Annotated in this window: 52 protein-coding genes and 2 pseudogenes (1 of these 54 running past the window's edge); 27 read left to right on the top strand and 27 right to left on the bottom strand. The window is 44.2% G+C overall.

Annotated features, from left to right (window positions below):
- The 5 genes from F6K53_RS16805 to F6K53_RS16785 all read left to right on the top strand — a co-directional run.
- Positions 1-578, top strand: partial view of an NAD+ synthase gene (locus F6K53_RS16805; RefSeq protein ID WP_293069618.1) — the 3' end only. Its footprint begins 1,303 nt before the window's first position; the window shows 578 of its 1,881 coding nt (coding positions 1,304-1,881); its start codon lies off the left edge, out of view; the stop codon is at positions 576-578.
- Positions 579-619: 41 nt separating this feature from the next.
- Positions 620-802, top strand: coding sequence for a hypothetical protein (locus tag F6K53_RS16800; protein ID WP_293024753.1), 183 nt, complete (start codon positions 620-622; stop codon positions 800-802).
- 1,094 nt (positions 803-1,896) lie between these two features.
- Complete coding sequence (locus tag F6K53_RS16795; RefSeq protein WP_293039646.1) at positions 1,897-3,705, top strand: GGDEF domain-containing response regulator; 1,809 nt, start codon at positions 1,897-1,899, stop codon at positions 3,703-3,705.
- 157 nt (positions 3,706-3,862) lie between these two features.
- The gene (locus F6K53_RS16790; RefSeq protein WP_293081386.1) at positions 3,863-4,819 is read left to right on the top strand and encodes a hypothetical protein; all 957 of its coding nucleotides are present in this window, start codon (positions 3,863-3,865) and stop codon (positions 4,817-4,819) included.
- 96 nt (positions 4,820-4,915) lie between these two features.
- Entirely contained in the window at positions 4,916-8,071 is a 3,156-nt protein-coding gene (locus tag F6K53_RS16785; protein ID WP_293081385.1) for a hypothetical protein, read from the top strand.
- 202 nt (positions 8,072-8,273) lie between these two features.
- On the opposite strand, the gene F6K53_RS45875 is transcribed toward F6K53_RS16785, so the two are convergent.
- From F6K53_RS45875 to F6K53_RS16735, 11 genes and pseudogenes are all read right to left on the bottom strand, one after another.
- Positions 8,274-8,852 (bottom strand): FAD-dependent oxidoreductase, encoded by a 579-nt coding sequence (locus F6K53_RS45875; protein ID WP_364303355.1) that lies wholly within the window; start codon positions 8,850-8,852, stop codon positions 8,274-8,276.
- Between the two features lie 3 nt (positions 8,853-8,855).
- Positions 8,856-9,266 (bottom strand): FAD-binding protein, encoded by a 411-nt coding sequence (locus F6K53_RS45870; protein ID WP_364303352.1) that lies wholly within the window; start codon positions 9,264-9,266, stop codon positions 8,856-8,858.
- A gap of 160 nt (positions 9,267-9,426) precedes the next feature.
- Complete coding sequence (locus F6K53_RS16775) at positions 9,427-9,765, bottom strand: cupin domain-containing protein (RefSeq protein WP_293024778.1); 339 nt, start codon at positions 9,763-9,765, stop codon at positions 9,427-9,429.
- Positions 9,766-10,080 (bottom strand): annotated as a pseudogene (locus tag F6K53_RS16770) (cupin domain-containing protein); the annotation flags it as partial.
- A 40-nt stretch (positions 10,081-10,120) separates the two neighbouring features.
- Positions 10,121-10,444 (bottom strand): annotated as a pseudogene (locus F6K53_RS16765) (pyridoxamine 5'-phosphate oxidase family protein); the annotation flags it as partial.
- A gap of 20 nt (positions 10,445-10,464) precedes the next feature.
- A complete protein-coding gene (locus F6K53_RS16760) occupies positions 10,465-11,067 on the bottom strand; it encodes a hypothetical protein (protein ID WP_293039909.1) in 603 nt (200 codons plus the stop codon).
- 273 nt (positions 11,068-11,340) lie between these two features.
- On the bottom strand, positions 11,341-11,679 hold the full coding sequence (locus F6K53_RS16755) for a hypothetical protein (protein WP_293039906.1): 339 nt from the start codon (positions 11,677-11,679) through the stop codon (positions 11,341-11,343).
- A 338-nt stretch (positions 11,680-12,017) separates the two neighbouring features.
- Positions 12,018-12,332 carry a TMEM14 family protein gene (locus tag F6K53_RS16750; RefSeq protein ID WP_293024780.1) on the bottom strand — a complete coding sequence of 105 codons (315 nt, stop codon included), beginning with the start codon at positions 12,330-12,332 and terminating at the stop codon, positions 12,018-12,020.
- 37 nt (positions 12,333-12,369) lie between these two features.
- A complete protein-coding gene (locus tag F6K53_RS16745; protein WP_293081382.1) occupies positions 12,370-12,528 on the bottom strand; it encodes a hypothetical protein in 159 nt (52 codons plus the stop codon).
- Positions 12,529-12,673: 145 nt separating this feature from the next.
- Positions 12,674-14,392, bottom strand: coding sequence for an urease subunit alpha (gene ureC / locus F6K53_RS16740; protein ID WP_293039903.1), 1,719 nt, complete (start codon positions 14,390-14,392; stop codon positions 12,674-12,676).
- 133 nt (positions 14,393-14,525) lie between these two features.
- Positions 14,526-14,843 carry an urease subunit beta gene (locus tag F6K53_RS16735; RefSeq protein ID WP_293024769.1) on the bottom strand — a complete coding sequence of 106 codons (318 nt, stop codon included), beginning with the start codon at positions 14,841-14,843 and terminating at the stop codon, positions 14,526-14,528.
- A 1,208-nt stretch (positions 14,844-16,051) separates the two neighbouring features.
- Between F6K53_RS16735 and F6K53_RS16730 the strand changes: the two genes are divergently transcribed.
- Positions 16,052-17,845 carry a sodium:solute symporter gene (locus F6K53_RS16730; protein WP_293039895.1) on the top strand — a complete coding sequence of 598 codons (1,794 nt, stop codon included), beginning with the start codon at positions 16,052-16,054 and terminating at the stop codon, positions 17,843-17,845.
- 205 nt (positions 17,846-18,050) lie between these two features.
- Here F6K53_RS16730 and F6K53_RS16725 read toward each other — a convergent pair whose 3' ends face one another.
- The 7 genes from F6K53_RS16725 to F6K53_RS16695 form a co-directional block, all read right to left on the bottom strand.
- A complete protein-coding gene (locus tag F6K53_RS16725; RefSeq protein ID WP_293071959.1) occupies positions 18,051-18,788 on the bottom strand; it encodes a hypothetical protein in 738 nt (245 codons plus the stop codon).
- Positions 18,789-18,819: 31 nt separating this feature from the next.
- Positions 18,820-20,061, bottom strand: coding sequence for an RNA-guided endonuclease TnpB family protein (locus tag F6K53_RS16720; protein ID WP_293024774.1), 1,242 nt, complete (start codon positions 20,059-20,061; stop codon positions 18,820-18,822).
- A gap of 70 nt (positions 20,062-20,131) precedes the next feature.
- Positions 20,132-21,490 carry a zinc metalloprotease HtpX gene (locus F6K53_RS16715; protein WP_293071960.1) on the bottom strand — a complete coding sequence of 453 codons (1,359 nt, stop codon included), beginning with the start codon at positions 21,488-21,490 and terminating at the stop codon, positions 20,132-20,134.
- A gap of 366 nt (positions 21,491-21,856) precedes the next feature.
- Entirely contained in the window at positions 21,857-22,219 is a 363-nt protein-coding gene (locus F6K53_RS16710) for a cupin domain-containing protein (RefSeq protein ID WP_293030467.1), read from the bottom strand.
- A gap of 11 nt (positions 22,220-22,230) precedes the next feature.
- The gene (locus F6K53_RS16705) at positions 22,231-23,214 is read right to left on the bottom strand and encodes an endonuclease/exonuclease/phosphatase family protein (protein ID WP_293030464.1); all 984 of its coding nucleotides are present in this window, start codon (positions 23,212-23,214) and stop codon (positions 22,231-22,233) included.
- A 309-nt stretch (positions 23,215-23,523) separates the two neighbouring features.
- Entirely contained in the window at positions 23,524-25,035 is a 1,512-nt protein-coding gene (locus tag F6K53_RS16700; RefSeq protein WP_293070388.1) for a GUN4 domain-containing protein, read from the bottom strand.
- A 277-nt stretch (positions 25,036-25,312) separates the two neighbouring features.
- Positions 25,313-26,206, bottom strand: a complete 894-nt coding sequence (locus F6K53_RS16695; RefSeq protein ID WP_293070386.1) for a phosphodiester glycosidase family protein — start codon at positions 26,204-26,206, stop codon at positions 25,313-25,315.
- Between the two features lie 51 nt (positions 26,207-26,257).
- Here F6K53_RS16695 and F6K53_RS16690 point away from each other — a divergent pair, with 51 nt between their 5' ends.
- The 4 genes from F6K53_RS16690 (at position 26,258) to dcm (ending at position 28,595) form a co-directional block, all read left to right on the top strand.
- On the top strand, positions 26,258-26,746 hold the full coding sequence (locus tag F6K53_RS16690) for a hypothetical protein (protein WP_293024311.1): 489 nt from the start codon (positions 26,258-26,260) through the stop codon (positions 26,744-26,746).
- A 202-nt stretch (positions 26,747-26,948) separates the two neighbouring features.
- Positions 26,949-27,188: an efflux RND transporter permease subunit gene (locus F6K53_RS16685; protein WP_293024309.1), complete on the top strand. Its 240-nt coding sequence runs from the start codon at positions 26,949-26,951 to the stop codon at positions 27,186-27,188.
- A 26-nt stretch (positions 27,189-27,214) separates the two neighbouring features.
- Positions 27,215-27,364, top strand: coding sequence for a hypothetical protein (locus F6K53_RS16680; RefSeq protein WP_293070383.1), 150 nt, complete (start codon positions 27,215-27,217; stop codon positions 27,362-27,364).
- A gap of 37 nt (positions 27,365-27,401) precedes the next feature.
- Positions 27,402-28,595 carry a DNA (cytosine-5-)-methyltransferase gene (dcm, locus tag F6K53_RS16675; protein ID WP_293070381.1) on the top strand — a complete coding sequence of 398 codons (1,194 nt, stop codon included), beginning with the start codon at positions 27,402-27,404 and terminating at the stop codon, positions 28,593-28,595.
- On the opposite strand, the gene F6K53_RS16670 is transcribed toward dcm, so the two are convergent.
- From F6K53_RS16670 to F6K53_RS16660, 3 genes are all read right to left on the bottom strand, one after another.
- Positions 28,555-29,082: a hypothetical protein gene (locus F6K53_RS16670; protein WP_293024307.1), complete on the bottom strand. Its 528-nt coding sequence runs from the start codon at positions 29,080-29,082 to the stop codon at positions 28,555-28,557. The two genes, dcm and F6K53_RS16670, sit on opposite strands and share 41 nt — an antisense overlap.
- 83 nt (positions 29,083-29,165) lie before the next feature.
- On the bottom strand, positions 29,166-29,648 hold the full coding sequence (locus F6K53_RS16665) for a VOC family protein (protein WP_293039864.1): 483 nt from the start codon (positions 29,646-29,648) through the stop codon (positions 29,166-29,168).
- 164 nt (positions 29,649-29,812) lie between these two features.
- Complete coding sequence (locus F6K53_RS16660; protein WP_293024304.1) at positions 29,813-30,631, bottom strand: uroporphyrinogen-III synthase; 819 nt, start codon at positions 30,629-30,631, stop codon at positions 29,813-29,815.
- Between the two features lie 416 nt (positions 30,632-31,047).
- On the opposite strand from F6K53_RS16660, the gene F6K53_RS16655 reads away from it, so the two are divergent.
- Genes F6K53_RS16655 through F6K53_RS16645 form a run of 3 tightly spaced genes read left to right on the top strand, consistent with a single transcriptional unit; the run spans position 31,048 to position 33,092 of the window.
- Positions 31,048-32,628, top strand: coding sequence for a glycosyltransferase family 39 protein (locus F6K53_RS16655; protein WP_293070378.1), 1,581 nt, complete (start codon positions 31,048-31,050; stop codon positions 32,626-32,628).
- Between the two features lie 11 nt (positions 32,629-32,639).
- A complete protein-coding gene (locus F6K53_RS16650) occupies positions 32,640-32,777 on the top strand; it encodes a hypothetical protein (RefSeq protein WP_293070376.1) in 138 nt (45 codons plus the stop codon).
- A gap of 51 nt (positions 32,778-32,828) precedes the next feature.
- On the top strand, positions 32,829-33,092 hold the full coding sequence (locus F6K53_RS16645; protein ID WP_293070374.1) for a hypothetical protein: 264 nt from the start codon (positions 32,829-32,831) through the stop codon (positions 33,090-33,092).
- 60 nt (positions 33,093-33,152) lie between these two features.
- Here F6K53_RS16645 and F6K53_RS16640 read toward each other — a convergent pair whose 3' ends face one another.
- Positions 33,153-33,380, bottom strand: coding sequence for a hypothetical protein (locus F6K53_RS16640; protein WP_287256427.1), 228 nt, complete (start codon positions 33,378-33,380; stop codon positions 33,153-33,155).
- A 512-nt stretch (positions 33,381-33,892) separates the two neighbouring features.
- Between F6K53_RS16640 and F6K53_RS16635 the strand changes: the two genes are divergently transcribed.
- Together F6K53_RS16635 and F6K53_RS16630 are read left to right on the top strand one after the other, a co-directional pair.
- Positions 33,893-34,066 (top strand): hypothetical protein, encoded by a 174-nt coding sequence (locus F6K53_RS16635; RefSeq protein ID WP_293070372.1) that lies wholly within the window; start codon positions 33,893-33,895, stop codon positions 34,064-34,066.
- Positions 34,063-35,337: an alkaline phosphatase family protein gene (locus tag F6K53_RS16630; RefSeq protein WP_293070370.1), complete on the top strand. Its 1,275-nt coding sequence runs from the start codon at positions 34,063-34,065 to the stop codon at positions 35,335-35,337. Before F6K53_RS16635 ends, F6K53_RS16630 begins: the two co-directional genes overlap by 4 nt.
- On the opposite strand, the gene F6K53_RS16625 is transcribed toward F6K53_RS16630, so the two are convergent.
- Positions 35,320-35,505 (bottom strand): hypothetical protein, encoded by a 186-nt coding sequence (locus tag F6K53_RS16625; RefSeq protein ID WP_293070368.1) that lies wholly within the window; start codon positions 35,503-35,505, stop codon positions 35,320-35,322. The two genes, F6K53_RS16630 and F6K53_RS16625, sit on opposite strands and share 18 nt — an antisense overlap.
- A 340-nt stretch (positions 35,506-35,845) precedes the next feature.
- Between F6K53_RS16625 and F6K53_RS16620 the strand changes: the two genes are divergently transcribed.
- The 4 genes from F6K53_RS16620 (at position 35,846) to F6K53_RS16605 (ending at position 43,040) form a co-directional block, all read left to right on the top strand.
- The gene (locus tag F6K53_RS16620; protein ID WP_293070366.1) at positions 35,846-37,114 is read left to right on the top strand and encodes a tetratricopeptide repeat protein; all 1,269 of its coding nucleotides are present in this window, start codon (positions 35,846-35,848) and stop codon (positions 37,112-37,114) included.
- Entirely contained in the window at positions 37,087-38,178 is a 1,092-nt protein-coding gene (locus F6K53_RS16615) for a tetratricopeptide repeat protein (protein ID WP_293024286.1), read from the top strand. Before F6K53_RS16620 ends, F6K53_RS16615 begins: the two co-directional genes overlap by 28 nt.
- A gap of 6 nt (positions 38,179-38,184) precedes the next feature.
- On the top strand, positions 38,185-42,153 hold the full coding sequence (locus F6K53_RS16610) for a tetratricopeptide repeat protein (protein WP_293081379.1): 3,969 nt from the start codon (positions 38,185-38,187) through the stop codon (positions 42,151-42,153).
- Positions 42,154-42,380: 227 nt separating this feature from the next.
- A complete protein-coding gene (locus F6K53_RS16605) occupies positions 42,381-43,040 on the top strand; it encodes a transglutaminase family protein (protein ID WP_293070361.1) in 660 nt (219 codons plus the stop codon).
- Positions 43,041-43,100: 60 nt separating this feature from the next.
- Here the strand turns inward: F6K53_RS16605 and F6K53_RS16600 are convergent, their stop codons facing one another.
- Positions 43,101-43,256 (bottom strand): hypothetical protein, encoded by a 156-nt coding sequence (locus F6K53_RS16600; RefSeq protein ID WP_293081376.1) that lies wholly within the window; start codon positions 43,254-43,256, stop codon positions 43,101-43,103.
- A gap of 619 nt (positions 43,257-43,875) precedes the next feature.
- Here F6K53_RS16600 and F6K53_RS16595 point away from each other — a divergent pair.
- Both F6K53_RS16595 and F6K53_RS16590 read left to right on the top strand, forming a co-directional pair.
- Positions 43,876-45,177: an RNA-guided endonuclease TnpB family protein gene (locus F6K53_RS16595; RefSeq protein WP_293070359.1), complete on the top strand. Its 1,302-nt coding sequence runs from the start codon at positions 43,876-43,878 to the stop codon at positions 45,175-45,177.
- A 48-nt stretch (positions 45,178-45,225) separates the two neighbouring features.
- The gene (locus F6K53_RS16590) at positions 45,226-45,801 is read left to right on the top strand and encodes a Uma2 family endonuclease (RefSeq protein WP_293024276.1); all 576 of its coding nucleotides are present in this window, start codon (positions 45,226-45,228) and stop codon (positions 45,799-45,801) included.
- A 243-nt stretch (positions 45,802-46,044) separates the two neighbouring features.
- Here the strand turns inward: F6K53_RS16590 and F6K53_RS16585 are convergent, their stop codons facing one another.
- Both F6K53_RS16585 and F6K53_RS16580 read right to left on the bottom strand, forming a co-directional pair.
- Positions 46,045-46,545: a GNAT family N-acetyltransferase gene (locus F6K53_RS16585; RefSeq protein WP_293070357.1), complete on the bottom strand. Its 501-nt coding sequence runs from the start codon at positions 46,543-46,545 to the stop codon at positions 46,045-46,047.
- A gap of 16 nt (positions 46,546-46,561) precedes the next feature.
- Positions 46,562-47,431, bottom strand: coding sequence for a class I SAM-dependent methyltransferase (locus F6K53_RS16580; protein ID WP_293070355.1), 870 nt, complete (start codon positions 47,429-47,431; stop codon positions 46,562-46,564).
- A gap of 118 nt (positions 47,432-47,549) precedes the next feature.
- Between F6K53_RS16580 and F6K53_RS16575 the strand changes: the two genes are divergently transcribed.
- The 4 genes from F6K53_RS16575 (at position 47,550) to F6K53_RS16560 (ending at position 51,422) form a co-directional block, all read left to right on the top strand.
- Positions 47,550-47,729 carry a hypothetical protein gene (locus tag F6K53_RS16575; RefSeq protein ID WP_293024271.1) on the top strand — a complete coding sequence of 60 codons (180 nt, stop codon included), beginning with the start codon at positions 47,550-47,552 and terminating at the stop codon, positions 47,727-47,729.
- Positions 47,730-47,771: 42 nt separating this feature from the next.
- Positions 47,772-49,007, top strand: a complete 1,236-nt coding sequence (locus F6K53_RS16570) for an LL-diaminopimelate aminotransferase (protein WP_293070353.1) — start codon at positions 47,772-47,774, stop codon at positions 49,005-49,007.
- Between the two features lie 216 nt (positions 49,008-49,223).
- Positions 49,224-49,580: a Spx/MgsR family RNA polymerase-binding regulatory protein gene (locus F6K53_RS16565; protein ID WP_293024265.1), complete on the top strand. Its 357-nt coding sequence runs from the start codon at positions 49,224-49,226 to the stop codon at positions 49,578-49,580.
- 300 nt (positions 49,581-49,880) lie between these two features.
- The gene (locus tag F6K53_RS16560; RefSeq protein ID WP_293081373.1) at positions 49,881-51,422 is read left to right on the top strand and encodes an NAD(P)/FAD-dependent oxidoreductase; all 1,542 of its coding nucleotides are present in this window, start codon (positions 49,881-49,883) and stop codon (positions 51,420-51,422) included.
- A 323-nt stretch (positions 51,423-51,745) separates the two neighbouring features.
- Here F6K53_RS16560 and F6K53_RS16555 read toward each other — a convergent pair whose 3' ends face one another.
- A complete protein-coding gene (locus tag F6K53_RS16555) occupies positions 51,746-55,522 on the bottom strand; it encodes a CHAT domain-containing protein (RefSeq protein WP_293070349.1) in 3,777 nt (1,258 codons plus the stop codon).
- 484 nt (positions 55,523-56,006) lie between these two features.
- Here F6K53_RS16555 and mnmE point away from each other — a divergent pair, with 484 nt between their 5' ends.
- Positions 56,007-57,386 carry a tRNA uridine-5-carboxymethylaminomethyl(34) synthesis GTPase MnmE gene (gene mnmE, locus F6K53_RS16550; RefSeq protein WP_293047845.1) on the top strand — a complete coding sequence of 460 codons (1,380 nt, stop codon included), beginning with the start codon at positions 56,007-56,009 and terminating at the stop codon, positions 57,384-57,386.
- A gap of 37 nt (positions 57,387-57,423) precedes the next feature.
- Positions 57,424-57,671 (top strand): hypothetical protein (locus F6K53_RS16545; protein ID WP_293070347.1); only part of this gene is annotated, 248 nt, incomplete at its 3' end.

Below are 57,671 nucleotides of genomic sequence, written 5' to 3'. Positions count from 1 at the left end.
GCAACAAGTCAGAGATGGCAGTGGGTTACTGTACCCTCTATGGTGATATGAATGGTGGATTAGCTGTAATTGCCGATGTTCCCAAAACCCGGGTCTACTCCCTATGTCGGTGGCTAAATTCTAAGGCAGAGGAGTCCCAGGTTAATCAGGATTTGCAGGTTAGTAGGGTCAAGGTTGAACCTTCAGACTCCTCTTCTAACCTTCAACCTGATCAGCCTCAACCGGCTAACCTAACTGACTCGAACGCCAAAGGCGAACAACCTTTAAGCCAAACAGAAATTATTCCTTCTAACATTATAATTAAGCCCCCTAGCGCTGAATTAAAACCTGGTCAAGTAGACCAAGATTCCTTGCCATCCTACGATATCCTAGATGATATTCTGGAGCGACTGATCCACCAGCACCAAGCCCCGGAGCAAATTATTGATGCAGGTCATCAGCCCGAAGTGGTTAACAAAATCATCCGACTAGTCGCTCGTGTTGAATTTAAGCGCCGACAAGCTGCCCCAGGCTTAAAGGTTACTGACCGCGCCTTTGGTACTGGCTGGCGGATGCCAATTGCTAGTCGTTGGCTATAGGATTAGTCTATCTCCAACGTATATCTGCTAACAGTCAGCATATGTGGAAACTCATTGACGATTTGCTAGAGCTTTCGAGAGTTAGCGGTGACCCGATGGAGCAACCTTTTATTTTACCTTTCCACCCTTCACAAATTATTGGTTATAATAACACCATTGCTTCGTCTCCTCCACACCTGAAAACTATGGCCATCACTACTGATCTAATGATTAGCACTAGTTAAATTACAATTGATGATCTGTTTGCAAACATAAAAATGGCAAAATGGCAGCCATGTGTTTCATTTTTAATGCAAATCCAAACATAAAAATGGCAAAATGGCAGCCATGGGTTTCTTTTTTATGAAAATTCAGGATTGAAGATGGCTAAGGTTAATTATGGCGCTTAGTAAATTTAAGCTGTTAGGAATTGAATTTACAGAAATCGCAGCTTGTTTGCCCCCATGCTTGACGCGGGGGATGAAAATAAGTTAGGGGATGCACACCCCTGGTCTACTTTGTTTGTGATTAGGAGGTGATCTAACTAGTGCAATACGGGACAAAGAAAATATTATTATCTGGATTATTGTCTGGGAACATACCAGATGAAACTAATGACCTACTTGTTTTATGGTGTGAACCAGCCAACAACATGTACAAGCAGGCTTGGTAGGCAGTAAGACAGACTTCTAAACGAAAACTGTCAGTATTACACTTACTTTGATGCTTATGATATGTACCGAGTTGGTCGAAAACACAAGAGTATTCCTATGGTCAACTTTGCAAAGATTTCCAGGATAATCCGCACTACAAAGCACCTCCTGTTCACCAAGGTCAACAGGAGGTGCGACCCGTGGCGAATTTAATTCTTAATGGGTCAAGCGCACCTATACTAAAGTCGGTAGTTGAAGCCTGCTTTTCTTATAACCAATTATAATCTCCTGTGCTTGACGCGGAGGATAGTTCAATTGTTTTAACTAGTTCTAGATCTGTTGGGATTAAACCTAAAATTACCTGAATTATACATAACCAACTATCCTCCGAGTCAAAAGCTTCGAGTTAGGAGCTTCGAGTCAGAATAATTGATTTTCCAGGAATTTTTAGGAGAAATTGGCTTGGGAATCCACTAATCGTTATTGCTCCTCCCACTAACCTTGCTAAATTATTGTCCTGATTTCTGAATTTTGGATCATGTATACTCATCAAAATTTGCCCATTAATTACATCAAAATGAGGTAAACTTAAGCTAGTTGTATTTCTATAAGGAGATTACTTATCTCCTAAGACACAATCTTTCTAATCAAGTAGAAAATTATTGATGAATAGATAGGGTAAATCTATGAATAAACCACTGCGAGTTTTGATTGTCGAAGACTCAGAAGATGATGCTGAGTTGCTAGTGGTTGAACTAAAAAATGGTGGCTACGAAGCAATTTATGAACGAGTGGAAGCACCAGGAGCAATGAACGAAGCCCTAGATAATAAAGGGTGGGATCTGGTGATTGCTGATTACTTCATGGCTAAGTTTAGCGCCATTAGTGCCTTACTCCTCTTACAAAAAAAAGGCTTAGACTTACCGTTTATTATCGTCTCCGGCTCGATTAAGGAAAATATGGCAATCGCTGCTATGAAAGCGGGAGCCCATGACTATTTACTTAAACACCAGTTAGCACGATTAGTTCCGGCGGTGGAGCGGGAGTTAAGAGAAGCAAAGGTGCGCAAAAATTACCGGAAGGCAATCAAGAGGTTACAAGACCTGACGTTTTATGACGAATTGACCGGTTTGCCTAATCGGACATTGTTTTTATACTACCTTCGCCAGTGGTTTAAGCCAGTAAAGCCAATTCACAATCGCAAATGTCTACCGATGGCATACCCGATTCTACCAACTCTTTGCTGGGATGAACCAATTGTTGGAAACACTCAGAAGGATAATGTATTTGCTGTGCTATGTCTGACTCTCAGTCGCTACCTACTTATCCAATACAGTCTAGGTGATCTACTCAGTGAACAACTCCTAGTTGCTACTGCTCAACGCTTACAGAAATGCATCGGTGATCAGGATATAGTGGCACAGATGAGAGAGAATAAATTTGGGATTTTGCTCTCGAATATCCAAGACTTAGATCAGGTGAAAGAGACAGCTGAGCGTATCCATCAGGAGATTTCCATCCCATTTGAACTCAATGGGCGAGTCGTGTCTTCTAATTGCTACATTGGTATTGTCCTGAGTACCATGGGGTATGAGCAACCGAAAGATTTGCTGCGAGCGGCAGATACGGCGATGTATTATGCCAAATTAGAAGGTATTGGCTCCTCAGAAGTTTTTCATCCTAGTATGCAACAGAGAGCTATTGAGCGACTACAGTTAGAAACCGACTTACAACAGGCAATTAAATACGAAACATTGCATCTGAATTATCAACCAATTGTGTCCCTGACAACGGGCAAAACTATTGGTTTTGAAGCCTTGGCGAGGTGGCAGCACCGTACTCGCATCAAGGTTAGTCCTAGTGAGTTTATTCCGGTAGCAGAAGAAACAGGACTAATTATCCCCCTTGGGGAATGGATTTTGCGGGAAGCCTGCAAACAGTTAAGCTTTTGGCAAGACCAGTTTCCTGATTATTCTTCTTTGAGTATCAGTGTGAATCTGTCTGGTATTCAACTCAACCAACCCCAGCTGATTGACCAGATTGACCAAATCTGCACCACCTTAGAATTGAGTGGGGCGAACTTGAAGCTGGAAATTACTGAGAGTGTGTTGGTAGATAATGCCTCAGTTGCTAGCACTATCTTGCAGAAACTTAAAGACAGAAATATAAAATTGTGTATCGATGATTTTGGCACCGGATACTCATCGTTTTCCTATCTAAATGATTGGCCAATTGATATCCTGAAAATTGACCGTTCTTTTCTTAGCAAAGGATTTCAAAAAAATGGCAAAACTTTTGATACGCTAGAAGCGATAGTTAATCTAGCTAAAAAGCTAAAAATTGAGGTAATTGCTGAGGGAATAGAAACCCAAGAACAAAAAGACATTTTGCAAGATTTAGGATGTGAATATGGACAAGGATTATTATTTGATGAAGCCCTCACTGCAGAAACTGTGACCAATTTGATGTTAACCAAGCCAGATAGGTTTTGGTAATCGCTATAGTAGGAATTAAGAAAGGCAAAAGGTTATCCCCCAATATTCACCGAAGATCGGGGGGCAAGCTTGCATGTAAAAGAGGCCAAACATGAAACCTGACTTGGAAAACAGATCCTACACTGCAAGAGCTGAGCATAAACTAGGTGATTCAGTCTTGAGCACGTCTTACGACTTAGGAAAATGGGCGTTGCTCAATCAAGTAATGAATAGGAGTAGAGTGGGCATCCTGCCCGCGCGAAATAAGGAGGAAACTGGCAAGATGCCAGTTCTACGCAAGATGCCAGTTCTACGCAAGATGCCAGTTCCACCAAGATGCCCATTCTACCTCACTCTTAAAATCATTCCATTATTCAGCAACGCCGGAAAATGCACTCAAGACAATGGACTGAGCACTCAAAACTCAGCACTCAGTTTGCTTAAACGTTTACTAATTGCCACAGCGGTGCTGTTGGCTGTTGTCCCTACCACAACTAGTTGCAGTCTATTGGAACGGCAGCCTCGGTCAAACTCTACCTTGGTCTACAAAGGACCAGTTAGGCAGGAGGTGAAAGCTGGTTCATTGATACCAGGGACTGATATTCGGTACATCAGTAGGACGGAGGATAAAACTGCTGAAGTGTTGATCAATGGACAGCGGGCATTTAAGCGCAGTGGTGACTCTCTAGACTGGACTGGAAGTCCTCTGAGGGGAGTCGAAATGCGCCTCAACCAGCGGGTATTAGTTTATAGTGATGAACGCCTACAGGCTGGTGGTACTGTTCGTCTAACGGTAGATGGGGTATCTTCTAAACCTGGTTGGGTACCGCAGGTACCGGCTCAAACAAACCCCAGTCTAGTGGTTTACAAGGTTCCAGTTTTATACCGAGTCAAGCAGGGAGAAACAATTCCTGGTACCACTTTGAGTTATACCGGCAAAACCGACAAAGGTGCGCAGTTGGGTGGATTACCGACCGGAGAGTCTCCCTACCGCCAAGGGGGTGACTCGATTAGTTGGCGAGGAGAATTACGCCCTAGAGTTTATCTCGATTTAGTAGTGCGTACTACCTTATATAACGAAGACCGTCTGAATGTGACTGGCTTTGCAACAGTTATCCTAGCAATCGGTGGTTGAGGGTTGTTGGCTCTTGGCGTCCCTTTTTGGAGTTTGGATGTTAGAGTTGAGAGTTGAGATGGCTACTTAAATGGCGGGAAGACCCTACATTGGTCGATGGATAACTCTAATGCGATCGCAACTGATAATCAGCATGCCCTGAAAAAACTGGCGTCGGCAGTAGAAGCCTCTCAGGGACAGTTCAAGCTGATTTTAGCCCGCTGTAATTATATTAGGGTGCGTTTCCGTTTGGTAGCGCAATTATCAACACTCTGGGACCTTGACATTCATACCGTAACCCTTAAGCCATCAGACAACGTGCTCTATGACACCATTCGGTCAATAGTGGGAGAAGAACGCCCTAGTGCTGTGATGGTGTTGGGCTTAGAATCGGTGCAGAATCTAGCACAGATGCTGAGTGTTACTAATCAAGTGCTCGAAGAGTTTCAGAAAAATCTTCCTTTCCCCTTAGTGTTATGGATTACAGATGAGGTTCAGCAGCAACTAACCCAGTTTGCTCCAGATTTCGAGAGTTTGGGGACACCGATAGAATTTGCGATGTTCCTTTGGAACCGCTACGCGATCGCAACAGAAACCTTAATTACTGAACTCAAAGAGACTACCGATGCTATCTTTGACTATATTTTAAAATCTAATATTATAGCATATTTTGTCCCTACTGATATAGGTATTCTACGTTACCGGGAAATTGATGCTGCTCTGAAGGATTTACAGCATCGCGGTGAAACCCTAGAACCTGCGCTCAAAGCTAGTATAGAATTCCTTCGCGGTCAACAGGCCTATGCTAACTCTCAGTTGGGTAGTGCAGTAACTCACTATGAGCAAAGTTTGGCATTTTGGCAACCAGCGCCAAGGGAGACTGAGAGATGGGGAGATTACCAGATCAGGAGATCAGGAGATGGGGAGAGTGGGAAAAATGTTTCTTCATCTAATTTAGATAATTTAGAAGATGTAAATAACTTAGAATATCTAGATAACTTAGAAGATGTAAATAACTTAGAATATCTAGATAATTTAGAAGATATAAATAACTTAGAAAACGGGAGTGATACTACGGTAAATGAGATTACCGTTTCTGATCAGCAATTCCTGGAGCGTCAGGGAATCGTCCTGTTTTACATTGGGTTGTGTTATTTCCAGCAGGGGGAAAAGTCTCGGGAACCAGAAAACTGTCTCTATTGGAACGATGCTAGAGGATTATTCCAGCAGTGTCTTGATAGGTTTGAGCAGTTGAATCGTCATGATTTAGTCACTAAGTTGATCAATCAACTAGGTGAGGTGATGCAACGTCTAGAGGATTGGGATGATTTGTATCACTTAGCTCACAATGCCCTAGGGTTACAGCAACGCCAAATCCTATTAGGGGCGCAAGGTCTGGCACCACTAAAAGCCCAAGCTTACGGATTTTTAGCAGAAGTCGCTCTTAACCAATCTCGTTGGCAAGAGGCTAAGCAAAATGCTCAGAAAGCATTAGACACTATAGCGACAGTTTCCTCTGGTGTGGCACAAGAGGGCACAGAGGAAACAGAGGAAACAGAGGGTACAGAGGGCACAAAACCATGTCTTAACTCAGGAGTCGGCATTCAGGAGAATGCACTCCAGACAATGCACTCACTTCAAACTAGTCTGTATCTACTACTGTTAGCTCAATCTGAGCAACGGCTAGGTGAAGCTGAAGCTGCACTCCAACACCTAGAACAGGCAAGGGTTATTGCACCTCAGGATAATCCTCGGTTTTACAGTCGGATTTTGCAGGGATTGCGATCGCTTTATTTCCAGCAGGGGCAGTATCTCCAAGCTTTCCAACTTAAGCAATATCAACAATCGTTAGCGCAACAGTATGGTTGGGGAGGGTTTATTGGTGCTAGTCGATTACAGCCACGACAACGGATAAGGTTGGTGGGGTTGCCAACAAATTTGATCGGAGCGCAACGCCTTGCCCCCCTAGAGGAGGAGAATAGAAAAACTATAGCGCTAGAAATTGCGGCATCTGGGCGACAGCAGGATGTGAATCGCTTGATTGAACGGATTGGAAGCAATGATTACAAGCTAATTGTGATTCATGGGGAATCGGGGGTGGGCAAGAGTTCTCTGGTGAATGGGGGATTAGTACCAGGGTTGAAACAGACTGTGATTGGTACAGAAGATGTGTTGCCTGTAGTGATGGCAGTCTATAGCAATTGGGTAGAAGAATTGGGACGGTTATTGGCAGAGGCATTAAATAGAATAAATTTAGAGACATTGCATGGAACATCTCTACAAAGTCCAGATATTATTATACAGCAATTGCGGCAAAATGAACAGCACAATTTGCGGACAGTACTGATTTTTGACCAGTTTGAAGAATTTTTCTTTGTTTACCTGGATAAAGCTGAGCGACGGCAATTTTTTGAATTCCTAGGAGAGTGTCTTAATACTCCGTCAGTGAAGGTGATTCTGTCGATGCGGGAGGATTATCTCCATTATTTACTCGAATGCGATGGACGTTCGCGTAGCGTCGGCTCTGCCGAGAGTCCCGCTTTCAGCGAACGCGCAGCATGGTCGGGTAGCGCTAATCCCATGCTGAGTATGGAAATTATTGGCAATGACATATTGAGTAAGCATGTGCGCTATCCTTTAGGGAATTTTTCCCGAGATGATGCCAAGTCGGTGATTGAGCAATTAACTAAACAATCGCATTTTTACCTGGAACCAGCTTTGATTGAAGAATTGGTACAGGATTTAGCTGGGGAGTTCTCGGAAGTACGTCCGATTGAATTGCAGGTAGTAGGAGCGCAATTGCAGGCGGAAAGTATTACTACCTTGGAACAATATTGGGAAGGGGGTTCAAAGCAAGGATTGATGGCGCGGTATTTGACTGGAGTAGTGGAGGATTGTGGACCACAGAATCAGCAGGTGGCGGAACTGGTGCTATATTTACTGACAGATGAAAAAGGGAATCGTCCACTGAAGACCAAGGCTGAGTTAGCTAATCATTTAGGAACAGAAGCTGATAAATTAGAGTTGGTGTTAAGGATTTTAGTAGAGTCGGGGTTGGTGGTTAAGGTACCGGATATTGTTGCTCACCGCTATCAATTGGTGCATGATTATCTTGTTTCTTATCTACGACAACCAGCACTGAAGTTAGATGAGTTAATTACAAAACTAAAACAAGCTGATCAGGCTAAGCAGGTATTGGAAAATACTAACCAAAAAGCCACCCATCAGATTAAGATTGGGTCAGCAGTATTGAGCCTTACATGGGTTAAGTAAAAGGACACAACAAATTGGCTCTAGCTTCGGTGACACTGATAATTTTCATGAGTCATTTTACTAACGTACAACAAATTGTACCACTTCCACAAGCAATGCAGTCGCTCATGGGCAGCGACTGCATCAACATAATATAGCAGGCAAAGGAAAGGAAAAATTGCCTCAAACTCAGACATTCAGGATCTGCAGCTGCTAAACCTAATCACCGCAAAACCCTATCGGTATTAGCGGCTTTGGGAGGCTGACTACGACGGATATCCCGCCAAATTTGAGTAGCTGCTAATGCTCCATCGGCAGCAGCAATGACAACCTGATTCAGTCCTACCTTTAAATCACCAATGGCAAAGATACGAGGATGGGAAGTGCGGGCCATCTTATCTGTAACCAGATTCCCTCCCTTTTTCTCCAAATCAAATGTATCTAGATATTGGGCATGGTATTTGGAACCCATGGAAATCAAGCCAGCTTCTAACTCAATTACTCGACCATCGGTTAATTCCACTCCAGTCATCTGATGGTCTTCCCCTAAAAATTGCTCAACTGGGGTTTCTATGATTTGATAACCCTGTTGTTGTATTTTTTGTCCCAATTCATCATTTACCTCGAACAATCCTTGGGTAAATAAAGTAATTTCAGAAGTAAACCAACCCAGAGGAAAAACTACTTCCGCATTACCTGCAGTGCTAGCAAATACCCCCACCTTTTTATCAGCCATTTCATAACCATCACAAATGAGACAGACCTGGAGGTTATAACCTGCGTAATCATAGACATTTCGCATATTTTACAAGGCTGGCAAATAGTCAATAATGCCACTAGCAGCAATCAGATATTTAGCCCGAAAGGTATAGTATTCACTATTGTTTCGACCGACTTTTACTCGCACAGCAAAGGTCTCACCCTCATCAATTACTTCTTCGACAAAAGCATCTAGTAAATCGCCACCGATAGACAAATAATGCTCTTTACCTTGTCTAAGAACAGAACGACCAGGGGTATCGGGAGGTAAACCCAGGTAGTTGTGGAGTTCCTGCATCCAAAAAGAGCGGGCTTTGCCTTTATCGATAATCAAAGTATTGAGTAAGTAACGCTGGAGATAGATTCCCGCAGAGAGACCTCCTGCGCCACCTCCCACAATAATTGTGTCGTAAATTTTGTCAGTGGATTCTTGAAGATTTTGTTTTTTGAGTTTCATGATATTATCTCTGTAGTGATTTGGAAGATAGCAATTATCTATGCCATGAGGTACAAAGGGATCCCCCTAAATCCCCCTTATCAAGGGGGACTTTGAGGTTGATAACCATACCTCATAAATCCTAGAAACGCTATAAAAACTATTAGAATTAAATTTACATTTAATTTAAATGTCCTGTTTTAACGTAAATTAAACAGCCTTCTTTACTAAAGGGAGTATGAGTACTGCCATGAGGATTACGTATCCAAGTTCCTTTAGGATAAGTTCCATGTTCATCTTCAAACACCCCGTCAATTACATAAATTTCTTCTCCCCCAAAATGACTATGGTGTTTAAAAACAGTTCCAGGTTCCCATTTCACTAGGGCAACATTCTCTGTACTATGAGTATGTAATGGCATTACCTGTAATCCTTTAACTAAACCTGGAACCCAAGAGTTGTTAGTTGTATCGATTACTACTCGCTCTTGATCTTCAGGAGACATTTGCCATAGTTTCACCAGAATCGTACAACCTGATTCACTCTTAGGAGTATGGCTTGAACCTACGGGATTGCGGACATAAGTACCAGGGGGATAATCTCCTTTTTAATCAGAAAATATGCCATCTAAAACCAGAAATTCTTCACCACCACCATGAGTATGAGCAGAAAAGGAACTACCAGTTTCATAGCGAACTAGAGACGTTGCTCTGGCTACTTCCTCTCCATCCCTTTCCAAGATCCGACGCTGTACACCGGCCATAGGAGAATCAACCCAAGGTAGCTCTTCGCTATAGACAACAACTCGTTGACTTAAATCTGCATGAATCTGCATGGTAACCTCCTGAAATTAGGTTTATTGTTGGAATCTCTAATTATTGCTTGAGATTGCTACTATCATCACCTGTCCGACTACTTATAGCGGTTTTTAATTGGGTGAGGTACAGAGTCCTGGGTTTTAGGGAATATTGATTGAGCAGTTGTGGGTTGTTATCAATAACTTGAGCTCTTCCCCAAATCTTTAATCGGCGACGGTGAGCGTAATCCATCAAAAATAGAAAAACGCGATCGCTTTCAGACAAGTTACCGACACTGATGTATTGCAGATTTCCTTGAAAATCCACAAAACCCAAGGTTTTATCGTCCAGAACTTTGAGGAATCCTTTAGGTCCTCCACGAAACTGGATGTCAGGCCAACCGTTACTGTTGACTTAGTAAACTATCGAGTTGTCATAGCAACCAGCACTCCCAGTAACTCATCCACAGGTGTTAAATAGCGGTCATTAAGATCCACCATCGCCTTGCCTTCTTGTGTAAGAGCCAGGAATCGCCACACTTGTCCGGTTGTAACAGTTCCATATACTGTTCGCTCAGCCATCTCTGGCTCTTTTTGGTTAACCAATAGAGCTGCATACATTGTGGCGAGGCATTGAGGGAGTCCTTCATTAATATTTTCGTTTTTTGCCTCTACCACTACCACCACTGGAGCTTTGATCGTTAACTTATCTGGGTTATCAGTAAGGATGAAATCAAAAAATCCAGTAAGTCCCTGTGCTGGATCTACATTAAAGTTTTTGCCAGAAAACAGACTAATACGAGGGTTTATGACTGTAATTTCACTTAAAATAGGAGCGATTAGATATTCAGAGCGAGCTTTTTCAGTATTGATAGCAGTTGCTAGTGGCACAAAGCGTCTGAGAGCTTCCTGAAGAAAGTCACTGGGGTAAATTGGGTCTGCTTGAATCAGAGATGGCACAGGTTCTAGCATATCAATCCCTAGAGAAGCTAGTGTGTCTAGAGATTTAAAATCACTGTAGGACATTCACATCTCTCCTAGGTTTTAAACTTGACACTTGTTACTTGTTACTTGTCAAAGGTCAATTTTAAAGTAATACTTAACACTTAACAAGTAATAATAATTCAGCCAAATAATCGATAATTCCTGGAAATAATACCGAATTGTTTGGCTGCTCAAGCTCTTATTTATAGCTAATTAACCTGGATTTATACCTTAAAAATTACTAACTCAGAAACGCAAGGTACTAGACTTGGTGTAGCTTTCGTCCCCCGCCCCAAGCACGGGGGTTTTCAGCTTTCAAGAACTCTTCATAAATATGAAAGAGAAGATGGAAATTAGGACAAAACCAATAACGAGATTCTCGACAGGTAGGGTAGATTGAGGGTTTTCAAGAAAATTAACTGTCGGTCTGACCACATTTTCCAGATTTATGGGATTGTTAAACTGGACTTCTTGGAAATAAGAATAACTAGGTTCATAACTAGGCTCTTGGGGATTGATAAACACTAGAGAAACAGCTTGATCCATCGGACTCACTTCGGCTAATTCTTCAAAAACCAAGTTACGGCTACCGTTAGCAGTCCTGGCGATGGCTGGACTGGTTGAGTTATAATAGATATCTGTGGTGAGAGACACTTGACTAATAATTATTACTATTGGTAAGGTTACAGGTAAAGCACCGCCTAGGCTATAGGGGTTTCTAGCCCAATCTTAGCATTTATAGATAGGATTTATAGATAGGATTTATACATAAGTCAACTGCGAAGACAGGAAGAAAAATAAGCTCAAAGGAAGTTTAGGGGCTAAGACTGTTGGCATTTTGCTCTTATCAGCACGAGACCGATGTACACAGATACCAAATAGACTCAGATTAGTCGATCGGTTAGCCTATCCGGTATCTGTGTGTAAAAATCCATGGTGTGCTTTTCTGGTTGATCAAATGCATTCAGGGGGGACTATATAAAAGCCTGGTTTTAAGCCATAGCTGGATAAAGCATCACCCCTAGAGACACCACACCAGCAATGATCATGAGTCCAGCTGGCATAAACTTGCGAGTTTTAGCGAGCCGGATGGCAAACACAATCACCAGTGCAGCTGCTACGGCTATCCCTAAAGTTTGTGCCCAGGGTTGTCCTTGAAGCTGCATTATTCCAGCAAATATTAGCAATAAACCGCTGATTATACCAGAAATGAGAGATATTTTGCTTTTGGCTTTAGCATAGCCCATGATTCCCCCGATCAGGGCTAAGATTCCGTATAAGAGTACTGCTGCAATACTTAGATTCATCGTTAAATTTTTTGTCAAACTGAACTAAGTTATACCTCTAGCTCGATACCTCTATGGTCAGTTCAGCAGAAAACTTAACATTAGGGAGTAGGGAGTAGGGAGTAGGGAGTAGGGAGTAGGGAGTAGGGGTAACTAGTTGAATGTACCTTATAAATATGGTAAACCCTATAACGGCTATAGCAATTATCATACTCATCAGGTACACAGGATTTTTGTTCACTCCCCCCCCTCCCTGGCTCCGGGTCTCCAACTCCACAAATATTACACCTACTCCCTACTCCCTGCTCCCTGCTCCCTAAAACCCAAGGATTTGTACCTCACCCAATTGATAACTGCTATTATCAAAATAAGAAGTAACGCTGTGCCATGGGTAAAACCGTTGCGGGCTCGCATGTTAATAATTCCCCATCAGCTCTGACTTCATAGGTTTCTGGATTGACCTCAATCTGTGGCAAGGCATCGTTGAGTTTCATGTCGGTCTTGCTCAAGTTTCGGGTGTTGGAAACGGCAACAGCAGATTTTTGTAAGCCAATTTGAGCTGGGATGTCTTGGTCTAAGGCAGCTTGGGAGACAAAGGTAACGGATGTGGCTGCGATCGCACCACCAAAACTACCAAACATCGGACGCATATGAATCGGCTGGGGTGTCGGAATACTAGCATTGGCATCACCCATTTGGGACCATGCGATCGCACCACCTTTAATCACTATCTCTGGCTTGACTCCAAACATGGCTGGACGCCACAGACACAAATCGGCTAGCTTCCCTTCTGCGATGGAACCAACATAATTAGCAATTCCGTGAGCGATCGCAGGGTTAATCGTATACTTGGCAACGTAACGCTTGGCTCGGAAATTGTCATTTTCCCCAGTTTCCCCAGTAGTGGTGGATAACATTCCCCGTTGCACTTTCATTTTGTGGGCTGTCTGCCAGGTACGGATAATCACTTCACCCACCCGTCCCATGGCTTGAGAATCAGAGGCAATCATACTAAAAGCCCCTAAATCATGAAGGATATCCTCAGCAGCAATAGTTTCCCGACGAATCCGGGACTCAGCGAAGGCCACATCTTCAGGAATGCCCCGGTCTAGGTGATGGCACACCATGAGCATATCGAGATGTTCTTCTAGGGTATTAAGGGTATAGGGACGGGTAGGATTGGTAGAAGAGGGCAATACATTAGCTTCACTACACACTTTAATAATATCTGGAGCATGACCTCCCCCTGCTCCTTCGGTGTGGTAGGTGTGAATGACTCGGTTTTTGAAGGCAGCAATGGTATTTTCCACAAACCCGGCTTCATTTAGGGTATCGGTATGAATTGCCACCTGGACATCAAACTGATCCGCCACACTTAAACAGGTATCAATAGCGGCTGGAGTAGTCCCCCAGTCTTCGTGCAGCTTCAATCCCATCGCACCTGCTATCACTTGTTCCTGTAATCCCTCGGGTTTGGCACTATTGCCTTTACCTAAAAACCCTAGATTCACAGGAAATGCATCCGCAGCTTGCAGCATCCGGTGAATATTCCAAGCACCAGGAGTACAGGTTGTGGCGTTAGTGCCAGTGGCTGGACCTGTACCACCGCCGATCATAGTAGTGATACCAGATGCGATCGCAGTTTCAATCTGTTGGGGACAAATAAAGTGAATGTGAGCATCAATCCCCCCAGCCGTGACAATCATTCCTTCCCCAGCAACTGCTTCGGTGCTAGGACCAATAATAATAGTGACATTGTCCTGGATGTAGGGATTTCCGGCTTTGCCAATGTTGACTATTTTGCCATCTTTAATACCAATATCGGCTTTAACAATACCCCACCAATCCAGGATGAGGGCATTAGTGATCACCAAATCCACAGCACCCTCAGCGCGGGAGATGGGGGATTGTCCCATTCCATCTCTAATCACTTTACCACCACCGAATTTAACTTCATCACCATAGGTGGTGTAGTCCTGTTCCACTTCGATCACTAGTTCTGTATCAGCCAAGCGGATGCGATCGCCTACGGTAGGACCATAAGTTTCGGCGTAGGCACGACGATCCATACGATAACTCATCAATAACTCCTTGATTGAGGGTAATAGGTAATGGGTAATGGGTAATGGGTAATGGGTAATTTTATCCCCTTGGCCAAACTCTCGGATTACCTGTGGGTAGGGCTTGCTTTAGAAAAAAAATAGTAATTATATATCAAGTTGAGCTATCAAGTTGACCATTTATTTTGCCATTGAAGCCGTAGACCTGACGACTACCAACAATAGTGACTAATTCCACCTCTCGTTCGTCTCCCGGTTCAAAGCGGATAGCGGTGCCAGCTGGAATATTTAAGCGCATGCCTTTAGTGGCTTCCCGGTCAAATTGGAGAGCTTCGTTGACTTCAAAGAAGTGAAAGTGAGACCCTACTTGAATAGGGCGATCGCCTGTATTCGCTACCCGTACTCTGATGGTTGCACGACCAGCATTGAGTTCTATTTCCCCTGTTTGGGGAATGATTTCGCCTGGAATCACTAACTAACTCCTTAAACCCTGACTAGCTTTTTATTATCTCGTGAATTAGTTGATTATCTCGTAAATTCGATTTTTTTTGTAGCCTTAACTGACACACTGAAGCAGGGCAAACGCATCTACCTCTCTTCTGTCACTCAGGGAGTTGTAAAATGAAGAGCAAACCTATTAAACCCGTCAGTCGAGTATGGTAGAGGCGAGACAGGCTGCTTCCACAGTGAGAAAAGTAGATACATACTGTGAACTGTACAAAAACTTATTTGTAGAAGTAAGAGCCTAGGAGTACTTTAAATACATTCATTTGGGACGTGCTTAGTGACTTTGAAATAGTTGACCAGAGATAGGTAAGGTAGTAGGGTTAGAAAATGCACAAGGATTACACCATTGTCTTGATGCAAAGCGCGAGTGGGGGAAACCACGGCAGACGAAACGAAGCGAGAGGGTCGCCTTATTCAAAAATATTTAACCCTTTTCTGCATAACCTGCTGACTATAAAGGCGACCCTCTCTTACGGTAACTATCGCCAAAGGCGCGCTTGGCCGTAGGCCACGCCAAAGGCGAACGCGAACAAACCACTCGCCCTTTGCATCAAGACAGAGAAGTTATTTAGGGAAAGAGAGGATTAAGACAATATTGGGAGAGCACAACGGATAAAGAGAGAATACCAGCCGATTCAACTTGGTTTGTCATGACGAAAATTCCCAAAATCACCTATGACCAAGTTGGCCAAATATATCAAATAAGAGCTTGGTTGGAATATGGATTTAAACAAACTAAAAGTGAATTAGGTTGGGCAGATTTACCCGTAAATAATTCTGGTTAAACCATTTTTTTATTCTTGATAAACTTCCATATTTATTACTTATTTAATTCGGAGAGTGACAGAAGAGGAATATATTAACTGCTTGTCCAGGATAAAGCTATATCGTTAGCCGACTGCTAATAGTTGACTGTTTAGATCAGATCAAGTCTGCTGGCGTCGTTCGTTTATAGTCTTAGTTTTTTGGTCAAAAGTCCGTTGTCATTTGTTATTGGTATTGAGAGTCCATAGCCTCAACACCTGCAGAAGACTCTTGTGTTATACAATACCAATGCGCTTCGGACTTGATATCATGCAAAACTTTCTTGTCGCCATTGATTTTTCCGAGATCAAGCCAGTAGTGATTGCCCAAGCCGAAATACTTAATCCTTAATCCTTCATAATAAAATTAATGCATCCAGTTGATTACATCATTGTTACTATTTACCTGATTTGTATAGTTGTTTTTGGGGTTATTCTTCAACGGAAAGCATCTGAGGGTATAGAATCCTACTTTTTGGGAAATCGCAATCTGCCCTGGTGGGTTTTGGGGGCTTCTGGAATGGCCTCCAATACTGATTTGGCTGGGACGATGGTGATCAGCGCCTTAATTTATGCTCTGGGAACGAAGGGATTTTTCATCGAAATCCGGGGTGGCGTTGTCTTAATTATGGCTATTTTTATGATATTCATGGGCAAGTGGAACCGACGGGCAAAGGTGATGACTTTGGCGGAATGGATGCACTTGCGCTTCGGCTCAGGACGGGAAGGCAATACGGCTCGGATCATAAGTGCTGTTGCTAATATTATCTTTGCTATTGGCTCAATGAGTTACTTTTCGGTTGGGGGGGGCAAATTCTTGGGGGAATTTCTGGGTATTGATGACCGCTATGCTTCGATATTTTTGATTTTGCTCGCCCTGGTATACACGGCTGTTAGCGGTTTTTACGGCGTGGTATGGACGGATGTATTTCAAGGTATTTTGATTTTTATTGCGATTATCTATATTTGTGCGATCGCATTCTCTACGGCAACTATCCCGGATACCTTCTCGGTCTCGATTCCTGGGGCTGAGCAATTGCAAACTTGGAATTTCACAGAGTGGAGCAGCATCTCGCCCCCAATCACAGTTGATCTACCGGGAGACTATGCCATATTCAACTTGTTCGGTGGCGTGATTTTATTCTATCTGTTCAAAGAAATTATGGTAGGGTTTGGCGGCGGGGGTGGCTATATGATCCAACGCTATTTTGCCGCAAAAAGCGATCGCGAAGCCGGGTTACTGTCCCTATTTTGGATAATCTTGCTTTCTTTCCGTTGGCCCTTGGTTACAGCCTTTGCAGTATTGGGTATCCATTACGGAACCACTAAGGCGGTAATTGCTGACCCTGAACTTATCTTACCAACGGTGATCGCAGAATATGTGCCAGTGGGGATAAAAGGGTTGCTGATAGCTTGTTTTATTGCAGCAGCTATGTCTACCTTTGACTCAATCATCAATGCTAGTGCTGCTTACTGGGTTAAGGATATTTATCAAGCTTATATCAATCCCCAAGCCTCTAGCCAACAACTAATTATTCAAAGCCGCTGGGCATCAATTGTAATTGTAGTGGTGGGATTGCTATTTAGTTTCAATATCACCAATATCAATGACATTTGGGGATGGCTAACCCTGGGACTAGGTGCTGGACTGTCTATTCCTCTGGTGTTGAGATGGTACTGGTGGCGCTTTAATGGCTATGGATTTGCCCTTGGGACAGTGGCGGGGATGGTAGCGGCTATTTTAACCAAGGCAATAGTAATACCCAATTTAAATTACGCTCAATTTCAGGAATATGCGCTGTTTCTCATTCCCAGCGTTTGCTCATTACTAGGATGTATCCTAGGGACATTTTTAACTGAGCCAACTGACCGGGAGGTGATGGATAATTTCTATCGAGTCACTCGACCGTTTGGATTTTGGGGAGTAATCCGTCAAAACCTCCCAGCTAATAGTCAGGCAAAAATCAGGAACGAAAATCGGCGGGATATTCTATCTACATTGATCGGAATTCCTTGGCAGATAGTGTTGTTTTTAATGGGAATCATGTTAATGATGAAACGTTGGGATAATTTTGGTATCCTGTTGTTTTTATTTATTATCCTATCTATTTGTTTGTACTTTAATTGGTTTAGACACCTGTCAAAAGAGGTGAGACTAGATTAAGTTTTAAAGTATAGCAAAGGGAATAGGGAATCGGGAATCGGGAATCGGGAATCGGGAATCGGGAATCGGGAATCGGGAATCGGGAACAGGGAAAAGTAGGAAAGACCGCGCTGCATCACTACTCCCTACTCCCTACTCCCTACTCCCTACTCCCTATTCCCTCAAACCCCCCGATTACCGATTACCGAAACAACTGGACAGGATATCAGAGGACAAAGAAAAGTCCAAATCCCAAAATAATTGCTCCAACTGCAACAGTCAATGACCAGAAACGATGGTAACTGTTGACAGTGGCGCTATTGCTTTCCAAGTGGATCAAGTCTAGCCAAGGGGCAATTCCTCTGCGGAACCAGCCAACTACATTGACTTGGGAGCCAATTAAGTTCTGCACCTTACTGCTACCAAAGAGGAAGTTACCGATTGGACCAAAGCGAGAAGCATAGCGGGTATAAATCATCCCACTGCGGTCTTGAAGCTTGAGATCGGAACCAAATTTATAGCCAGCATCGCCGCGACCAATTAACTCACCTTGGAGTTTCACGGGACGACCACGCAAAGGACTGGCGTACGGGTCACACATTAAGGTGAAGATATCCGATCGAGACGATTGCTTGAAATCTGGGTACATCACCAGGGTCTTAATCAAGGTTCCCACAGCAAAGCCAAAAAGCATAAAGCTGGGCAATACTGTTACCTGAGCAGTCCAACTCAAGACGATAGAAGCAATCATTAAACCAGTAATACTACCAATGAATTGAGCATTGAACAATACGATATCCACGGCAAAATTACCATAGAGCTTTTTCTTACTGAGCTGATTGCCTTCTCGGACGACAGTAGCCATATCAAATTCAGTCTCTAAGTCCATTTGCTCAGCATAAGTAGGTGAACTACCCCGACCTACTACGTTGTTCGCGTTCGCGCAGCGGAGGCCGTAGGCCACGCTTCGCGAACGGCTTTGCCGAAAGCGTGGCCTACGGCCAGGTCGGGGCTTCCAGTTTCACGGAAGAATGCCTTAACTTGGACGGGCGTCCACGTCTTGGTCTTGCTTCTTCTCCACTGGCGTTGACCTCCTCCGTCCCAGAGGAGGCTAGCATTCTGATGCCTTCTGCCCTAATATTCTTTGCCGCATTACCATCTCTATCGTGATGAGTTCCACAATTTGGACAAGTCCAAGTCCTGATATCCAGTGGCAACTTTTTGATTCGGTAATGACAATTAGAGCAGGTTTTGGAACTAGGGAACCATCGACTTATTTCGACCAACACTTTCCCCTCTTTCTCGCACTTATAAGAAAGAAAATTCACAAAAGTTCCCCAACCTAGATCAGATATTGCTTTAGCTAATTTATGGTTACGTTCGCGAAGCGTGCGCGTAGCGCACAGCATGCCCTTGACATTTAGGTTTTCGACTACCACTACTTGGTTGTTGTCAACTATCTTCCTAGATAGCTTATGGAGGTAGTCTTGGCGGACATTTCCAATCTGTTCGTATACCTTAGCTACAATCTTTTTGGCTTTTTTGCGCCCATTACTGCCTTTTTTCTTTCGGGCAGCAATACGTTGCTTTTTGGCCAGTTTATTTTCGTACTTAGCTAAGTGCCTTGGATTCCTAAACTTGGAAATCTTTTCGCCATCGTAGGTAATAGCAAAATCCTTAATGCCCAAATCAATTCCGATAAACTTTCCCTTTGTGGAAGGCTGTAAATAATCCGAATCATATTCCATCAACACAGAAGCATAGTACTTCCCAGAGGGGGTTTTACTGACGGTTACAGTTTTGATTTCTCCATCTAGTGGTCGGTGAATTATTGCCTTGACAAATCCTAATTTACCAGGAAATTTAAGGCAGTCATCAACTTGTTTTACGTTCTGGGGATACTGAATCGATTGGCGCTGATGATATGATTTGAACCTAGGATATTCAGCCCTAGCCTCAAAGAAATTTTGATAGGCACGACTAAGATTGAGGCTCACAGATTGTAAAACCTGAGAATAACATTCTTTTAGCCATTCAGTCTCTTTTTGTTTTTTGAGTTTTGGTAGCATAGAGTTGAGTGCAGATTGTTTTAGCCCTTTGCCAGTTTCTTTATAGGTTTCTATACACTGATTTAGCGCATAATTCCACCACCAACGAGCACACCCAAAATGTTGGGCAAGGATTTGAACCTGTTCTTGGGTGGGATAGATTCTGACTTTGACGGCTCTATGTTTCATTACACTCAACCTCTTTATCGACCTTAATTACTATTATATATATTTTCTATTAAGGAGTCAAGGTATAAAGTCAAATCCCTGGCTCGCTATCCATCCCCAACCTACAACGCACGAGGTTGGGGAATTTCGCGAGTTTTGTTAAAGCGCGGACTCGTTTACCGGTTAGGGGATGAGTAGAATTCAACTCCATCCACCAACCCCAGGGGTTAAAGATATCCCATAGAAAAACTCGTCCAACTTTCTGGGAGTCTGAGGCGATACGATAGGCGGTACCAGTGGAAGCAGCAGCTTTGTGGTCGCAAATACCGAGGGCGCGGGTTCCTTCAATCAATTTACTGGGTTCTTTTGCTCGTTCCCCTTCTTCCACGATACCGTAGGCAATCTTCACCAAAGCTCGTGATAGAGCATTTGGGTTACCGGTAGTTTCAGCAGCAAAGTGATCAGCATAGTACTCTCGGGTTCGGGATAGGTACAGCACCAGGTAAGTGCCGATGATGTAAAACACATAAGCTACCATTGCTGCTGTTTGAGCAGCATCTTTGCCTTTACTGTTACCACCGCCGCGACTGATCCGTCTAGCGAAAGAATAGATCAGGTAGGTGATTTGTACCAAAGTCGCCGCTAAGGTCATTACGGCAAAGTCCCAGTGGACAATATGCCCTAATTCATGGGCATAAACTGTGGCGATTTCATCATCATCAAGGTAAGTAAATAAACCCTGACTAACGACTAAACGAGCGCTGTTTGGTAAAGAACCATAGGTAAACGCGGTGGGATTTTGGTCGTCAATGATACCCAATCGAGGTTGTTTGATATTTTTTTCTTGACAGACCCGCTCAATCACCTCTGCGCTTTCAGGACTATAGCGCTGGATATCTGCTAGGGTTACCCAACGGGTTTGGTAAAGCCACCGTTGGGTTAAGTCCATGATCCAGGGAGAGATGAAAAAGGCAGCAACATTAAAAATTAGGGTGATGGCAACTGAGATGATTAACCCAGTAACAGGATTGTTACTATTTAGGATTAGCAGCAAACTCAGAGATAAGACTAATACCATCCCAAATAGTAAAGAGATGGTAACACCAGAGGCAAGGGCAAGATTACCGGCAATGCCTTTCATGGCTAACCTGATTCCAGTTTGCGCCACTCTTCCGGCTTTGTGACGGGATTTTGACATGGCTTTAGCTATTGTTTTTGTTAGGGTTGTTTTTGTTGACTTTGAGGTGAGGGTGGTCAGACATTTTTTTGCCCAATTGCTGACCTGGGAATTTGGGTGATTTTCTAACTTCCGACAGAGGGCGATCGCTTTTTTGTTCTCACCATTGCCGCTATAGGCTTTCACCAGAGCTGCTTGGGCTTGACTATACTCTTGAGAATGGTGATCGCGAGAATGTTGGCAATAGTGGCAATAGTCTTCTAGCCATTGCACCGCCTCTGCATAACGTTTTTGTTTGAGAGCATTTAATCCATTTTATAGTGACATCGGCGTCTTCTCATCATCTCCTAGTTCAGTCTGGCCCTACACTTCTATGAACTGTTATATGAACTGTCATTGAAGGTAGTCTGGTCTTGGTTGGGCTTATATAAACTATTCCCATCTAAGGACAGAGTTTCCTGATTTAGACGGATTTCGGAAATATAAATTTACTAGAGTTAAGGGAAAATGAGACGACAATAAATAGCGATCGCATTTCCCCATCACAGCAGTAACCTATACTAAGTAATCAGGAGTAGCTAATCAAGTTATGAAATGTTTTACATAACTTAATATTTTAGGGGCATACTTGAAGGGCGATTACTCTATAGCTTTTGTGATCTGCTGCTGTTGCAAATTGCCATGAACGGCTAGCCAAATGCAGGGTGGCTCAGCACTGGTATATTCCACTCGATGCTTTTGATGAGCTTTAATAAATAGATAATCCCCTGGTTTGAGCTTGACACTGGAACCGTCAACGTAGCTAAGGGTTGCTTGCCCTTGTAACAGGATTACCCATTCATCTTGGTCTTGGTCATACCACTCTCCGGTTGGTGTGGTTTGTCCAGTGGAGATGATGCGCTCGATTAATAGGTTATCGGTAGATATCAACGGTTCAAACAGTTCTTCGGTAGGAAGTTCAGGAGGTAAGTTGAAAATGTTAGCTATCTCTTCAGTGTTCATAGATCACCTTATTAATCAAGTTCAATGGAGACAACGACCTGTCCGTGATCAGATTGCCAACTCTCAATTTTCTCGTCACTCAAGGTTTCGTCGATTAGATGATCATTGAAAAGGGAGACATACCCAACTCTGCCAATGCGTTTGGGATTTTGAACCACGAATTCCTGACTGACCAGGATGTGATCTAGGCTCTCGTGGTGGCCATTATGGATGTGGGTGTAGTAGAAGTCACCATAGTTTTGTCGAGCTTGAATGTCTTTGACGTAATACAACAACACATCCCAGATCATCTGCTTTTTCTGAAACCAGAGTTTTCTCAAAGGGGGCTCTCCAGAAACAATTTGAGAAGTTATAGCCACACCACTATCATTGACATCACCCATCACTATTACCGGATGATCCCTGTGCTGTAGCTTATCCATCAAAATTACCCGCAAAGCTGTTGCTTCAGCTGCTCGGAGGATTAGAGATCTCGCTTGTCCTTTGGCTTGTTCAATCGGGTCGTTGCGGTCTACTCCATCTGGGATGATCGGACGCTTGGACTTGAGGTGAATTACAAAAACTGTACAATCAATTGTGTCACTCAGCTTGAGATGTGCTTCTAACACTGGTCGAGAAAAACGCTTGAGTGGGATGTCTGTTCCCTGGATATCCAGGCATGCCGTAGTGGGAAAATCTTTGATGACGTTGTATTCAAGCACTGGAAACCTGGAGGTCAGGGCAACAACTGGACTTTTACCGGTAGGCTTTGCGAACACAGTGGTGGCATTGTCATAAACTTGGCTCTGAGCCAGTGCTTGTTGGAGAGCTTCTTGATGAAATACTTCTTGAAAGCCAACAATGTCAGCTTTCATCTTCCTCAGTTGTTCACCAATCCAGGTGGTCTTAAGAGCGTACTCTGTTTGGGTATATATCTTTTTCCTATAGTATAGGACATCTGGTAGTACTAAGTTGCATAGGTTAAAGGTTCCAACTTTGAAACGGTTTCGATGCATGATTCTTATTTGTGCTTAGAACTATTTCTCTAGCTTGGCATTTCTCCATCTAAAGATGCGGGGATTCTCTGTTCTTGGAGTTGCTCTAACCTCGCAGGCTTAGGCCATTTGTAACAACTTCAACCAAGGGCTTAGATCATGTCAGGATAATTACCCTTAATCAAAATTTCCCCCATCTCCCGATCTCCCGATCTCCCCATCTCCCGATCTCCCGATCTCCCCATCTCCCCATCTCCCCATCTCCCCATCTCCCCACACCTCCGTTCTTTGTTACAAATATGAGATGCACCCGTTGGACAAGCTTAAATCCTATAACCAACACTCCTCAAGGTGAGAGAATAAATTAACCCTCATCCTCCAAATCGATAATACTCCCAAATTCATGCCATCACGACCAACTAGAGTTGGCAGGTGACCCACTGGAGCCCAGATTACGGAAAATGTCAGGTCTTCATAATTTTTCCATCGTCTTCTGAGGTGCAATCCTTTGCGCTGTCGCCATCCCACACGATGACCAAATTGTTGATAAAGCTTAGTTTGATACGCTAATAGGTTAGGGAAATAATTACTGCGGGAAATACTGTTTGGGTTGTAATAAGAACTTAAAACATAAACGCTTCGGTTGAATTCCAGTTTATCAACGTTATTATCGTCACTATCAAGTTTTCCCCCAAGCTTCTCCCAAATTTCTTTTTGCAAACTGAAGCCGAATTGCCCACTGCTATACTTTAGCCAAAGCCCCTCAATGGTGTGTAGATCGGTACAGGGAAAATTCTTGATTGACTCAGGGTCGATATTGTTGTCTTCTTCTCGATCAACTGCTTTGACCATCAGAGCAAAAGTTTCCTGATCGGCTTCTTTCCATTTACCGGCTCTTAGTAAATCTCGCAAGTTAGAGTAGTCTATGCCTTGATCAGAAATGAGTTGGTCAGGTTGGTGTAGGTCAACAGTTATCCCCAACTCCTTGTGTTTTTTAGTTAAGGTATATTGAACAATTTCAGGAATTTTACCATACCGTTCATAGTTTTCCACAATTTTGCGATACTTGGCTTCGATTTTGCGATACTCACTATCGGGATCATCGTTGGGGTCTTGATTCATTAAAATAGTCAGTAAAATATCCAACCCTTTATTATCGAGAAACAGGGCTGGCTCGATCTCGGGCTTAATAGTCTGGACTTTTTCGGTGGCATAGTTATGTAATTCACGAACATAGATTAAGCCAGCCCTATCTCGGTCTGCTGCACCAGTTTCAATTCCTTCCACTAAGTACTGGGTGTAAAGGGAAGAATGAGCTGGTTTCTGTTCAAAAGAGGTTTGTGTAGTTGTGGAGGAGGTGAGAACTGCTCGCCCTGGAGCACTGAGTTCTTCCTTGAGATTGACACTCACAGGTTCTGTCAGCCAACCGTCAACTGAAGCACTATAGTAATCACACTCAAGAATTACTATTTGTTGCTGAGCATCACTACGACTCAATTGCTGGTGTAAAAAAGAAGCAGGCAATGTAGTACCTTCAAGGTTGTCTTTAGTCGTGATGCTAGTTGTTAAATACAGTTTACCATCCTGATTAATAATTCCTTTGCCAGAGAAAAAAACTAGGGCTAAGTCATTGACACCACATTGGTCAACTAGCTTCTGAATTGCCTGTTTTAGGGTTTCCAGATTGGGATTGATCAGCAACTCTACCCGATTAAAATCCCCTAGGGTTTTCTCTTGCAAAACTCGCTGCATTGCTTCTACATCATTGGAGGCAGCTTGATGGGTAGTTAAACCTTCTGCATACTGATCAACCCCGATCAGCAGTGCTACTTTCTTAGCCATTTACTTTTTCACTAATGCCATCTCTTATCTTCTTATAGCATTTCTAAAATAGGTGAGGTACACAAGTTTTTGATTTTAGGGAACAGCGGATCTCGGAATCGGGAATCGGGAATCGGGAATCGGGAATCGGGAATCGGGAAAAAATCTTGTGTACCTCATCAAGAGGAGAACTGCTATATAATAATTAAGGACTGATTAGATTGTCAGAGGGTTCCTACTCCCTACTCCCTACTCCCTACTCCCTACTCCCTACTCCCTACTCCCTACTCCCGACTAGTCACGGGTCTTGGTTAACCATTAGAATCGATTTAATTTTTCTTTTGATTCGATTTCCGTTTTTGTCCACTCTCCCATAAACGGTTTTGCCGTTATAATAAAGAGCGGAGGAGCTTCCTCCATCTAGATTCATGGCTTTTTCAACCCCGGCAATTTTCAGGAAGGTAGCCAACGCTCTGAAGGACATACCGGAATTTCTGGGAGCTTCTGCTTTTTGAGCCACCATTACTAACAAAATGCTGCCATCAGGAGTAATACCGACTGCACTTCTAGCATTGAGTCGGCTGCTCCCTAGGGCATCTCGTATGACTTTCCCATTTTCTACAGCTACAAAACCTTCGGTGACTGATGTAATTTGTGGAACCAGCAACGGACCACTGCCTAGGGCATCTAATAATTGACAACCGGGGGGGGTCGGTTCACTGTGTAGAGTAATATCGTAGCGGACTGTTGACCCACAACGGTATCGCCGAAATTCTGATCGATTGAGAATTTTATCCATGTAGGGCTGTAAGCTGGGATTTTGGATCAGCCCCTGGTTGTCACGGGGATCTGCTACTAGTTGCCCTTGCTTGATTACAATCGAGGTGGTCTTCTGATTTTTTGGGTCAAAAAAACCGCCGTTGATGGCAGCTACAGCTTGGTGCTTTTGGGCTAAATCTTCTAAGGTGATTAACTGTTCCGATATGGCGGGAGTAACGGAAAATCCACTATCAGCTGGAATTAATAAGGTATGAACCACACTAAAGTCTAGAGGATGGGATTGGTATTTGATCTGTTTCTGGGGTGGCGAAACATCTGAAGAAAGGGCATCGGGTGGCTGGTGATCCTGGATAGATAACCACGCAACCGCTAAACCTATGGCAATCAAGCTCAGCCCAAGGATTTTTCTCACGTTCTTTTAAAACCAAGTAACTATAGCAAAGGGAACAGGGAGTAGGCAGCGGTGCGACTCCCCGCTTTTTTAAAGCTAAGCTTGAACCCGGAGCGTAGGGAATATAGCATCAAAAATTATCACAATTCCTACACGGATCCCTATTTCGTTGAGTACATCAAAAAGATTAATGGTAGACCATTGCGGGAGGGAGATTTTGTACGACAGGGTGAATTGCTGGCAAGAGTAGACCAGCGTAAGTTAGCGTCTGATGTAACGGTGGCGGCAGCAGCGGAGGTGGAAGCTACCAAAGGGGTAATCACAGCCATGGCTAGTTTGCAACAGTCTCAGGCATCGGTGCGGGCTGAGCAAGCGAATCAAGCCAGAGCTCTGGCAAGTCTGGCTCAGGCTAAGGCAGATATGAAAAAGGCGATCGCAGCTCGGAATTTGGCGGAAACTGAGATGAAACGGTACCAAAGACTGTGGCAACAGGGGGTTGTTTCTGCAAGCGATCGCGACCGGGCGGTCACCCAATTCCAGGATGCGCAAGCAGCGGTTTAAGCAGCGGAGGCTGGGATTGTATCAGCCCAGAGTCAGATTCGTGCAGCCCAAGCCAGTTTAGAGGCAGCGCGAGGTGAGTTGATTGCGGCTCAGGCTCAGATAGATACCGCTGAATCTGCGGTTAGCTCAGCTAAAGCCCAGCTTAACAAGAGGAATGTTATCCTCAAAGACACGGTGTTAAGAGCACCGTTTGATGGTATAGTTGCTTATCTTAACATCAGGGAGGGCTTGTGACAGGTCATGCGATCGCTTACGACCAATCCTGACAACTAGTGCTACGACGATAATTGGTTTATTGCCCCTGGCGTTTAGTGAAGCTAATTGGTTTCCGTTGTGTATGGCAATTATCTTTGGCTTGATGTCGTCTACGCTAATTGCATTTCTGATTGTCCCTGGTCTGTATTTACAGTTGACTCCTAATCATAAGCCTCAGGATTCGTAATAGGAATTATAGCAGTTTTAAATTAGGTGAGGTACAAATTTTTAGGTTTTAGGGAACAGGGAATAGAGAAGAGAGAACAGGTAAAAAATCCTGTGTACCGCATAGTTTTGAAAAACGCTGTAGTTGCTCCAGCAGAACGAATAACGCTAGACTTTCATAGCTATGAACAGCAATAGCTACGAAGCTTCAAAATAGATTGGTAACGTAATAACTATGGCCTTTTCGGTGAGGAAAAACAAGACTCTACCCAGTGTGGGTGATACCGATACCTCTGATAAACATCTGACCTGTGCAGAGTATTTTGCAGGAATTGGTTTGGTCAGATTGGGGCTAGAGCAAGTAGGCTGGAAAGTTGTCTTCGCTAATGATTGGGCCTATGACAAATTTGAAATGTACTCTGCTTACTTTAAGGATGCAAGCAAGCACTATAGAGTTCAAGATATTTTTTCGGTTTGCCATTCCGATATTCCCAATACTTTGCTGGCGACGGCTTCATTTCCCTGTATTGATTTATCATTAGCAGGCAATTTAAAGGGTATTCATGGTCAATACTCTAGCGCTTTTTGGGGTTTTACTCAAATTCTTGACAGTCAAGGGAATAAGCCTCCCCTTGTGATGCTTGAAAATGTGACGGGTTGGCTTACTTCAAATGGTGGGCAAGACTTCCGAATTACCATTGAGGAGTTGAATCGGTTGGGTTATGCCTGTGATGTTTATGCCATCAATGCAGCCCATTTCGTGCCTCAAAGTAGACCACGAATTTTTGTGATTGGGGTGCATACATCCGATGTGAATCAGAACATGTTGATTTTTGCAAGGCGTTCTTCGTCACTTAAAACTCAAGCACTTGAAAAAGCGATCGCAGCTAATCATGATCTGCGCTGGAATTTCATAGAGGTTCCACCACTGCCTGAAAAGGTGAAAACTGGCTTAAGTGGTGTTGTAGAGAATATATCGGATCATGACGAGCGTTGGTGGCTTGAAGATAAAGTGCAACGCCACTTAACTATGATGTCCCCTGTAAATCTAGACTATCTAAAAGAATTTCAGGATTTATCCTATTACTCTTACTGCACCATGTACAGGCGTGTTCGTGAGGGCAAGCAAAGAGCAGAACTCAGAAAAGATAGCATTGCAGGCTGCCTAAGAACTGCTAGAGGTGGCAGTAGTCGGCAAATGTTGGTCAGAGTTGGAAAGGGAACTATCAGAATGCGTCTGATGACACCTCGTGAATATGCAAGGCTACAAGGTGTTCCTGATGATTACCCCATTCCATCACATATCAATCAAGCTTTGAGTGGATTTGGTGATGCTGTCTGTGTACCTGTGATTACCTGGATTGCTTCCCATATCTTGAATCCTTTGGTTAAGTTGATTCCAGAAAATACCTTAGCACTCCATCGCTGATCTCCAAAAGCTTAACACCTTGATTCTTGACAAACCCATAAGTTACTGAGCGTCGAAACCGCTGTCTCGCTTCGGCTTGATAATTTTGAAGGAGTTCGGGTAACCATTTATCAAATTTGGAAAGCATTTTGGCACGCTCGACTAACCAAACTTCAATATTGGTATATGCTTGACTTCTGGCAATAAAAATATGATCAACAGATTTATCATCAGCTAATTTATCCAGTCCGTGATTCCTGTGATATTGGTACTCAAAGCTGCTTCCAATAACAGCAGATTTAACTTCATAGTTGATCAAATCTGCCCCGTCTCTTCGTCTTGCTCTGTCATTGACCAAGATTGCTGCAAATACCTCCCAATCTTTTGAACCTACGCTTCCTTGTACAGTGAAGCCGTATCTTTGATATATTTCAGCTTTATCTTGACTATATTCCAGGATAAATCTTCTATAAAAAGAATACGCTTCTTGGACTTGCAGAGTCGGCACTTAAATCTTCCTCATCTATGCTAACTGTTGCTTGCTCCAAGCTACTCCCGACTCCCGACTCCCTATTCCCTTTGCTAAACTAATCAACCGGATGTCACATCATACAGCATAATCCGATGACCGTCGTAATCGCAGAATGCTTGTTCAGTGAAATGGAGGTTTGGTGGTCTAGTAAAGTAATTGGGCTCAATGGTGTCAAGTCCCAGTTCACGGATTTTCTGAATGGTTAGGGTCAGGTCTTTTACTCTGACCACCAGTGCTAGACGATAGGGAGTGGTAGGGGTGGGTAATTCAATTCCCTTGACTTCGGTCAGAGCCAGGGCTCTAGGTTCGTCTTCTGTACTGAGTGATGCAAATTTGAGCTGAGCACTTTTGGGAAACTGAAACACTTGGTAGAGGTAAGAGTCTGGGGATGCTTCAGCCAGATAGTCGAGCCTAAATCCTAGAATATCTCGGTAAATGGTGAATGCTCGTTCGAGATCAGCAACGACTAAGCAGGGGCGCTTGATGTGAAGCCCATCTAGATTAGGGGTATTGGGATTGACTGAGGGCTGATTGGTTTCCATTCACCCACTTAATTTTACCTTAGCTAATTATATAGCAAATTGAATAGGGAGTAGGGAGTAGGGAGTAGGGAATAGGGAATAGGGAGTAGGGAGTAGGGAGTAGGGAGTAGGGAGTAGGGATAAGAAAATTGAATGTACCTCATATAGTTAATTATAGCTGAAAGTTACCTATCAAAAAATTTTGCGATCGCATTCGCAAATCCATGAAATGAGCTGTAACTTTCGGATACAATAGAAACAGTTAATCCCAATTTTTCAGTATTAGCAGCGGTATAGGGACCAAAGCAAGCAACGACACAATGGTTATAATCCTGGGGGGAGTTAACCATTGTCAAAAAAGCGGTTACTTCTGCGGTGCTACTAAAAGCGATTACATCTATCTTGCCTTGACTAATCAGATTTAATTCTACATCATAGATAGTTTGATCCAAAATTCGGGTTTGATAGGTCAATACCGGAGTGACTTTCATGCCTAATTCCTGTAAACCCGAAATAAAATTTGGGATGACATTAGGCTCTGGTATCCCGACCACCTCTGGAATAGGAACTAATATAGTTTTCTGATCAATAGTTGGATAGTTAGACAATTCAGTAACAATTCCTGTTGGGCTAGCTTCAGCGGGAACTAAATCAGCTGTTACTCCAAAATCATACAATCTTTCGGCATCTTTTCCAATCGCAGATAGTTGACAATTTTTCAGCACAGATGTAGAAATACCCAAGGATGCCATGCGCTCAAAAAAAGCGTCTATTCCGTTGCGACTAGTGAAAGCAATCCAATCAAATTTATGAATTTGCCTGAGAGCAGCATCTAATTCAGGGGAATTTTCCAACAGACAGGTTTCAATAGTTGGCATCACTATGGGAAGTCCACCCTGATTAATGATTTGTTGAGATAACCGAGACCCATAGTTTCTCGGTGCTGTTACAATGATTCTTTTGCCATAGAGAGGGAGTTGATTGGAAGGAGATAGAGGGTGCATCTTTTTATTGTAAATCTATATCAATACAGGGAACAGGGAACAGGGAACAGGGAACAGTAGTCAAGAGCTCCAAGGATTTTTTAGTATTATGCTAAATTAGCATTAAGTTTAATGATTATTTTATAAATGCTATAGATAACAGTTATAAAATAATTAAAAAAATAATTACAGTTTTTGTGAATACCAAAAATAACTATATAATTAATTTAATCTTGCCTCTTGCCTCTTGCCTTTTCCAAAGAGATTATGTTCACAAATCAAATGGAAATGCTATATAACCGTCCTAGTGCGAAACTAGTACAAACATTAATATAGCGTTTTTCATACTTATGAGGTACATTCAACTTTAGTTACCCCTACTCCCTACTCCCTACTCCCTGTTCCCTGTTCCCTGTTCCCTGTTCCCTTTGCTATAGATGAATAAATTAGCACTTACCTTAAAAAATCCCTTTTTCACGGATATCAAGTGGATCCTAAGCCTTTTCCTGGCTGCCCTTTTCCTTTGGGGTATTTTTCTGGGAAACGTACCCCTACGAGACTGGGATGAAGGCACCAGGGCCCTGATCGCTAGAGAAATCTATCGTACGGGCAACTGGCTCCATCCTACTCTGTGGGGACAACCTTATCTACTTAAACCCCCTTTGATGGATTGGTTGATTGCCTTAAGCTATAAACTAGGGGGTGTCCAAGAATTCACTACTCGTCTGCCTGGTGCTTTTTTGTCAGCTTGTGGAGTACCACTGCTCTATTTAGTAGCACGAGAACTATTCGTTGAACGTGTCAGTGCAATATTTGCCGCTAGCGTCTACTTGACCCTGTTGCCAGTTGTGCGCCACGGACGTTTGGCGATGCTGGATGGCATGATCAATACTTGGTTTTTGCTGTTGCTATTGTGCTTACTTAAAGCTTGTCAGGCTCAGTCTTATTGGGCAATTGGGATCGGAGTTTGTTTAGGACTAATTACTTTCACAAAAGGTCTATTAGTTGTGCCTCTAGGGGCAATTGTCTTGGTCTTTATTCTGGCAAATAAAACGTTATGGTTGTTGAAAAGTCGCTATTTTTGGTTGGGCATAGTCCTAGGTTACGCACCGGTTTTGGTTTGGTATATTGCCCAATGGCAGCATTATGGAGCAACCTTTTGGCATGTTCATTTTATCTCGCAAGGATTCGCTCGCATCTCTCAAAAGGTGGAAGGGAATCAAGGCTCACCATGGTATTATATTTTGGAGTTAATTAAGTATACTTTCCCTTGGCTATTGTTTTGGCTAGGAGGATTCTATCTAGCTTGGCGAAAACCCCTCACCACTTGGGGGAGTTTGATTTTAATTGGGACTATCGGCTATTTGACGATTATTTCTATGATGGGAACCAAGCTGCCCTGGTACATTATGCCTGTGTATCCCTTTTTTGCTATAGCTGTTGCGGCTCAACTCACCCTATTTTGGCAACATTGGAGTCGTTATCCTAAGATTTTAACAATTATTTTAGGATTTATCGGAGTAGCTGGTTTAGGGGGATGTATTTATTTTATATTGGCAGATCCCCAACCGGTTTTAATCATTATGGGTATGGTGGTAAGCCTAACCATGACCCTAGCGGCTTTGAAAATTAAACAGCATAACCGCAATTTTATCCCAATTTTATTGATAGGGATGTACATGGCTTTGGTATTATTAATGAGTTCTCACTCTTGGCTCTGGGAGTTAAATGAAGCATTTCCAGTTAAGCCAGTGGCGGCTTTGATTCAGGAAAATACGGCTCCAGGGGATATTATCTATACGTCTTTTCCCTATCAGCGTCCTAGTTTGGATTTTTATAGCGATCGCAAAGTAATTCCCCAAGATGAAAAGACTTTAAAACAGTTGTGGTCAACTCAATCTTACCTGCTGTTGGACAACTCGACGTTGGCGGCTTTGCAATTACCTAACCAAGTATCTTTAGGAAGTGCTGAAGGGTTTACGTTAGCTAGAGGGGTGGGAGTCGGGAATCGGGAGTAGGGAGTCGGGAGATGGGGAGATGGGGAGATGGGGAGATGGGGAGATGGGGAGATGGGGAGATGGGAGTGTGGGAAGCGATGGCCTTTCGGCCACGCTACGCGAACGCATTAAACAATCTCACCAATCCCAGCATTCTTATACCTAATTGAAATAAGGCATTACTTTCAACCTCATAACCTCCTAACCTTCAACCTTCAACCTTGGCCAAAAGGCCACGCTACGCGAACAACCTTCAACCTCCTAACCTTCAACCTTGGCCAAAAGGCCACGCTACGCGAACAACCTTCAACCTCCTAACCTTCAACCTCCTAACCTTCAACCTTCAACACAATAACCTTCAACCTCCTAACCTTCAACAAAATAACCTTCAACCTGCTAACCCCAAAAAAATAGCCGCAGAAATACTATCCACGGCTAGGAATGTTACCTTATGTCATTCAGTTTTTTCACCTATCCAGACGTGACCCTATGGGATTAGACCCGATGAGTTAGCTGGGGGCAAAGCCCCCCAGGAATTTAACGTTTTACGGGATAATCAAGTACTTGACGGTAATTGTGATGAACTCTCCCGGAATCCCCGTCGGCTGAAGAGGAGTCCAGTCGGAAATTTCCGTGTAACGGAGTACATACAGGGTATGCATCGTATTAAGTATGGCCTTGCGGGACCCCTTTAAAATATGCTGAACAGGGATTTTTTTTGGGGAAGACTCGTCAGGATTATTATCTGAGTTAGGCGGTAATTGTGAAGGCATAAGGTGAACCTCTTGCTTTTTGTTTACATTTATAATAGTAATGATTATATATTAATTTGTCAAGGGTTTTGAAAATTTATTTTTGGGAGGGTAAATTTAAATAAAGCGATCGCATCCCATCAGCAATCTGTTTTTTTATGAGTAGTAAATTTTGGGAATTGGGAGTCGGGATAATAAATTTACTGGATATAATAATTATTTTTACTATGAGGGACAAAAAGAACCCACTAAATTCCTAGTGAAAAGGGGTACTTTGAGAAAGAGATTCCCCTAAATCTCCCTTAATAAGGGGTACTTTGAGAAAGAGATCCCCCTAAATCCCCCTTAATAAGGGGGACTTTGAGGTTGATAAGTGTACCTCATACATCCAATAAACGCTATATCATAAGTATGATCAACCCTAGGAAGCGATCGCGTATCGTTTCTGTCAGAGCATCGCTTTTTATTATGAGTAGCATAGGGGATAGTAAATAGTGAAACTATTAAACTTAAGTTGCATTTTTAGTTGTGCTATGCTAAATTACCAGGAGGCTAAATTATCGATTAACAAATCCTATAGAATAGCGTTTCCATATAGTAATGAACTAAACAGTATTTTCCCCGATTCCCTACACCCTACACCCTACTCCCTACACCCTACACCCTACTCCCTACTCCCTACTCCCTACTCCCTTTGCTATCTATGATTAACTCTCAATCCTTAAAAGCTATTCAAAACGCTAGAATAAATGACCACATTGGTAAGCCCCTTTATGACTCCTATTGTTTCTCCCAGATTCCCCAGATGATCTATCATCTGCTCACCGGTCAAGGAAACATGGGTTTACCTAGGAGTGTATTAGGAGAATTACCGGATCGCTATGATAAGGTTATTCTGATTTTTGTTGATGCTTTCGGGTGGCGTTTTTTTGAGGACTATGTTGAACAATCGGAATTTTTGAAGCGGTTTGTAGTAGAAGGTGTGGCTTCTAAATTGACTACCCAGTTTCCTTCCACAACTGCTGCTCATGTGAGTACTATTCATTCAGGGCTTCCGGTTGGTGAGAGTGGTGTCTTCCATTGGTTTTACTATGAGCCGCTGTTGGATGATATTATTGCTCCCTTGATGTTTTCGTTTGCGGGTGATAAGCAACGGGGAACCTTACACACAACTGGTATTTCTGAGCAAAGCCTTTTCCCTACCCAAACTCTCTATCAAAAATTGCAACAGTATGGTGTGCAATCTTATTGTTTTCAACACTACAATTATGCTTACTCTCCTTTTTCACGAGCGGTGTGTGATGGGGCAACTACTGTTTCCTACAAAACTATTCCTGAAGCATTAGTTAACCTGACTGAAGCAGCGATCGCTGAATCCGATAAGAGCTACTTTTTTCTGTATTTGGATACTATTGATGGGATGGCTCATAAATACGGTCCTGGCTCCCTCCAGTTCCAGGCTGAAGTTAGCACGCTTTTGCTAACCATGGAGCGACTTTTATATCAAACCGTAGCTGGTAAGCTGAAGAATACATTATTACTAATTACGGCTGATCATGGACAAATAGAAGTTTCACCAGAGACTACTATTTATTTGAATCAGCTTAGCCCTTCTATTGAACAGTTTATTAAAAGGAATGCCCAAGGTAAACTGTTGGTGCCAGGGGGGTCATGTCGGGATATGGTGTTGTACATTCAGGACGACCATTTGGATAAAGTCTATGATTTGCTGACGGAGCAGTTGGCAGATCGAGCAACAGTGTACCGCACCACGACATTAATTGAACAAGGGTATTTCGGTATAGGTGAACTCTCCCCATTATTGCTTAATCGGTTAGGTAATTTAGTGATTTTACCCCATAAATATGAAACGGTTTGGTGGTATGAAGAAGACCGTTTTGAACAACACAAGTTGGGCGCTCATGGGGGATTGTCACGGGAAGAGATGGAAACGATTTTGTTAGCTATTGATTTTTGAAGGGTTAAGAGGGTTGAAGGTTGTTCGCGTAGCGTGGCCTTTTGGCCAAGGTTTGGGAAGGTTGAAGGTTGTTCGCGTAGCGTGGCCTTTTGGCCAAGGTTTGGGAAGGTTGAAGGTTGGTTGGTTGTTCGCGTAGCTTGTAGGGTGGGCAAAAACCGTTTGCTTCAAATGAGTATTAATGATTAGATGACTTTGCCCACCCTACTTTAATTGCTATTTTTTTTCCCTACTCCTTTGAAGCTTGTAGGGTGGGCAAAAACCGTTTGCTTCAAATGAGTATTAATGATTAGATGACTTTGCCCACCCTACTTTAATTGCTATTTTTTTCTGATAACTGAACCACTACTCCCTAGGGTCTACTCCTTACGGCATATTCCCTAAGAGATATAGCGTTTTTACTAGTTATGAGTTACGCAAGAGTTTTTTCCTAATTGCTCCAAATAGATAAAAAAAGATCTAAACTACAAAAGAATCTTCTGTACTGTGCTATTGAGTCGTCAAATTATAGATGACTACTTCTGAGCTAGAAACTGCCCTTAATTGCTATCAAGAAGCACTCTCTAACCTAAAAGAGTCTCAATCTCCTCAAGTAAAGGAAGTGCTAGAGATTTTCAATGCCAGGGATGCTGTGCAGGCGGCTTGGAGTCAGTGTAATCACCTATCTGCAACTGATCAACAGCGACTGGTTGAGTTGGACCGTGAGCTTAAGAGCAAAGCAGGGCAGATTACCAAAGTCATGGACTTAGCTGAATACCGAAACAGTTTTCAGCCTCAAGCCGCTGCGTGGTGGTGGCGATTGGAAACAGAAGCACCACCTCATCTCTGGGACCGCTGGGATTGGTTGTGGAGAGGGCTGACGGTGGGCAGTTGGACAGTGAATCTGAGCTTGTTGGTGGATATTGTGCCCCGATTTCTGAGTGCTGGGACCGGAGTTGCGGGAGTGGCAGTGGTGGCGTTTCCGAGTATCTTAACCCTATTGCAAGCCAGAAGCGAACTGACCCAGGCTGGAAAAGAAGGGTTTGAAAAATTACTCAACAGGCTGCGTATTCCCAAGCCTTACCATGAAGAAGCCAAATTCGCTTCCACATTGTTGCTGTTTGGGGTTCTAGTCCTATTATCGTTGAACAAGCCAGCTTTTTCCGATTGGTACAATCGCCAGGGAGTCAAGAAATATAATCAGGGGCATTTGGCTGGTGCTGAAGCTAACTATCTTCAGGCTTTGGCTCTCCATCCAGACAATGCCAAGGCTCACTATAATTTAGGGTCCCTCTACGAAGACCTGCAAGACTTCGATAAAGCTAAGAGTCAATATCAATTCGCTGTTAAGGAGAATTTGATTAAGGCCAAGAACAATTTGGCTCGCTTGTGGATATTGGAAAACAAACCAGAATTGGCTACGCCTCTGCTGTGGAAGAGTTTACAGGAGACGGAAAATCAGCCTTTGAGAGTCAGATACAACTTGATGAAAAATTTCGGTTGGGCATTGTTACAACAACAGGAACTAGACCAAGCGGAGACCATTCTAACGGGAGCGATCGCTTTAGCTAGCACAGCGGAGGGAATGGAACAAATCACAACTCGCGCTTCAGCCCATTGTTTGTTGGCTCAGGTCTATGAACAGCAAACCCGCAATGGCGAAGCGCTTCAAGAATGGCAAAAGTGTTGCCAGCTAGGTTCAATTGTTAATCCTGATCAACCGAAATGGTTAGTTTTAGCTCACAAAGCGTTAAAGGAGGCAGGTAAACGATCATGCAATGGCAAAAATGGAAACTTTTGATTGGCTTAATCCTGGGGCTGAGCTTGGTAGTCAGCTTAGCTAGACCAGCTCGTCCGATCGGAAATGGTTTAAATCTAGTTGTGGCTCTTCGTCCTCAAGGTCAGGTGAAACTTAAGCGTTCCAGTTGGCCGGATTATCAGCCAGCCTTTATTGGTGCATCACTGGGGGCTAAGGATCACCTCTTACTGGCCAGCAATAGTTTTGCCAAAGTACTATGCCAGAACTTAACGGAGTGGCAACCGGAAGCTGGCAGAGACTATATCGTCTCTGAAGGCTGTGCTCCTACCTCAACGCCAAAGCTATTGGAATTCGACGAGGATACACTGCCTGAGAGACGAAACAATAATCCAGACATTCCCTATATTCTCAGACCTCGGGATACCTTCCTGCTCAATCAGCAACCGCTCTTGCGCTGGCATCAGGTTGAGGGCGCGAGCACTTACCAGGTGAGAGTGACTGGTCCAGGGGTGGAGTGGAACCAGCAAACTAGTGCAACGGAGATAGTTTACTCAGGAAAGCAGTCCCTACAACCAGGGGCTCGTTATTGGTTGATTGTCGAGACTGACCAAGGCAAAAGTTCTAAGGACGAGGGAGTGTTCGGCTTTACCATCCTCGATCAGGAAAAAGCCCAGGAGGTATCAGCAGCAGCGGAGGAAATTAAGCAAAAGCAGTTGAGTAAGCCAGCAGAAGCACTAGCTTTGGCTCATTTGTACCGCAGCAATGACTTGAAAACTGAAGCCATTAACCTGCTGGAAACAATTTTGGCTGATGGATCTGAGTCGCTCCGGGTTGATCAACTTCTGGGGGACATTTACAAACAAGTGGGATTAAATCGCCTAGCTAGGGAGCGTTACCGGCAAGCCCTAGAACTAGCCAAGGCAGCAGGAGATTTAGACACTCAAGCTCAAGTGCTTGGGGGACTGGCAGTCACCAGTGCCATCATCGGTCAGAAGAATGAAGCGATCGCGTGGCTAGAGAAAGGGAAAGAGGTTTATCAAACCTTGGGAGATCAGGTCAGGGCAGGTCAACTGGAACAAAAAATGGTTAAGATTTTAGGGGGCTAATCGTTGATGAAGGCAAGGATCTCAATCAAGCAAGGGCTGATGGCGGCTACGGTAGTGGCTGTGATCGGAATGAGGGCAGTTCCCGTGCCACCATGGGGACAGACGGGTATAGCCCAAGCTCAAGAAAGCTCACCATCAACTGAGTCAAGGGAGTCTGTCATTAAAAGAAAACTAGCAGAAGCATCTCGACTTGTTAAGCAAGCGTTGGAGCTTTATGAACAAGGAAAGTACTTAGAAGCCATCCCCCTAGGGGAAAGAGCATTAGGGATTCGACAACAAGTCCTAGGACCAGAGCACCGAGATGTGGCAGAAAGCCTCAACTACCTGGGGGAACTGTACTTACACCAGGGGAGGTACTCAGATGCTGAACCCCTCTACCAGCAAGCCTTACAGCTAAGAAAACAGTTGCTAGGACCAGACCACCGAGATGTGGCAGAAAGCCTCAACAACCTAGCGGAACTGTACTTACACCAGGGCAGGTACCAAGAAGCCGAACCCCTCTTGCAACAAGCCTTACAGCTAAGAAAACGGTTGCTAGGAGAGGAACACCCACAGGTAGCATTAAGCCTCAACAACCTAGCGGAACTGTACTTACACCAGGGCAGGTACCAAGAAGCTAAACCCCTCTTCCAGCAAGCCTTAAAGCTAAGAAAACGGTTGCTAGGACCAGACCACCGAGATGTGGCAGAAAGCCTCAAAAACCTGGCTTTACTGTACTTGAACCAGGGCAGGTACCAAGAAGCTAAACCCCTCTTCCAGCAAGCCTTAAAGCTAAGAAAACGGTTGCTAGGAGCAGAGCACCCAGATGTGGCAGAAAGCCTCAACAACCTGGCTTTACTGTACTTTAACCAGGGGCAGTACCAAGAAGCCGAACCCCTCTTCCAGCAAGCCTTAAAGCTAAGAAAACGGTTGCTAGGAAAGGAACACCCCCATGTGGCCACCAGCCTCAACAACCTGGCTTTACTGTACTTTAACCAGGGGCAGTACCAAGAAGCCGAACCCCTCTTGCAGCAAGCCTTAGAGCTGACTAAACGGTTGCTAGGAGAGGAACACCCCCATGTGGCCACCAGCCTCAACAACCTGGCTTTACTGTACTTTAACCAGGGGCAGTACCAAGAAGCCGAACCCCTATTCCAGCAAGCCTTAGAGCTGAATAAACGGTTGCTAGGAGAGGAAAACCCACAGGTAGCATTAAACCTCAACAACCTGGCTTTACTGTACTTTAACCAGGGGCGGTACCAAGAAGCGGAGACCCTGTTGCAGCAAGCCTTAGAGCTGACTAAACGGTTGCTAGGAGAGGAAAACCCACAGGTAGCATTAAGCCTCAACAACCTGGCTTTAGTGTACTTTAACCAGGGGCGGTACCAAGAAGCCGAACCCCTGTTGCAGCAAACCTTAGAGCTGACTAAACGGTTGCTAGGAGAGGAACACCCACAGGTAGCATTAAGCCTCAACAACCTGGCTTTAGTGTACTTTAACCAGGGGCAGTACCAAGAAGCGGAACCCCTCTTGCAGCAAGCCTTAGAGCTGACTAAACGGTTGCTAGGAGAGGAACACCCACAGGTAGCATTAAACCTCAACAACCTGGCTTTCTTGTACTTTAACCAGGGGCAGTACCAAGAAGCGGAGCCCCTATTCCAGCAAGCCTTAGAGCTGACTAAACGGTTGCTAGGAGAGGAACACCCACAGGTAGCATTAAGCCTCAACAACCTGGCTTTAGTGTACTTGAACCAGGGGCGGTACCAAGAAGCGGAGCCCCTGTTGCAGCAAACCTTAGAGCTGACTAAACGGTTGCTAGGAGAGGAACACCCACAGGTAGCATTAAGCCTCAACAACCTGGCTTTAGTGTACTTTAACCAGGGGCGGTACCAAGAAGCCGAACCCCTGTTGCAGCAAACCTTAGAGCTGACTAAACGGTTGCTAGGAGAGGAACACCCACAGGTAGCATTAAGCCTCAACAACCTGGCTTTACTGTACTTGAACCAGGGCAGGGACCAAGAAGCCGAACCCCTATTCCAGCAAGCCTTAGAGCTGAATAAACGGTTGCTAGGAGAGGAACACCCACAGGTAGCATTAAGCCTCAACAACCTGGCTTTAGTGTACTTGAACCAGGGGCGGTACCAAGAAGCCGAACCCCTGTTGCAGCAAACCTTAGAGCTGACTAAACGGTTGCTAGGAGAGGAACACCCACAGGTAGCATTAAGCCTCAACAACCTGGCTTTACTGTATCACACTCAAGGTAAGATCAGCCGTGCCCTTGAGCTGTTGGAGCAAGGATTGAAGGTAGAAGAACGGAACCTCCACTCCAATTTGGTTGCTGGTTCTGAGCCTCAAAAGCGAAAGTACCTTGATACTATCTCTGGTAGCACAAACACAGTCATTTCTCTGCACCTCAATACAGCTCCCAACAATCCCAGAGCAGCACGTCTGGCCTTGACTACCGTCCTCCGGCGAAAAGGTCGCGTTCTCGATTTCATCACCAACAGCCAGCAAATCCTGGGTCAACAGTTAGACCCTGAAAGCCAAAAGTTACTGGAAGACCTCAACGCTACCCGGACTCAACTAGCTAACTTGTTCTACAGCCAAAGCTTAGACCCTAAAAGCCCAAAGTTACTAGATGACCTCAATTCTAACCCCACTCAAGGAGCCAATCTGATCTACAAGCGACTACCAAATCTACCTCTTAAATACTATCAACAGAGGTTGAATTATCTCTCTGAACAAGCCAACCAATTAGAGGATAAAATTAGCCGTCGTAGCCCTGACTTTCGCACAGCTAACCAAGCTGTGACTCTCGAAGCCATTCAAACGCTGATTCCAGCTAATACAGCCCTAGTGGAACTGGTCAAGTATCAACGGGGTTCCCCTCGCTACGCTGCCTACGTGCTTCATTCCCAAGGAGACCCCCAAGGCATTGACCTAGGGGAGGTTAAGTTGATTGAAAAAGAGTTAGAGCTGTTTCGCCTCTCTATTCAAGACAAAGACACACCCACCGCTCAGTTGAAGCAAGCTGCACGGCAAGTGGATCAGAGGTTGATGGATCCTGTGCGCCAACTGTTAGGGTCTACTCGACAGATCTTACTGTCCCCAGAAGGAGAGCTCAATCTGATTCCCTTTGAAGCCCTGGTGGATCAGCAACAGCAGTATCTGGTAGAAAACTATCGCTTTACTTACCTTACCTCTGGCAGGGACTTACTCAGATTATCCCAGGAATCTGCTAGTCAAACAGCTCCAGTGATGTTGGGCAATCCTGACTTTGACCGTTCTGCTGGTGAATTAATTGCTAATCAGGATCATAGCAATCTCGCCAGTGCCGACCTTACCCGTTCCATTGACCTATCAACCTGGGACTTTTCACCATTACCAGGCACTGCCGATGAAGTAAAAGAAATTGCTGACATGCTAGGAGTAGACCCTCTACTGGGTGGTAAGGCCACAGAGTCAGCAGTCAAAGGAGTCAATAGTCCCAGGATACTGCATATTGCTACCCATGGTTTCTCTGAGAATGCTCCCAATCAAGAACTGCCCACACTCTATGACAATCCCATGCTGTTGTCCGGACTAGTGCTAGCAGGGTTTAAGCAGAAGCGAACTGGTGCAGAGAATGGGGTACTCACTGCTTTGGAAGCCGTAGGACTTAACTTGTCTGGCACGGAGTTGGTGGTCTTATCCGCTTGCGATACCGGTTCCGGACGGATTAGTTCAGGAGAGGGCATCTATGGCTTGCGTCGGGCGTTTGTAATTGCTGGTTCACAAACTCAGCTAATCAGTTTGCGCAAGGTACAGGATAAAGCCACTAAAGAGCTGATGCTGGCTTACTATCAGCGCTTGCTAGACGATAACATGGGGCGCACCGAGGCTCTGCGGCAGACGCAACTGGACATGTTGAAAGATGAGAGGTATCAGCATCCTTATTATTGGGCGAGTTTTATTGTTTCGGGGAATTGGAGACCGATGGGGGGTGTGGGGAGATAGGGAGATAGGGAGATAGGGAGATGGGGAGATGGGGAGATGGGGAGATAGGGAATAGGGAACAGGGAACAGGGAACAGGGAACAGCTTGTAGGGTGGGCAAAAACCGTTTGGTTCTTTTGAGTATTCTAGATTATATTAGTTTGCCCACCCTACTTTAATTGCTATTTTTTTCACTCCCGACTCCCGACTCCCGATTCCCGACTCCCGACTCCCGACTCCCGTTTTAATATGGAGAATACACAAGACTATCTACAAACCAGTGCAATCATCGATTGGCAACATCCTACAATTCTGGAACTGGCGAGGACAATTGCCCTAGAGCATCAAACATCGAATGCGATCGCCTTTGGCGCGGCTGAGGCCTTTGGCCACGCTGCGCGAACGCCGATCGCAAAAGCCTGTTTTGAGTGGGTTCGAGACCACATTTGCCATAGCGTTGACTATAAAATGAACCCTGTCACCTGTCGTGCCTCGGATGTACTTAAGCATAAAACCGGTTATTGTTACGCAAAAAGCCATTTGCTAGCTGCCCTATTACGAGCCAATGGAATTCCAGCAGGCTTTTGTTATCAGCGATTAAGCATTCATGACGATGGTGAGCCTTACAGTTTGCATGGTTTAAATGCCGTTTACTTAGCTGAATTCGGTTGGTATCGAATTGATCCCAGAGGAAACCGTGAGGGAATTGATGCTCAATTCAATCCCCCAAAGGAGCAATTAGCTTTCAGCATTCGACTTCCTGGAGAAGCTGATTTTCCTAACATTTTTTCTGAACCACTTCCTATAGTTATCGAAGCATTACAGGCTGGTAGTACTTGGGATGAAATGCTTGGTAGTCTTCCAGATGTTTTGTTGGAGGAATGGGAAGAATTAAGAATGAAGAATTAAGAATGAAGAATTTAGAATGAAGAATGAAGAATTTAGAATTTAGAATTTAGAATTTAGAATTTAGAATTTAGAATTTAGCTGCGTAGGGTGTGTTAGGGGCGGAAAGCTTCTGATTTTTAACCTCCTACCAGGGTTGGGATAGTCCGCCCCGTAACGCACCACCTGTAAAGCTAGGGAACAGGGAACAGGGAACAGGCAAGATGCGCGTTCCAGCAATAGGCTTCCCTTAAGCGTGGTAAATATGGTAAGTGTTGTAAGTGTGGTTAGGGTGGGTAGAGAAAAAAAATGAGCGATCACAGAATTATAAACTAAGCGATCGCTACATCCAAAACAAGCAATCTGTCCAGTATTTTACCATTCGGAAACCTTAACCTATCCACTATTAGCTATCAGCTAATGCACTAAGCGCACGCCTGAATGCTTACCCGAAACCTGGACAGGCTACGGGATGCTATTGAAGAGCCGGTACTGGAACGCCCTAAAAAACTTTAACAAAACTCGCGAAATTCCCCACCCTCTTCCAGGGTGTTGAAGTTACCGTAAGTAGAGGGTCGCCTTTAAGGTTGGTCGGCTATGGGAAAAAGGGTTAAAACTGTTTGATTAAGGCTCCACTCTACTAAGGTGCGCGTCTCTAGGATGGATAGCGAGACAGAAAATTTCTTTTATCCCTTGACACATTACTGTGAAATACATATAATAGTAAGCATGGTCGATTTTGAAGTTACCGTAAGAATAAAGAAGCCTTAATCACAAAGATTTAACCCTTTTATGCATAGCCGACTAACCATAAAGGCTTCTTTATTCTAAGGTTTCATCTCCAACAAGTTTGAGTGCAATGAAACATAAAGCCGTCAAAGTTAGAATTTATCCCACACAAGAGCAAATTCAAGTGTTAGCTCAGCATTTTGGATGCGCTCGTTGGTGGTGGAACTATGCTTTGAATCAGTGCATAGAAACCTACAAAGAAACTGGCAAGGGGCTAAAACAATCTGCACTCAACTCTATGTTGCCAAAGCTCAAAAAACAAAAAGAGACTGAATGGCTAAAAGATTGTTACTCTCAGGTTTTGCAATCCGTGAGTCTCAATCTTAGTCGTGCATATCAAAATTTCTTTGTTCGCGTCAGCGTGGCCTACGGCCAGGGTAGGGCTGAATATCCTAGGTTCAAATCATATCATCATCGTCAATCAATTCAGTATCCCCAGAACGTAAAACAAGTTGGCAACTACTTGAAGTTCCCTGGAAGATTAGGCATTATCAAAGCAATAATCCATCGACCACTAGATGGAGAAATTAAAACTGTAACCGTTAGCAAGACTCCATCTGGAAAATATTATGCTTCGGTGTTAATGGAATATGAGCCGGATGATTTGCAGCCTTCCAAAAAAGGAAATGTTATCGGAATTGATTTGGGTATTAAGGATTTTGCTATTACCTACGATGGCGAAAAGACTTCCAAGTTTGGGAATCCAAAGCACTTAGCCAAGTCCGAAAAGAAACTGACTAAAAAACAGCGTATCGCTGCCCGAAAGAAAAAAGGCAGCAATGGACGCAAAAAGGCCATAAAGATTGTAGCCAAGGTATACGAACGGATTAGAAATGTCCGCCAAGACTATCTGCATAAACTATCTAGAAAGATAGTTGACAACAACCAAGTGGTGGTAGTCGAGAACCTAAATGTCAAGGGCATGCTGTGCGCTACGCGCACGCTTCGCGAACGTAACCATAAATTAGCTAAAGCAATTTCTGATATGGGTTGGGGAACCTTTGTAAACTTCCTGTCTTATAAGTGCGAAAAAGAAGGAAAGGTATTAGTTGAAATAAACCGATGGTTTCCTAGTTCCAAAACCTGCTCTAATTGTCATTACCGAATCAAGGAGTTGCCACTGGATGTCAGGGCTTGGACTTGTCCAAGTTGTGGAACTCACCACGACAGAGATGGTAATGCGGCAAAGAATATTAGAGCAGAAGGGATCAGAATGCTATCCTCCTCTGGGACGGGGGAGGTCAACGCCAGGGTCGAAGAAGTAAGACCAAGACGTGGACGCCCGTCCAAGTTAAGGCATTCTTCCGTGAAGCTGGAAGCCCCGACTTGGCCTTTGGCCACGCTTCGCGAACAAAGAAGTAAGTCGGGGTAGTTCACGCTAGAAACTGTAGGATTAAAGTCAGTAACTGCGAATGGCACGATGGTTAAAACCACCTCCAAACTCACGTTTGACCAATACCTGGAATATGATGACGGCACAGATAACCGTTATGAGCTGGTTGATGGGGAGTTAGTACAATTGCCACCGGAGAGTGAATCAAATAGTTGGAGGGCGATGTGGCTAATGTATCAATTAGCCCAACACATTAACCCTCGTTTAATCAGGATACACGATTGCGAATTGCAAGTTCCAGGAAATCCTCAAAACCGCTATCCTGATTTGGTAGTGCTTACGGAAGCACATCTTCTCCAAACGGAAAAACGCCTAACTATCACCCTTGATATGGAACCCCCACAGTTTGTTGCGGAGGTAGTTAGCCCCTACAGAAACCAAAATGATGAAAACTACCAACGTGATTACAGTGATAAAGTAAAACAATACCAACAAAGGGCTATTCCTGAATATTGGATTATTGACTCCCAAGACCAATTAGTAACTGTCCTAGTCTTGAAAGACGGTAGTTATCAAAAACAAGAATTTAGTGGGAATCAGCAGATTGTTTCTCAGACTTTCGGTGATTTGAACTTGACCGCTTTACAGGTAATCAATGGGTAAGCTATCAGCTATCAGCTATCAGCTATCAGCTATCAGTTATTAGCTATCAGCCGTCAGCTATCAGCCGTCAGCTATCAGTTATCAGTTATAAGCTATCAGCTTATGCGCTACGCGCACGCTACGCGAACAGCCATTGGCTGTAGGCCAAGCTACACCGAACAGCTTTTGAATAAAATAAGCTGACCACTGACCACTGACCACTGACCACTGACCGCTGACCGCTGACCGCTGACCGCTGACCGCTTACATGACCTTTTGCATCCTAAACCGTTCAAACCCTACCCCACTGAGGAATACAGTCTCCGGTTCAATAATAGTAAATCCCTGTTTGAGAAAGAAATACTTAGAAATTCTGCTAGCTTCAGTATAGAGACAAGTAACCCCTTGCCTTAACGCTTCATCTTCTAATTGTTGGTAAATCGCTGTAGCATAACCCTGGCGAGAGTAGTCTTTTGCCGTAAACAGTAAATCAATGTGATTAGCGGGATGTAATTGACCAAAAGCCGCTATCTTATTGCCATCAACTGCAACAAGTGTTATTCCCATACTCAGCCGTTTCGTAAACTGGTCGTTATCCTTAGGATAGGATGACCAAATCTCTACTTGTTTACTATTATACGCTTGTGAAGCTATTTCCATGATAGCATTTTTGTAGACATCGACAACAGCTTTGGCATCTGATACTTGGTAGTTACGAATTAACATTTTTTTCTCGGATATCCCGATTCCCGATTCCCGACTCACGATTCCCGATTCCCTTTCAATTTAACTTATAGCGAGCAGTCCACTGTATTTTCCTGAAAAATGGAATATCTTTCAAAACTCTCAGCAAACCAAGTTTATTTTCTGGTTCGTCAAGATAAAACCAATCATCCAGGAATTCAATACCTGGATTCCAACCCTCCAAGTCTTTACTATCTCGAATTCCAAACTTGAACGTAGCATCGTTTCCCAAATGCAAATCCCGTTGTAATTTTCTGTTCATTATTCCTTGCAGGGGCGGCTTTAACCAAAGAGCATTGAAAAATTCAGCAATAAGTTCACAGCCAGGAAACGTTGATTGCAGTTTCAACACTAATGATTTTACCTCGTCTTCTTGAAGGTACATAAGCACCCCTTCTGCCAGAAAGAGTAATGAATCAGGGTTCAACTGTGTTATTGCTTCCATCCATTCATAATTCAAGACCGAAGATGGAATAAAGCGATAGCGGTCAGTTTCTGGCAACAGTTTCTTTTTAACCGCTATCACCTCTGGGAAATCAAGGTCATAGAATATCACCTTACCGTTATCGATCCGGTGGAAACGAGGATCCAAGCCACAACCAATATTAACAACAATTCCGTGATGCGATCGCTCCAGGAAATTTCTGACATAATCATCATAGCGTTTGGCGCGCATAGCAATATGAACCACCAATTTTTTTTCTACCTTGCCCTTAGCCAAGCTTTGATAAAACTTGTTATCTGACTGGGATAATTCAGGGTTTAATTTATCAGTAATTTCAACAGCTAATGGATCCAATAAAATTGGGTCTTTTGACTGACTTTCTAGGGCATGGCAATACAAAGTCAGTAGGGATGTTGCTGCTACATCACTGATTTCAGTGTTGAGTAATTTCGGAATTTCCATATCAGCTATCAGTGGTGCGTTACGGGACGGAATTTCCCAAAACTGGCTACCGAGAAAATCAGGGCGAGCCCGTCCCTAACGCACCCTACGCAACTCGACCAGATCTCGAACGGGCAGGATGCCCATTCTACAGGTGCGATCCGTGGCGAATTTAATTCTTAATGGGTCAAGCGCACCTAAAAACTTTTCCAATCATTCCATTATTCAGCAACGCTGTTTTTTTTCCGATTCCCGATTCCCGATTCCCGATTCCCTATTCCCTACTCCCTACTCCCTACTCCCTATTCCCGACTTCTGAAAGAAGTGTAAGCTGTGTTGAGGGCGTATATACCAATCTACTATGGCAAGCATTAACGATAACTACCTCAAACTCAAAGCTGGCTACCTATTTCCCGAAATTGCGCGACGGGTCAATACTTTCGCAGAAGCCAATCCCGATGCTAAGCTAATCAAGCTGGGGATTGGTGATGTTACCGAACCACTACCAGCCGCCTGCCGCACCGCCATAATCAAAGCCGTTGAAGAAATGGGCGATCGCGCCACCTTCAAAGGTTATGGTCCAGAGCAAGGCTACCCTTGGTTAAGGGAAAAAATTGCTAGCCACGATTTCCAAAGCCGGGGGTGTGAGATTGACCCTGGGGAAATTTTCATCTCCGATGGCTCCAAGTGCGACACTGGCAACATTCTCGACATCTTTGGCAACGATAACAAGATTGCCGTTACTGACCCAGTTTATCCCGTGTATGTAGACACCAACGTCATGGCTGGTCATACCGGGGATGCTAATGATGCTGGTAAGTATGAGGGTTTAGTTTATCTACCGATTACCGCCGAGAACAACTTCACCGCTGAGATTCCCTCCCAGAAGGTTGATTTAATTTACCTGTGCTTCCCGAATAACCCTACCGGAGCAACCGCTAGCAAAGACTACCTCAAAACCTGGGTAGACTATGCCAAAGCTAATGGCTCGGTCATTTTCTTTGATGCAGCCTACGAAGCCTTTATCACTGACCCAGACCTACCCCACTCCATCTACGAGATTGAGGGAGCAAGGGATTGTGCCATTGAATTCCGCTCTTTTTCCAAGAATGCAGGCTTTACCGGCACCCGCTGTGCATTAACAGTAGTACCAAAGACCCTAACAGCCAAAGCATCCGATGGTTCAGATGTAGAACTGTGGCCACTTTGGAACCGCCGCCATTGTACTAAATTTAATGGGGTTTCCTATATTGTACAACGGGGCGCTGAAGCCGTTTATTCTGAAGAAGGCCAAGAGCAAGTTAAAGCACTAGTTAACTTCTATCTGGAAAATGCCAAAATTATTTGCGATCAACTAACAGCCGCTGGATTAACAGTATATGGTGGCGTAAATGCCCCTTACGTTTGGGTCAAAACACCTAATGGTCTATCCAGTTGGGACTTCTTTGATAAATTACTCAACACTGCCAATGTAGTCGGAACCCCTGGTTCTGGATTTGGTGCTGCCGGGGAAGGTTATTTCCGCATTTCCGCATTTAATAGTCGGGAAAATGTAGAAGAAGCGATGCAGCGAATTACCGATAAATTCAAAGTGTAGTTTTAGGGTAGGGTGTAGGGTTACCAGGTGTAGAATTTAGTAATAAATTAAATAAATTTAATCTGCTATATCCTACGCTCTACACCCTATTTAAAATTATAATTCGCCCCAGTTGTCGGTAAATTAAAATCGGCAAATTCCCTACTCCCTACTCCCTACTCCCTACTCCCTACTCCCTACTCCCTATTCCCTTTTTTTAAAATAAGGAGAAAAATTATGTCAATTAAAGTCTACGGTATCCCCAACTGCGGCACTTGCAAAAAAGCATTGAAATGGCTCGAAGATAACAGTATTGAATATGATTTCATCAACACAAAAGAGCATCCACCAACTGCAGAGATGATTAGCAGCTGGGTAGAAGCATTGGGCTCTAAACCAATGCGTAATACCTCTGGGAAATCCTATCGTGAAATAGGTGAAGAAAAAAAGACTTGGACCGATGAACAGTGGGTTGAAGCCTTTGCAAAAGATGCGATGCTCCTGAAGCGACCCCTATTTGTGAAGGATGGCACAGCGGTATTGGTAGGGTTTAGGGCAAATGAAGAAACGATTCGAGAGAAATTGGTAATATAGAATTTTTATAGCAATTATCAATTGCTTGAGGTAATTGTGTTATGGGTTTTAGGGAGTAGGGAGCAGGGAGCAGGGAGCAGGGAAAAGCGGATGACCAGAACAGTACCAACGCCCTATTTGGAATGCTATTTCACTTTCGATTTAGCATAAAAAATAAATGATCAAACTATCAAAGCGATAAAAAGCGATAGTTCACCATAACAGATACTGAAGAACCGTAAATTTTCTTACCCCTACTCCCTACTCCCTACTCCCTACTCCCTACTATAAAATAAACCAAACTATCGAGCCCAAATTTCAATGAGTAAAGAAACAGATATAGTTGTAATTGGCAGTGGGATTGGTGGTTTATGCTGCGCCTCTCTTCTAGCTCGCTACGGTTTTAACGTCACAGTCTGCGAGAGCCACTCAATCCCTGGTGGTGCTGCTCACGCTTTTGAGCGCAATGGATTCAAGTTTGACTCCGGTCCGTCTCTTTACTCAGGTTTGTCTTATAGCCCTTCTTCCAATCCTCTGCGACAACTGCTAGATGCCATTGGTGAGGATTTATCATGGGAAACCTACAATACATGGGGTTGCCGTTTGCCTGAAGGGGACTTTGACACCTCCGTTGGTGCGGATCAGTTTTGTGAGGTTCTAGCCAGGCTTCGTGGTAATGATGCTGTAACCGAATGGCGTGAGCTTCAGCGGGTGATGGAACCCCTAGCTAAGGCTGCGATCGCAATTCCCCTCACTGCCATCCGTTTTGATCTCGGCGCAGTAGTCACCCTCAGCCGATTTGCCCCCTCTTTCCTACGATATGCTGGGGATTCTATCAAGCTCAGAGGACCCTTTAGCCAGATTATGGACGGTGTTCTCAAAGACAACTTTAGCCGTAATTGGCTCGATTTGCTTTGTTTTCTATTATCTGGACTACCAGCGGATGGAACCATTGCGGCAGAGATGGCCTTTATGTTTGCGGAATGGTATCGACCAGGGGTAGTGCTAGACTATCCCATTGGTGGTAGTGGTGCCCTGGTTGATGCCCTGGTGCGGGGATTAGAAAAACATGGCGGTCAGTTGATAGTTAATGCTCATGTTGAAGAAGTGATAGTCGAGCACAACCGTGCCGTAGGTGTGCGTCTGCGGGGCAGCAAAGAAATCCGAGCCCGTAAAGCAGTAGTGTCTAATATCTCAGTATGGGATACCCTCAAACTACTGCCAGATTCAGCAATACCAAAATCCTATCGAGCCAAGAGAAACGCTACTCCTGAGTGTGACAGCTTCATGCATCTCCACTTAGGGATTGATGCTCAAGGACTAGAAAAAGACCTAGCCTGCCACTACATTATCGTTAATGACTGGGAAAAGGGTGTTACCGCTCCCCAGAATATAGTAGTGCTATCGATTCCATCCCTTCTAGACCCATCCCTAGCACCACCAGGAAAACACGTGATTCACGTTTATACTCCAGGTAACGAACCCTATGAACTCTGGCAGGGGATGAGTCGTAGCAGTGAAGCCTATGCACAACAAAAGCAGGTGCGTGCAGAAATCATGTGGAAAGGATTGGAGCGGATCATTCCAGACATTCGTTCCCGTTGTGAAGTCACTCTAGTCGGTACACCGCTCACCCACGAACGCTTTCTGCGCCGCCACCGAGGTTCCTACGGTCCAGCAATTCGAGCAGGAGTTGGCATCTTTCCTGGTCCTGGCACACCCCTACCTGGACTAATGTGCTGTGGAGACTCAACCTTTCCCGGTATTGGTTTACCAGCAGTTGCCGCCAGCGGGATGATTACTGCCAATACCCTTGTACCGGTTTCAAAGCATTTGGAAATGCTGAAAACGATTGGGTTATAGCAAGGGAAGTATAGTTTAGGACATAGTATTTGAGTTTAAAGGGAACAGGGAGCAGGGAGCAGGGAGCAGGGGGAAGAGTGTGGGGAGAGGGGGTAGTGTGGGGAGAGGGAGGAGAGGGAAGAATTAGTTTGAGATTAATTTAGTATCTTTAAATACTTTTTTTCTCATTGTCTTGATGTATTTTATCATCTGAGTCAGGATCTCCCCATCTCCCCATCTCCCCATCTCCCCATCTCCCCATTTCCCCATTTCCCCATCTCCCCATCTCCCCATCTCCCCACACCTACCTCCCTACTCCCTACTCCCTACTCCCTACTCCCTGTTCACGGATCACCAACTAGCAGGAAAGCAGCCCAAAAGTAGGGATGGCTAAAGCTTTGATTTCCAAATTCTGACAATTGTGAAGATAACGCAATTCTCTTACCAGAGATATATAAGTGATCATTCTCAATCCGGACATTGCCTCGAATCATTGCTAACTGTGCCTGTCGCAAGGCTTCAGTTTTACTGGGTGTCTTTCTTAACTGACGGTAAAACTCAGTAGTCAGCCCCATAGCCCCTTGGTCACTGACAGACCAAAGGGTTGCTAAAGTGGAGTCAACCCCTGCCTGAAACGCTGATCCAGCAAAACCTAGCTCTGCTTCCCGATTGCCTAAAGCAGTTTGGCAAGCGCTGAGTACCAACAACTCTACCGATGGCTCAGAAAATAGATTTTCCAGTTCATCGAGCCCCAGTTTTTTGTCCCACATTTGAATATAAGAATTTTCAGGAGCTCCCTGATTAAACTGAGCATGGGTAGCTAAGTGAATGATGCCAAATTTCCGTTTTTTTCGTTGAGCCTTTAAATTTTCCAGAGTGAAGCTTTCGTTGAGAAAATAGTTACCTTTCCACAGTTTGTTGATAATTGTTTGTAACTCGACTTTTACCCAAGGCAAATCCTCTTTATCAGAAAATTGGGAGGCTCCCATCGCCAGCAGTCGGAAGGATTGAACATTGGTAAACCGAGAATAGGTCAAACTAAGACTAGGCACCAGGCTGACACTATAATTTTCCACTAGATAGTTCTTTTGATCGTGCAGAGCAGCCAGGGGTAGGGAGCGCAAACCCTGATCCATGGCAAATATCAGGCTGTCGATCTTATTAGCTTTTAACTCAGACTCCAACGGTGCGATCAGCCATTGGTAAAGTTGCTGAGCTGGTTTGAGATGCTCCTTATCATCAAAGCTTCGGGGATTTATCAGTGTTCGATGAAAAGTCCTGATCTTAGCTAGGACCTCAGCACGATTTGCGTTATAGACTCGCCGCAGAACTGGATTACCCTCTGCTGTGATCAGCAACAGTTCTAGCTGGTCATCGGTTTTTTGTAAGCATTTTTCCGGTTCTGAAGATAGATCAGAGGCTTGGTAACCAAATCGTCGGTCAATTTCGGCTGCTGGGATTGCTGGAGTTTGGCATCGCGTTCCTGGTAATGTCAGGGAGTTTTTGACAAAACTGACATAAATAACCCCACTCTTGAGACCCGTCTCCCGCTCAAGCTCACGAATGCGATCGCGCACATCATTCTGAGTATAAATTTTGGTCTTGAGCTGTCGCAGAAAGTATGCCTGATATTCTTCTGTGAAGGCTTTTTCTATGCCATAGACTAGGTCACTTTTAACAGTCGCCTCCAGTGTAATTGGTTGCTCTACCAATGGTGGAACCTCTGGCGGTGTTATTGATGAGTTATCCGGTGTGGGGATTTTTGAGTCTACCTGTTGTGAAACTTTTAGATCATCCGGTAGTAAAACCGTTACATCATCTGGTGGTGTATCTGTACCGGTGTCACCATCGGTTGGTGTATCGATACCGGTGTCACCATCGGTTGGTGTATCGATACCGCTGCCACCATCGGTTGGTGTATCGATACCGCTGCCACCATCGGTTGGTGTATCGATACCGCTGCCACCATCGGTTGGTGTATCGATACCGCTGCCACCATCGGTTGGTGTATCTGTACCGCTGCCACCATCGGTTGGTGTATCGATACCGCTACCACCATCGGTTGGTGTATCTGTACCGGTGTCACCATCATCCGGTGGTGTACCGGTGCCACCATCCGTTGGGTCTCCCGGATTAAAAGTAATCTCTCCTGGTGTACCTCTGATAGCATCTAACCGTGAGTTAGATTCTATTTGTTCTCGTATTGCTTGTCTATCAGCTTCGCTAGTAATGTCAGGAGCGAAGACTATGATATCACCAGCATTTCCACCCCTCTGAGCTTGTGTGTTGATCTCAATATTATCAAAGTTAACATTGTTTGAATCTGGAACCTTAAAGGTTATATTACCAGAATCTCCACCGTTTGATGCCTCGGTAATAATTGTGAGAGTCTCACCATTTACCTGAATGCTTCCCTGTGCAGTTTCCAAGGTTACATCACCAGAATTACTACCCCCTGTTTCTGTCGTCCTAATCGTGGTAATAATCAAACCATCATTATTACGGAATATAATGTCGTCTTGAGCTGATAAGATTACAGGTCCAGCATCACCCTGATCAGAACTCGTATCGATATTACCAATAGTGATACTCCCTTCCGATGAATTCTGTTCGAGATTAGAAAATTCTGTGCCCTCTACCGTGACTGATTGATTAGGATCAAAATTAACTGGATTACTCAATTGATCCTCACTCAAACCTGCTCGCAAAATCAGAGAGCGGCTTTGGGTCAAATTATCAAAATCTGGATCGGAAGTGGGAATCGAGCCAGTGGTATCTGGCTGTGTGATCTTTATATTTCCCCCCTGAATACTTCCGGTAGATTCTACTTTCAGAGAAGCTCCTGTATAATCCCCAAAGATGACATCGCCTCTAGAGATAATAATCGGGTCATATAAGCTCAGAAAATTACCTGGTTTACTAGATAAATTCAGAATCGAGAAACTACCATCACTGGCAAAGTGAGCATCTCCGGAAATAATCCCATCACTAACTAAACTGAGATTACCGCCACTCTGAAAAGGTGTCTTGGGATGATTCAGTGCCAGAATATCAATACCTAAATCCCCATGAATGTAGAGGTCTCCTCCCGCTATAGCATTGAAGGGATTCTCAACAGTATCCCTTACCACCACTTCATTCTGAGCCAGTAGGTTTAAGTCTCCCGTAGTAGACAGCTGGCTTTCTACTAGAGTCAGGTTATTTTTGGCCGATAGGGTTGCAGTCTGTGCCGTTACTTGCTTTGCCGCTACATCTCCAGAGGCCAAAGTGATGCCTGAATCTTTCAACGTTACAGTACCATCACCATTATCCTTGAATTCTGTGGCATGACCTACATCAGCGCCAGTTAAAAGTTCAGGAAATTGCACAGGCGTCAAGGATTGTTGGTCAGTTAGTAGGGGCTGAATTTCCAAATTGAGCAAGTGCCCCTCTTGGCTAATTTTCACTAAACTTTCCCCTGGTACAGCAGCTACCGTAATTTTTCCATCTTGTGCTACCAGTTCTCCAGTACTGATCACAGTGCCACCGAGTAAGGTTAGGTTATTTCCTGGTGTCACCTCTAGCTGGCCCTGATTGATAATGGCTCCTGGTGTACCTAATGTCTCGAACCTAAAGACACTAGGTGTTCCAATTAAAGAAAAGTAGTCGTTGTTACCAAAGGCACTAAACCAATTATTATCACCAAAGCCAATACCTGTAGCGGTGGTAGCGGTGAATGCTCCTGGGATGTTCAGCTGGGCATCGGCACCAAAAATTATCCCCGCTGGGTTCATTAAAAACAGGTTGGGGTTGCCCCCTGTGACTTGGATGAGACCGTTAATCACTGAAGCGTTGCCACCTGTAACCCGATTGAGAATGTTTTTTATACCGGGTTGAGACAAAAAATTAACAATTTGGTCTTGGTCTAAACCAAACTCCTGAAAGCTGTGAAATAGATTAGAGCCATCACCTGATCGAGTACCTCCGTCAATATCAAAGCGATTACCATCTTGGATAACTTCCGTGTCAGTGGTGTGATCGGCTTGAATCGGCTGTGCTATTGTCGGTATAACCCAAAGAGGTCCTGCCAACACATAGAGAACGCTCAGGGATTGACTAATTCTACTCACAGCTAATTTCATCTGGCTTATTCGTAAAATCTTTCTGATACGGTTATCTTAATCGGTTTTAATTTTAAATTTAAATTGCTGAATACTTAACAAGGTTCATCGAATCTTTTTTTATATAGTTAAATTTATTATTATCTTGATAAATGGAATTTCATGATCGTTAATAACTTCACATAAAAATGCTCATCTTTATAAAAAAAATAAATAAAAATAACTCCTATAGCTAGTGGTAATACAACCATCCTAGTTTAACCGTAAACAAAATAATGTAAAATCTGGATTAATTATTATAAAATTACCAAAAATTATCGTTTTAAAAACTCATATATTTCAGTCTAGTAAGGTACGCAATGTTTTTGCCTGTTGCTTCTTGCTTCTTGCCTGTTGCTTATTGTCTCTTCTATGTTCCCTGTTCCCTCCTCTATAATTACCCATGACCCATTACCTATGACCACTAAAAGAGATATGATCATAAGTTAACCGAATTTGATCTCAGATGTTCCAGAGTGAAACCATTGCTGCGATCGCAACAGCAGTTGTCCCCCAACAAGGCAGTATCGGTATTGTGCGACTGTCAGGAAGAGATGCGATCGCAATTGCCCGTACTTTATTCCAGGCACCGGGGCGTCAGGCTTGGGAGAGTCACCGGATTCTCTACGGCTATGTGCGTCATCCCAAAACCCAACAGCTAGTGGATGAGGCATTGCTGCTGATTATGCAAGCTCCCCGTTCCTACACTCGTGAAGATGTGGTAGAGTTCCATTGCCACGGTGGGATCATGCCCGTCCAAAAAGTGTTGCAATTGTGCCTCGAACAAGGAGCGAGATTAGCACAGCCAGGAGAATTTACCCTACGGGCATTTTTAAATGGGCGCTTGGATTTGACTCAGGCAGAAAGTGTTGCGGACTTAGTGGGGTCTCGCTCCCTAGCAGCCGTTCAAGCCGCCCTAGCTGGGTTGCAGGGCAAGCTCGCCACACCCATTCGGGAAGCCAGAGCTACTTGCCTGGATATTTTGGCAGAAATTGAGGCTCGAATTGATTTTGAGGAGGATTTACCGCCCCTTGATCAAGGCGCAATTGTAGCTCAACTTAACAATATCTTAACAGAAGTATCCCGACTATTAGCCACAGCGGATCAGGGTGAACTATTGCGCACGGGTTTAAAAGTGGTGATCCTTGGGCGACCCAATGTCGGAAAATCGAGTTTATTGAATGCCTGGAGTCGATGCGATCGCGCTATTGTCACTGACCTTCCTGGTACCACTCGGGATGTGGTGGAATCTCAGTTAGTGGTAGGGGGAATCCCGGTACAGGTACTCGATACAGCAGGAATTCGCGAAACCGCTGACCAAGTGGAGAAGATTGGAGTAGAGCGATCGCGTAGTGCAGCCATGGCGGCTGACTTGGTATTACTGGTGATTGAAGCAACCACTGGCTGGAGTGCAGGGGATCAGGAAATTTACCAACAGGTGCAAGAACGTCCGGTAATTCTAGTGATTAACAAAACTGACCTGGCCAGTGATAAGAGTGAATCTACCCTATGCTATCCTAATACTATAGAGCAGGTAGTTAAGACAGCTGCTGCCTACAATCAAGGGATTGATGCTCTGGAGAAGGCAATTCTTGACGCAGTAAATCGTGGCAACCTGCAAGCCGCTGATTTAGATTTAGCCATTAACCAACGACAAGCTGCTGCCTTGACGCGGGCGAAAATGTCTCTTGAGCAAGTGCAAAAAACTATTGCGCAAGAGTTACCCTTAGATTTTTGGACCATAGATTTGCGTGGAGCAATTCAAGCCTTGGGAGAAATTACAGGAGAGGAAGTAACCGAATCAGTGCTTGACCGCATTTTCAGCCGTTTCTGTATTGGGAAGTAATATTAAGTTAGGTTGAATACCCATAATTATAGGAAGTGTGGGGAGATGGGAACCCACCCCTAACCCCGACCAGGAGGGGAATATGGGGAGATGGGAACCCACCCCTAACCCCGACCAGGAGGGGAATATGGGGAGATGGGGGAGGTTTTTATTAAGGGTAAATCGGGTAAGTCAGCGGGATTGCTCCCGCTTCGTCCCCAAAGCACCGTGCGAACAAGTCTCCAAGTACACGGCGCAACCAATTCCAAAAGAACTCACTTATCATTGCTACTTCTTTTCCTTGAC

The organism is Moorena sp. SIO4A1 (genome assembly GCF_010672065.1).
Classification (GTDB): Bacteria; Cyanobacteriota; Cyanobacteriia; order Cyanobacteriales; family Coleofasciculaceae; genus Moorena.
This window is presented reverse-complemented; position numbering and strand designations above follow the sequence as displayed.

Excerpts from the sequence above, each read along its gene's own strand:
- F6K53_RS16800 (WP_293024753.1), top strand. The coding sequence starts at position 620 with ATGTGGAAACTCATTGACGATTTGCTAGAGCTTTCGAGAGTTAGCGGT.
- F6K53_RS16795 (WP_293039646.1), top strand. The coding sequence starts at position 1,897 with ATGAATAAACCACTGCGAGTTTTGATTGTCGAAGACTCAGAAGATGAT.
- F6K53_RS16785 (WP_293081385.1), top strand. The coding sequence starts at position 4,916 with ATGGATAACTCTAATGCGATCGCAACTGATAATCAGCATGCCCTGAAA.
- F6K53_RS45875 (WP_364303355.1), bottom strand. The coding sequence starts at position 8,852 with ATGCGAAATGTCTATGATTACGCAGGTTATAACCTCCAGGTCTGTCTC.
- F6K53_RS45870 (WP_364303352.1), bottom strand. The coding sequence starts at position 9,266 with ATGAAACTCAAAAAACAAAATCTTCAAGAATCCACTGACAAAATTTAC.
- F6K53_RS16760 (WP_293039909.1), bottom strand. The coding sequence starts at position 11,067 with ATGTCCTACAGTGATTTTAAATCTCTAGACACACTAGCTTCTCTAGGG.
- F6K53_RS16750 (WP_293024780.1), bottom strand. The coding sequence starts at position 12,332 with ATGAATCTAAGTATTGCAGCAGTACTCTTATACGGAATCTTAGCCCTG.
- F6K53_RS16745 (WP_293081382.1), bottom strand. The coding sequence starts at position 12,528 with ATGAGTATGATAATTGCTATAGCCGTTATAGGGTTTACCATATTTATA.
- ureC (WP_293039903.1), bottom strand. The coding sequence starts at position 14,392 with ATGAGTTATCGTATGGATCGTCGTGCCTACGCCGAAACTTATGGTCCT.
- F6K53_RS16730 (WP_293039895.1), top strand. The coding sequence starts at position 16,052 with ATGCATCCAGTTGATTACATCATTGTTACTATTTACCTGATTTGTATA.
- F6K53_RS16720 (WP_293024774.1), bottom strand. The coding sequence starts at position 20,061 with ATGAAACATAGAGCCGTCAAAGTCAGAATCTATCCCACCCAAGAACAG.
- F6K53_RS16710 (WP_293030467.1), bottom strand. The coding sequence starts at position 22,219 with ATGAACACTGAAGAGATAGCTAACATTTTCAACTTACCTCCTGAACTT.
- F6K53_RS16705 (WP_293030464.1), bottom strand. The coding sequence starts at position 23,214 with ATGCATCGAAACCGTTTCAAAGTTGGAACCTTTAACCTATGCAACTTA.
- F6K53_RS16700 (WP_293070388.1), bottom strand. The coding sequence starts at position 25,035 with ATGGCTAAGAAAGTAGCACTGCTGATCGGGGTTGATCAGTATGCAGAA.
- dcm (WP_293070381.1), top strand. The coding sequence starts at position 27,402 with ATGGCCTTTTCGGTGAGGAAAAACAAGACTCTACCCAGTGTGGGTGAT.
- F6K53_RS16665 (WP_293039864.1), bottom strand. The coding sequence starts at position 29,648 with ATGGAAACCAATCAGCCCTCAGTCAATCCCAATACCCCTAATCTAGAT.
- F6K53_RS16660 (WP_293024304.1), bottom strand. The coding sequence starts at position 30,631 with ATGCACCCTCTATCTCCTTCCAATCAACTCCCTCTCTATGGCAAAAGA.
- F6K53_RS16655 (WP_293070378.1), top strand. The coding sequence starts at position 31,048 with ATGAATAAATTAGCACTTACCTTAAAAAATCCCTTTTTCACGGATATC.
- F6K53_RS16650 (WP_293070376.1), top strand. The coding sequence starts at position 32,640 with ATGGGGAGATGGGGAGATGGGGAGATGGGGAGATGGGGAGATGGGGAG.
- F6K53_RS16640 (WP_287256427.1), bottom strand. The coding sequence starts at position 33,380 with ATGCCTTCACAATTACCGCCTAACTCAGATAATAATCCTGACGAGTCT.
- F6K53_RS16635 (WP_293070372.1), top strand. The coding sequence starts at position 33,893 with ATGCTAAATTACCAGGAGGCTAAATTATCGATTAACAAATCCTATAGA.
- F6K53_RS16630 (WP_293070370.1), top strand. The coding sequence starts at position 34,063 with ATGATTAACTCTCAATCCTTAAAAGCTATTCAAAACGCTAGAATAAAT.
- F6K53_RS16620 (WP_293070366.1), top strand. The coding sequence starts at position 35,846 with ATGACTACTTCTGAGCTAGAAACTGCCCTTAATTGCTATCAAGAAGCA.
- F6K53_RS16615 (WP_293024286.1), top strand. The coding sequence starts at position 37,087 with ATGCAATGGCAAAAATGGAAACTTTTGATTGGCTTAATCCTGGGGCTG.
- F6K53_RS16610 (WP_293081379.1), top strand. The coding sequence starts at position 38,185 with ATGAAGGCAAGGATCTCAATCAAGCAAGGGCTGATGGCGGCTACGGTA.
- F6K53_RS16605 (WP_293070361.1), top strand. The coding sequence starts at position 42,381 with ATGGAGAATACACAAGACTATCTACAAACCAGTGCAATCATCGATTGG.
- F6K53_RS16595 (WP_293070359.1), top strand. The coding sequence starts at position 43,876 with ATGAAACATAAAGCCGTCAAAGTTAGAATTTATCCCACACAAGAGCAA.
- F6K53_RS16590 (WP_293024276.1), top strand. The coding sequence starts at position 45,226 with ATGGTTAAAACCACCTCCAAACTCACGTTTGACCAATACCTGGAATAT.
- F6K53_RS16580 (WP_293070355.1), bottom strand. The coding sequence starts at position 47,431 with ATGGAAATTCCGAAATTACTCAACACTGAAATCAGTGATGTAGCAGCA.
- F6K53_RS16575 (WP_293024271.1), top strand. The coding sequence starts at position 47,550 with ATGCCCATTCTACAGGTGCGATCCGTGGCGAATTTAATTCTTAATGGG.
- F6K53_RS16570 (WP_293070353.1), top strand. The coding sequence starts at position 47,772 with ATGGCAAGCATTAACGATAACTACCTCAAACTCAAAGCTGGCTACCTA.
- F6K53_RS16565 (WP_293024265.1), top strand. The coding sequence starts at position 49,224 with ATGTCAATTAAAGTCTACGGTATCCCCAACTGCGGCACTTGCAAAAAA.
- F6K53_RS16560 (WP_293081373.1), top strand. The coding sequence starts at position 49,881 with ATGAGTAAAGAAACAGATATAGTTGTAATTGGCAGTGGGATTGGTGGT.
- F6K53_RS16555 (WP_293070349.1), bottom strand. The coding sequence starts at position 55,522 with ATGAAATTAGCTGTGAGTAGAATTAGTCAATCCCTGAGCGTTCTCTAT.
- mnmE (WP_293047845.1), top strand. The coding sequence starts at position 56,007 with ATGTTCCAGAGTGAAACCATTGCTGCGATCGCAACAGCAGTTGTCCCC.